We start from the raw sequence: 55,262 nt of genomic DNA, 5'->3' as shown, positions 1-55,262 counted from the left end.
CGGCACCGATGACTACCACGTCGAATTTCTGGGTCATAACGTATTCCTTCTCGAATAAACCGGACGGCCCTGTGAACAGGGCCGCCGTGGAGGAGACTGGCTTTTAGATTTCCAGCAGCAGGCGAGCCGGATCTTCAAGCAAGTTCTTGATGGTCACCAGGAAGGTCACGGCTTCCTTACCATCGATCAGGCGGTGGTCGTAAGACAGCGCCAGATACATCATCGGACGGATCACCACCTGACCATTGATCGCCATCGGGCGCTGGATGATGTTGTGCATACCCAGGATCGCGGCCTGCGGCGGGTTGACGATCGGGGTCGACATCATCGAACCGAAAGTACCGCCGTTGGTAATGGTGAAGGTACCGCCAGTCATTTCTTCGATCGACAGCTTGCCGTCGCGCGCCTTCTTGCCGAAGGTGGCAATGCCGCTCTCGATTTCAGCCAGGCTCATCAGCTCGGCGTTGCGCAGCACCGGAACCACCAGGCCACGGTCGCTGGACACGGCAACACCGATGTCGGCGTAGCCGTGGTAAACGATGTCGTTGCCGTCGATCGAGGCGTTGACTGCCGGGAAGCGCTTCAGCGCCTCGGTAGCGGCCTTGACGAAGAACGACATGAAGCCCAGGCGCACGCCATTGTGGGACTTCTCGAACAGGTCCTTGTACTTCGAGCGCAGGGCCATGACTTCGGTCATGTCCACTTCGTTGAAGGTGGTCAGCATGGCCATGGAGGACTGCGCCTCGACCAGACGCTCGGCGATCTTGGCGCGCAGGCGGGTCATCGGCACGCGCTTCTCGGTACGGTCGCCGGTGGCGATTACCGGAGCTTCGGCGGCAGGAGCAGCGGCCGGCTTGGCCGGTGCGGCAGCCGGAGCGTTCTTCTTGGCTTCGACGGCAGCGACCACGTCTTCCTTGGTCACACGGCCGCCCTTGCCGGTGCCGGCGATGCTGTTCGGGTCGATGCCGTTCTCTTCGGCCAGCTTGCGCGCGGCCGGCGAGAGGATGGCGTCGTCACCAGCGGCGGCGGCCGGAGCAGCAGCCTGAGCCGGGGCGGCGGCAGCGGCCGGAGCGGCAGCCGGAGCAGCGGCGGCAGCGCCACCTTCGGTCAGCTTGCCCAGCAGTTCGTTGGAAAGAACGGTGTCGCCTTCGTTCTTGATGATTTCAGCCAGGACGCCGTCGGCCTCGGCCAGGACTTCGATCACCACCTTGTCGGTTTCGATGTCGACGATCAGCTCATCGCGCTTGACCGCTTCGCCCGGCTTCTTGTGCCAGGTAGCGACGGTGCCGTCGGCAACCGATTCCGGGAAGGTTGGGGCTTTGATCTCGATAGCCATTGTATGCGTTTCCTTAAATTCGGTTTTACCGCCAGGTGGCACCTGCCACCTGGCGGATGAAGGCGTTAAACAGTAAAGGCGTCCTGCAGCAGTTTTTCCTGCTGCTCGGCATGCATCGAGGCATAACCGCAAGCCGGCGCAGCCGAAGCCTCACGGCCCGCGTATTCGAGGAACAGGCCCTTCTTGTGCGCAGTGGCGACGCGACGCATGTGATGCTGACTGCAGTACCAGGCGCCCTGGTTCATCGGCTCTTCCTGACACCAGACGATGTGCTTGAGGTTCTTGTACGGCGCCAGTGCCTCGGCCAGATCCTCTTCCGGGAACGGATAGAGCTGCTCGATACGGATGATGGCGATGTCCTCGCGACCCTCGGCACGACGCTTCTCCAGCAGGTCGTAGTAGACCTTGCCGCTGCACAGGATCATGCGCTCGACCTTTTTCGGGTCCAGCGAATCGATCTCGCCGATGACGGTCTGGAAGGAGCCTTCGGCCAGATCTTCCAGGGTCGAGATGGCCAGCTTGTGACGCAGCAGCGACTTCGGCGTCAGCACCACCAGCGGCTTGCGCAGCGGACGGATCACCTGACGACGCAGCATGTGGTAGACCTGCGCCGGCGTGGTCGGTACGCAGACCTGCATGTTGTGCTCGGCGCACAGCTGCAGATAGCGCTCCAGACGTGCCGAGCTGTGCTCAGGCCCCTGCCCTTCATAGCCGTGCGGCAGCAGAACGGTCAGACCGCAGAGACGGCCCCACTTGTGCTCGCCACTGGAGATGAACTGGTCGAATACCACCTGGGCGCCGTTGGCGAAGTCGCCGAACTGAGCTTCCCAGATCACCAGCGCGTTCGGCGTGGTGGTGGCATAGCCGTATTCGAAGGCCAGAACCGCTTCCTCGGAGAGGTACGAATCGTACAGCTCGAACTTCGGCTGACCTTCGTACAGGTTCTTCAGCGGAACGTAGGTGGAGGCGTCCTTCTGGTTGTGCAGCACCGCATGACGGTGCGAGAAGGTACCGCGGCCGATGTCCTGACCGGTCATGCGGATCGGGTGACCTTCGACCAGCAGCGTGGCGTAAGCCATGGTCTCGGCGAAGCCCCAGTTGATCGGCAAGCCGCCCGCGCCCATCTTCTGACGGTCTTCGAGGATCTTCGCGACCTGACGCTGAACCAGGAAGCCTTCCGGAATTTCCAGCAGCTTGGCGGACAGATCCTGCAGGGTCTTCAGATCGAAACGGGTGTCGTGACGCGCGGTCCAGGCGTGGCCCAGATACGGACGCCAGTCGACGAACAGCTCCTTGTTCGGCTCCTTGACCAGGCTCTTGACCACGTGCTGGCCGTTGTCCAGCGCGGTACGGTAGTCGTCGATCTTGGCCTGCACGTCGTCGCTGCTCTGCACGCCAGCGGCAACCAGGGCGTCGGCGTAGAGCTCACGGGTGGTGCGCTGCTTGGCGATCTGCTGATACATCAGCGGCTGGGTGCCGTTCGGCTCGTCGGCCTCGTTGTGGCCGCGGCGGCGGTAGCAGACCAGGTCGATGACCACGTCGCGCTTGTACTGCATGCGGTAGTCGACGGCCAGCTGGGTGACGAACAGCACGGCTTCCGGATCATCGCCATTCACGTGGAAGATCGGCGCCTGGATCATCTTCGCCACGTCGGTGGCGTATTCGGTCGAGCGCGCATCTTCCGGACGGCTGGTGGTGAAGCCAACCTGGTTGTTGATCACGATGTGGATGGTGCCGCCCGTCTTGTAGCCACGGGTCTGCGACATCTGGAAGGTTTCCATGACCACGCCCTGACCGGCGAATGCCGCGTCACCGTGGATGGAAATCGGCAGCACCTTGTCGCCGGTGGCGTCGTTGCGACGATCCTGACGGGCACGCACGGAACCCTCGACCACCGGGGAAACGATTTCCAGGTGCGAGGGGTTGAACGCCAGCGCCAGGTGCACTTCGCCACCCGGGGTCATGACGTTGGAGGAGAAGCCCTGGTGGTACTTCACGTCGCCGGACGACAGGCCTTCGGTCTTCTTGCCTTCGAACTCGTCGAACAGGTCGCGCGGGTTCTTGCCGAAGGTGTTGACCAGAACGTTCAGACGGCCGCGGTGGGCCATGCCGATGACCACTTCCTTGGTGCCGTAGGAACCCGAGCGCTGGATGATCTCGTCCAGCAGCGGGATCAGACTCTCGCCACCTTCCAGACCGAAACGCTTGGTGCCCGGGTACTTGGTGCCCAGGTACTTCTCCAGGCCTTCGGCAGCGGTGACGCGCTCGAGGATGTGGGCGCGCACCTCGGGAGAGAACTGCGGACGACCGCGCACGCTCTCCAGGCGCTGGGCGAACCAGTTGCGCTGGCCGGAGTCGACGATGTGGGTGAACTCGGCGCCGATGGTGCGACAATATGTCTGCTGCAGCGCGTCGCGGATTTCACGTAGCGTTGCCTCTTCCTTGCCGATGTACAGCTCGCCGGTACGGAACGTGGTGTCCAGGTCTGCGTCGGTCAGGCCGTAGTGATTGATCGACAGATCAGACGGCGCAGTGCGCACCCACAGACCCAGAGGGTCGAGCTGGGCGGCCTGATGGCCACGCATGCGGTAGGCCTGGATCAGGCGCAGCACTTCCACCTGCTTCTTTTCGTGCTCGCTGCTGACGGCCCCGGCGGAAACCGGCTGGGCACGACGCGAATTCTTGGCGAGCAGGACGAAATGATCGCGAATGGTCGAATGCGATACGTCCGTTGCAGCGCTGCCGTCGGTCGGCAACTTCTGGAAGTAAGTGCGCCATTCTTCTGGCACAGCGTTGGGATCGTGCAGGTAGAGCTCGTAGAGCTCTTCCACGTAGGCAGCGTTGCCACCGGATAGGTGGGCACTGTCCCACATGCGCTGCATCACGCTTTCTTGCATGCTTGGTCACCCTCGGTAAGGGGACACCACCGGCGTGAATACCGCATGGCTCCAATCAAAGTCATCTTGCTGCGACTCGGATCAAGCCACTTGGGTTCCCGCAGATAGTCCGGGTACCAGCCCGGATGCCCCTGCTGGTCGTCATATTTTTCGAGTATGAGCCGCGGCTTTGTGGGCTGCGGCTCTGGCTTTTGCTGCATTACCGGCCGGAGCCGGCAATGCAGGTGTTACGGGTACAGCAACTTGCGAATCAGGTACCGCTCTGCAGCAGCATGTTGCGCACGTGGCCGATTGCCTTGGTCGGGTTCAGACCCTTCGGGCACACGTTGACGCAGTTCATGATGCCGCGGCAGCGGAACACGCTGAACGGATCGTCCAGCGAAGCCAGACGCTCGGCGGTCTTGGTGTCGCGGCTGTCGGCCAGGAAACGATAGGCCTGCAGCAGCGCAGCGGGACCGAGGAACTTGTCCGGGTTCCACCAGAACGACGGGCAGCTGGTCGAGCAGCAGGCGCACAGGATGCACTCGTACAGACCGTCGAGCTTCTCGCGCTCTTCCGGCGACTGCAGACGCTCGATGGCCGGAGCCGGCGTGTCGTTCTGCAGGAACGGCTGCACCTTCTCGTACTGCTTGTAGAAGATGCTCATGTCGACGACCAGGTCACGAATGACCGGCAGACCCGGCAGCGGACGAATCACCAGCTTGCCACCTTTCAGCCCCGCTGCAGACAGCGGGGTGATGCAGGCCAGGCCGTTCTTGCCGTTGATGTTCATGCCGTCGGAGCCGCATACGCCCTCGCGGCAGGAGCGACGATAGGAGAAACCTTCGTCCTGCTCCTTGATCAGCGCCAGCACGTCCAGGACCATGATGTCCTTGCCGCCGGTGTCGATCTGGAAGTCCTGCATGAACGGAGCCGCGTCCTTCTCCGGGTTGTAGCGATAAACACTGACTTGCAACATATCAGTCACCCTTAATAAGTCCGAACCTTGGGTTCAAACGCCGGAACGGTCTTCGGCGCGAAGTTGACAGCACGCTTGGCCACGCGCTTCTCGCCTGGGAAGTACAGGGAGTGGCACAGCCAGTTCTGGTCATCGCGCTCTTCGAAGTCTTCACGAGCGTGGGCGCCACGGGACTCTTTACGAGCCTCGGCCGCGACCGCGGTCGCTTCGGCGACTTCGAGCAGGTTTTGCAGTTCCAGCGCTTCGATACGCGCAGTGTTGAACGCCTGGCTCTTGTCGGAGATCTTCACCTTGGCGATACGCTCGCGCAGGTCGGCCAGTTGTTGGATGCCCTTCTGCATGTATTCGCCGGTACGGAATACACCGAAGTAGTTCTGCATGCACTGTTGCAGCTCGCGCTTGAGCGGCGCGACTTCTTCGCCGGTGCTGCGCTCGTTGACGCCAGCCAGGCGGGCCAGCGACTGCTCGATGTCGGTTTCGCTGGCGCCACGCACCTCGACACCTTCCTTGAGCGCTTTTTCCAGGTGCAGACCGGCAGCGCGGCCGAATACCACTAGGTCCAGCAGCGAGTTGCCGCCCAGACGGTTGGCACCGTGCACCGATACGCAGGCGACTTCACCCACGGCGAACAGACCTTCGATGATCTTGTCGTTGCCGTTGGCGTCCTGGGTGATGGCCTGACCATGAATATTGGTGGCAACGCCGCCCATCATGTAGTGGCAGGTCGGGATGACCGGAACCGGCGCGACCACAGGGTCGACGTGGGCAAAGGTCTTGGACAGTTCGCAGATGCCCGGCAGGCGGCTGTGCAGCACTTCTTCGCCGAGGTGATCGAGCTTGAGCAGTACGTGGTCCTTGTTCGGGCCACAGCCGTTGCCGGCGATCACTTCCTTGACCATGGAGCGGGCGACCACGTCGCGGCCGGCCAGGTCTTTGGCGTTAGGGGCGTAACGCTCCATGAAGCGCTCGCCATGGGCGTTGATCAGGTAACCACCCTCGCCACGGCAGCCTTCGGTAACCAGAACACCGGCGCCGGCGATACCGGTCGGGTGGAACTGCCACATTTCGATGTCCTGCACCGGCACGCCGGCACGCAGGGCCATGCCCACGCCGTCGCCGGTGTTGATCAGGGCGTTGGTGGTGGAGGCGTAGATACGACCGGCACCGCCAGTGGCCAGCACCACGGCCTTGGAACGGATGTAGACGGTTTCGCCAGTCTCGATGCAGATGGCGATGATGCCGACGATGGCGCCGTCCTGGTTCTTCACCAGGTCAACGGCATACCACTCGTTGAGGAACGAGGTGCCAGCCTTCAGGTTCGCCTGGTACAGGGTGTGCAGCAGCGCGTGACCGGTACGGTCGGCAGCGGCGCAGGTACGGGCAGCCTGGGTCGGATTGTCCGGACCCTTGGACTGGCCGCCGAACGGGCGCTGATAGATGCGGCCCTGCTCGGTACGGGAGAACGGCAGCCCCATGTGCTCGAGCTCGAACACGGCCTCCGGGCCGACGGAACACATGTATTCGATAGCGTCCTGGTCGCCGATGTAGTCGGAACCCTTGACGGTATCGTACATGTGCCAGCGCCAATCGTCGTTCGGGTCGGCCGAAGCGATGGCGCAGGTGATGCCACCCTGAGCGGAAACGGTGTGCGAACGAGTCGGGAACACCTTGGTGACCACGGCAGTCTTGTGGCCGCCCTGGGCCAGTTGCAGCGCAGCACGCATGCCGGCGCCGCCGCCACCTACGATGATGGCGTCATAGGAAAGAGTACGGATGCTAGCCATGAATCAGAAACCCCACAGAATCTGCACGCCCCAGACGAACATCGCGAACATCGCGATGCCGCACACGGCCTGGAACAGGAAACGCACACCAGTCGCCCACTTGCCCAGCGCCATCGGCGTCAGGTAGTCGGTGGAGATGGTCCACATGCCGACCCAGGCGTGCACGCTCAGTGCTACCAGTGCCAGCAGGCTGAAGATGCGCATCGCGGTATTGGAGAACAGGCCGTGCCATTCGGCATAACCCATACCCGGATTGCAGATCACATAGCCCAGCAGAAACAGCGTGTAAGCCGCGAGAACGACCGCAGAAACGCGTTGCGCCATCCAGTCATAGAGGCCCGAACGCGAGAAATTCGTGACATTAGTTACCATATCCACACCCCCAGCAGCACGATCACGATCGCCGCGACGGCGATGACGATTTTCGAGCCCAGCTTGCCGCCTTCCAGCGTCTCACCGATGCCCATGTCCATGATCAGATGGCGCACACCGGCCACCAGGTGGTACAGCAGAGCGGACAGCAGACCCCAGATCACGAACTTGGCCAGCGGGCTGGTCAGGCATTCCTTCACCTGGGCGAAGCCCTCTTCGGAGGTCAGCGACTTGTCGAGGCCGAACAGCAGGATGGCGATACCGACAAAGAGGATGACACCGGAGATACGGTGAAGAATGGACGTGTAAGCGGTGATCGGGAGCTTGATAGTCCTAAGGTCTAGGTTTACAGGTCGTTGGCTATTCACGGCTTTTATCACACTGAGAGCCCCTAACTATCAGGGCAAAGTTGTTGGGAAGTGCACTGGTCAGGTACCCATCACCCAAGGAGTGACGACCGCCATGATATGGCCGCAAAGCCCCTGGCGGTCGGGCGCAGAGTATAGACAGTTAGCAGACTAATGACAATGCAATGCCCTCCCCCAAAAAGCGCATTGCAGCCTTCAAATAAATGGCGTAAATAGCGGCCTTTTTTCGTTGAAAATCCCGCCCAAACCCTTCTGCTGCCTGGGTTCTCGCAAATTGACTTTCGGATTTATCCCACTATAGTGGTGCGGGCCCTGCGTGGGGGGCTGTCTGATGATTTCAAGCATAACTAGGAGGCCACATATGGCTGACAAAAAAGCGCAGTTGATCATCGAGGGCAATGCCCCCGTCGAACTGCCCGTTCTGACCGGCACTGTTGGTCCCGATGTAATAGATGTGCGGAGCCTGACCGCCACGGGTCGGTTCACCTTTGATCCTGGTTTCATGTCGACCGCCTCTTGCGAGTCGAAGATCACCTATATCGACGGCGACAAGGGCATCCTGCTTCACCGCGGCTACCCCATCGAGCAGCTCGCCGAGCAATCCGACTACCTGGAAACCTGCTACCTGCTGCTCAATGGCGAACTGCCGAGCAAGGAAGAGAAGGCCAAGTTCGTCAGCACCATCAAGAACCACACCATGGTTCACGAGCAGCTGAAGACCTTCTTCAACGGCTTCCGCCGTGACGCCCACCCGATGGCCATCATGTGTGGCGTGGTCGGCGCCCTGTCCGCCTTCTATCACGACTCGCTGGACATCAATAACCCGCAGCACCGCGAAGTCTCGGCCATGCGCCTGGTGGCCAAGATGCCGACCATCGCCGCCATGACCTACAAGTACTCCATGGGCCAGCCCATGATGTACCCGCGTAACGACCTGAACTACGCGGAAAACTTCCTGCACATGATGTTCAACACCCCGTGCGAGATCAAACCGATCAGCCCGGTACTGGCCAAGGCGATGGACAAGATCTTCATCCTCCACGCCGACCACGAGCAGAACGCCTCCACCTCCACCGTACGTCTGGCTGGCTCTTCGGGCGCCAACCCGTTCGCCTGCATCGCAGCCGGCATCGCCGCCCTCTGGGGCCCGGCGCACGGCGGCGCCAACGAAGCGGTGCTGACCATGCTCGACGAGATCGGTAGCGTGGACAACATCGACAAGTACGTGGCCAAGGCCAAGGACAAGAACGATCCGTTCAAGCTGATGGGCTTCGGCCACCGCGTGTACAAGAACTTCGACCCGCGCGCCAAGGTGATGAAGCAGACCTGCGACGAGGTACTGGCCGAGCTGGGCATCAACGACCCGCAGCTGGAACTGGCGATGAAGCTGGAAGAGATCGCGCGCAACGATCCTTACTTCAAGGAGCGCAACCTCTACCCGAACGTGGACTTCTACTCGGGCATCATCCTCAAGGCCATCGGCATTCCGACCTCGATGTTCACCGTGATCTTCGCCCTGGCACGCACCGTGGGCTGGATCTCGCACTGGAAGGAAATGCTCTCCGGCCCGTACAAGATCGGCCGTCCGCGCCAGCTGTACACCGGCTACGAGCAGCGTGACCTGCCGGCCGACCGCGGCTGAGGTCCTCGCGCACTACGCAAAAGGCTGCCAACTGGCAGCCTTTTTTTCGTTTGCGCTCGATGATTCCCGCGTTTTAACCGCCGCTCAGCCACCCTCGACCTGCGCACGCAACCCCTTGAGGGTCTGCAGCGGGGCATCGACGACAAAACTGTTGGCCAGCCATGAAGGCACGCTGCCGCCCGGCTCGGTATGCGCCTCGTAGGTGACTTCCACGCGATCACCCTCCAGCGGCTTAAGACGCCACTGGCCATCGACGCGCTGCACCCGCACGAAGCCGCCCTCCTCCGGCAAGCGCCCTGGCACGGCCTTGAGCTGGCGCGTGACGCTGCCATCGGATTCGGTATGGGTGGTGACTTCGATTATCGAATCCCGCGCCTTGACCGGCCAGGGCATCTCGAAACGGGTGTACAGCTCGCTGACCTCGCCCTCGCTTTTCAAAAGCCGCTGCTGCTGGCAGCTGTAGATCCAGGCGCAGGACCCGGCGACGTCTTCCTGCACGGCCAGCAAACCGGGCAGATCGCTCTTCACCGTGACCACGCCACGGTAGGCCTTGTACTTGGAGCCCGGCACATCGGCCAGATACACCCGTATACCGTCCTCCTCGCGCGCCAGCTGCCATTGCCTGTCGGCCGCCTGGACGCTGACCGCACAGAGCGTCATGAGCAAAGCGGAAAAACGCACTATCTGCATCGAGCTACTCCCGAGAACCACTGAAGCTTCGACCGCGTCCGGGCGAGGCGGGTTCAGCCGGTCAGGCCGTCGCCTGCTCCAGCCAGCCAAGCAAGCGAATCGCGCTTTCCCGGTCATTCCCGCAAACCTGTTCGTCGGCCTTGAAACCGACGCAGACTGCCGGACGCTCGGCGCGCCCGAACAATGCGCAAAGAAACTCAGCGGACAGATGGATACAGCGCACGCCGGCCGGCTTGCCTTCAGGCATGCCGGGAATCGGCGAACTGATGGAAGGCGCGATGCAGCAGGCACCGCACCCGGCACGACACTCCATGGGCGACCTCAACGAAGCGAAACGAACGGCGGCGATCCTAATGACGCGCGCCTCGCCAGTCGAGGCCTTCCGCTCAGCGGTTACGCTGCAAACGCGCCAGCAGGCTGGACGTATCCCAGCGCCCGCCGCCCATGGCCTGCACGTCGGCGTAGAACTGGTCGACCAGCGCCGTCACCGGCAGCTGCGCGCCGTTGCGCCGCGCCTCTTCGAGCAGAATGGAAAGGTCCTTGCGCATCCAGTCGACGGCGAAACCGAAGTCGAATTCGCCGGCCAGCATGGTCTTGTAGCGGTTTTCCATCTGCCAGGACTGGGCCGCGCCCTTGCTGATCACATCGACGACGGCATGAGCGTCCAGGCCGGCGTGCTGGGCGAAGTTGAGCCCCTCGGCCAGGCCCTGGACCAGGCCGGCAATGCAGATCTGGTTGACCATCTTGCTCAGCTGGCCGCTGCCGGCCGGCCCCATCAGGCGGATCATCCGCGCGTAGCTCTGGATCACCGGCTCGGCCGCGGCATAGGCCGCCTGCTCGCCGCCCACCATGACCGTCAGCACGCCATTGACCGCACCAGCCTGGCCGCCGGACACCGGCGCGTCGAGAAACCCCAGACCACGCTCGGCAGCAATGGCCGCCAGCTCGCGCGCGACGTCGGCGGAGGCCGTGGTGTGGTCGACCAGAATGGCGCCCGGCGCCATGCCGGCGAACGCGCCCTGCTCGCCCAGTATCACGCTGCGCAGGTCATCGTCGTTGCCCACGCAGCACATCACCAGCTCGGCACCCTGCACCGCCTCGCGCGGCGTCGGCGCGCTGGCGCCGGCGTACTCGCCCATCCACTGCTCGGCTTTGCCCGGCGAGCGGTTGTATACCGTCACCTGATGGCCATTACGGGCCAGATGCCCGGCCATCGGATAACCCATCACACCCAAACCGATAAACGCGACCTTTGCCATAGCAAGCTCCTCCAGACACAGGCGGCAGAGCCTAACGGGCATGCCGCGAATCATCAAAGCTTTTGCAACAGACTCGCCTCTCATGCAGCGCTCGGCGGCACCAGGACAGCAGAAATCGCCGCCGCACAACCTCGCATCAGGGGTTTGCCCTGGCCGAAAAGGCCTTCCATACTGCGGGCGGACCCGTTCAGGCCAGGTCTCGCAAGCCTGGCCCTCATGCAAAGGAGCGCCCATGGGGCATTGGTTGGTCATCGACCTGGAAGCCACCACCGACGAAGGCGGCTGGCCACTGGAAGAAATGGAAATCATCGAGATCGGCGCCAGCCTGGTGGGGGCCGATGGCCACGAGCGCGACCACTTCCAGCGTTTCGTCAAACCGCAGCGGCGCCCCTGCCTGACCGATTTCTGCCGGGAACTGACCCATATCGCCCAGGCCGACGTCGACGGTGCCGGGTCTCTGCCGCAGGTCTGGGCACAGCTCGAGCGCTGGCTGGAGCAACACGCCCCGCGCCTGGTCGGCTGGAGCAGCTGGGGCGATTACGATCGCCGCCAGCTGGAGCAGGAGTGGCGTCAGCACCAGTTGACCAGCCTGCTGCAAGGGACACCTCATCTCAACCTCAAGCAGGCTTTCGCCAAGGCCCGCCAGCTGCCACGCCCAGTCGGCCTGCACAGTGCATTGCAACTGGCCGGCCTGCAATTTCAGGGCGCGCAACATCGCGCCCTGACCGACGCCCGCAACACCGCTCGCCTGCTGCCGCTGGTGCTGCCGCTCAAAGACTGATGACGAAAAAAAGGCGCTTGGGCATACTGGCGCCCCCTTTTGTAACCCTTCCCGAGGAATCGCAGATGTTCAAGGTCAACGAGTACTTCGACGGCACCGTCAAATCCATCGGCTTCGCCATGGCCGAAGGCCCTGCCACCATCGGCGTGATGGCCCCGGGCGAATACGAGTTCGGCACCAGCCAGCTGGAAGTGATGCACGTGGTGGCCGGCGCCCTGACCGTGAAACTGCCGGGCAGCGACAGCTGGAGCACCTTCGAAGCCGGCAGCAACTTCACCGTACCGGCCAACAGCAAGTTCCAGCTGAAGGTCGCGGTGGATACCGCCTACCTCTGCGAATATCGCTAAGCAGACGCGCGCTCCGAAGAACCGGCCCTCGCGGCCGGTTTTTTCTTTGATCCCCAGGCCAGGACAGCCCCATGCCACGCACCGCCCTACTCGCCCCCATCGGCCTGCTGCTGGTGGCCATGATCTCGATCCAGAGCGGCGCCTCGCTGGCCAAGAGCCTGTTCCCGCTGGTGGGCGCCGAAGGCACCACGGCGCTGCGCCTGGTGCTGGGCGCGAGCATACTGTCGCTGGTGATGCAGCCCTGGCGCACGCGCCTGAACCTGGCCGCCTATCGCTCGCTGCTGGCCTATGGCCTGGCCCTCGGCGGGATGAACCTGCTGTTCTACATGTCGCTGCAGAGCATCCCCCTGGGCATTGCCGTGGCCCTGGAGTTCACCGGCCCGCTGGGCCTGGCGCTGCTGTCGTCGCGGCGCCTGCTGGATTTCGTCTGGGTCGCCCTGGCCGTCTTCGGCCTGTGGCTGCTGCTGCCCAGCGGCCTGGCGCAGACCCAGCTCGACCCGCTGGGCATGGCCTTGGCGCTCGCTGCCGGCCTGTGCTGGGCGCTGTACATCGTCTTCGGACAGAAAGCCGGCGCCGCCCATGGCCGCCAGACCGTGGCCCTGGGCACCTGGGTTGCCGCACTGCTGGTGCTGCCCATCGGCCTGTGGCAGGCCGGAGGCAGCCTGTTCTCGGTCGATCTGCTGCCCATCGCCCTGGGCGTGGCGGTGCTCTCCTCGGCGCTGCCCTACAGCCTGGAAATGGTCGCCCTGACCCGTCTGCCGGCGCGCACCTTCAGCATCCTGATGAGCCTGGAGCCGGCCATCGCCGCGCTCTCCGGCCTATTGTTCCTCAGCGAGAAGCTGAGCTGGAACCAGTGGCTGGCCATTGGCGCGATCATTCTCGCCTCGGCCGGAGCGGCGGCGACGATCCGGCCCAAGAGTTAGCCGGCCTCGCCGAATTGCAGCTGCGCCAGGCGCGCATAGAGCGGGCTGCCGGCGAGCAACTGGGCATGGCTGCCGATGGCCGCCAGACGACCGCGCTCGATCACCGCGATGCGTTCAGCCTGCTTGACGGTGGCCAGCCGGTGCGCGATCACCAGCGTGGTACGCCCGCTCATCAGCGCAGGAAGCGCCTGCTGGATCAGGTGCTCGCTTTCGGCATCCAGGGCGCTGGTGGCCTCGTCGAGCAGCAGGATCGGCGCATCGGCCAGCAGGGCGCGGGCGATGGCCAGACGCTGACGCTGCCCGCCGGAAAGCCCCAGCCCCGCCTCACCGAGATGGGTCTGATAACCCTGCGGCAGACGCTCGATGAACTCATGGGCATGCGCCGCACGCGCGGCAGCCTCCACCTCGGTCTGGCTGGCGTCGAGCCGGCCGTAGCGAATGTTGTCCTCCACCGTGCCGAAGAACAGCGCCGGATTCTGCGACACCAGAGCGAAGCAGGCGCGCAGCTCGCGCGGATCGAGCTGATCGATCGGCACGCCGTCAATGAGGATGCGCCCGGCCTGCGGGTCGAAAAAGCGCAGCAGCAGATCGAACAGCGTCGACTTGCCCGCCCCCGATGGCCCGACCAGCGCCAGGGTCTCGCCCGCTGCCACCTGCAGATCGATACCATCGATGGCATAGCTGTCGGGCCGCGACGGGTAGGCGAAGCGCACACCCTGCAACTCGATACGCCCACGCACCGGCTGCGCCAGATGCTGCGGCTGTGCGGGGGCGACGATCTGACTGCGCGCCCGTAACAGTTCGCCAATGCGCTCGGCCGCCCCGGCTGCGCGCTGCAGCTCACCGATCACCTCGCTCAGGGTACCGAACGACGAGCCGACGATCAGGGCGTAGAAGACGAAGGCCGCCAGCTCGCCGCCGGAAATGCGCCCGGCGATCACGTCCATGCCGCCGACCCAGAGCATCACGCCCACCGCCCCGAGCACCAGCACGATGACCACGGTGATCAGCCAGGCACGCTGGGCGACACGCTTGCGCGCGACGGCAAACGCCGCCTCGGCGGACAGCCCGAAACGGCGCTTGTCCTCGTCCTGATGGTTGTAGGCCTGCACCGTCTTGACCTGCCCCAGCACCTCGCCGACATAGCTGCCCACGTCGGCCACACGGTCCTGGCTCTGCCGCGACAGCGCCCGCACACGGCGGCCGAACAGCAGGATCGGCGCCACCACCAGCGGCAGCGCGGCCAGCACGATACCGCTCAATTTGGGGTTGGTGACCACCAGCAGCACACTACCGCCGACCAGCATGATCAGATTGCGCAGGGCCATGGATAGCGACGAACCGATCACCGACTGCAGCAAGGTGGTATCGGCGGTCAGCCGCGACTGGATCTCCGAGCTGCGATTGCTTTCATAGAAGCCGGGATGCAGCTCGATCAGGTGATCGAACACCCGCCGGCGAATATCGGCCACCACCCGCTCGCCCAGCCAGGAGACCAGGTAGAAGCGCGTGTAGGTGCCGAACGCCAAAGCCAGCACCAGCACGAAAAACAGCAGCAGGGACTGACGCAGCGCAGCCGGCGATTGCGTGGCCAGGCCCTGATCCACCAGCAGCTTGATGCCCTGGCCCATGGACAGGGTAATGGCGGCGGTAAACAGCAGCGCCAGCAAGGCGCCCAGCACCCGCCCGCGATAAGGCGCGATAAAGCGCCAGGCCAGGCGTATTGCACCACGCTGGCGGGAGGAAAGCAGAGAAGTCATGAGGGGCCTCAGGAGTTGGCGGTGGCAGGCGCTTCGGCCAGCCAGGCCACCGCGCAGAGGGCTAGCGCCGCCAGGTTGGTGGACAGCGGATTGAACGCCTGAATCAACAGATGGGGGCTCAGTAGCGCAACATCAAGCAGCAGCACCAGCAAGACCGCAGCGGCCACCAGCAACGGCCAGCGCTGGCGGCGAATGGTCAGCAGCGCAATGCCTAGCAATACCTCGGCAACGCCGCCGATACGAGCGATCAGCTCCGGCGCGAACAACGCGTGATCGGGCAAGCCGTGCGCACCGATCATCGCCACCTCGTCAGGGCTCAGCCAGAGAATCTTCGGCGCCAGACCATGCCAGACGAATACCGCCGCCAATGCCAGCCGGGCGAGCCAGGCGATCTGCGCCAGCCGGCGTTCAGTCATGCAGAAAGCGCTCGGCGTGGTCGGCCGTGGGCAGCAGGCAGACGGCATGCCGGCCGAACAGGCGATAGCGATTCAGCGCAATGCGGTCATAACACCAATCCCGCAGCGGCCGGGGCAGCAGGCGCAGCAATCGCAGCGCACGCCAGGGTTGCGGCAAGCGCGAGAGAATGCGCAGCAGCGCCGTGGAGCGCACATGCAGCCCCGCCTCGTCGATCAGCGCCATGGTGTCGAAACGATCGGTCGGCAGCCCATACCAGGCCAGCAATGCCTGGCCCTGGGCGGACTGCACGGACGCCAGGCGAAACTGCCGCGCAGGGTCATGGCGGATAAGAAACTTCGCCCAGCCGTTGCACAGTTTGCAGACGCCGTCGAACAGCACGACGCGCTCGCCAGCCGCGAGACCGGGCGGCAACCTGGCTTCAGTCATTGACTGGCACTCGCCTGCTGGGTGAGCGGGCGATAGTGCCCAGTGATGCGGTAGGCGAAGAGGATGTCTTCCTCCTGCGTGCCGCGGCCGATGTTATGCAGGATCAGCGGCGCACCATCTGACGCCCGGCGATCGCTGACGATGCCGATATGAGTCAGGCCGCGTCCCAGATCCCAGGTGACGATATCGCCGGCCTGGTAAGCCGCAGGGTCCTGACTGATCGGCAGCGACCAGCCCTGACGCTTGAACCAGGTCATCAGATTGGGCACACGACGGTGGTCGATATTGCTGTCCGGCCGGCTCAGGCCCCAGTTTCTGGGGTAAAGGGCAAAATTGCCGCGCATGTCGCGATGCACCGCCTCCTGCAGGTCCAGCCCCTGCTGGCGCAGCGCGCGGATCACCACGTCGGTGCACACACCGGTGGCCATGGGCACGTCGCCGCCCGGATAGCTCAACTGGCGGTAGGCCGGGTCATAGCTCAGGGTCACGCCGACCTGCTTGCGCGCATCCAGCACCAGCCTGTCAGCCTCGATGGCCTGCGCAGCCAGGGCCAGCGCCCAGGCCAGCAGTACAACCAGCATCCGCATTGCGATCTCCTATCGAGCCAAGGGATACAGCAACTCTTCCTTGTAACCTGCCCAGACCCGCACGGCATCGGGAAAGGCATCGTCCAGCGTCACGTCGCCACTGTCCACCAGCAGCGGCCGCCCTTCCAGCGTCGCCAGCTTGCGCTTGGTCGCCACCACCCGCAGGCGCTCCAGGCCGACGGCGCGCAACACCCGCGGGCTGATCTGCTGATTGCCGCGGCCGATGATATGCCCCTGGCCGCCAATGGCGGTGACCAGCAGGTAAGTCGGATGCCCATCGACGAGAGCGAACAGCTCGGCTTCATTGACGTCGCGAGCGATCACCTGGCCGTCCTCGATCACGTCGACACCGAGCAAGGTGGTCTCCAGCCCCAGATTCTGCGCCAGGCCGTGCAAAGTCGAGCCGGGACCGAACACGTAGCGAACGCCCGGCTCCCAATCGCCCTCCAGCCAGGCGGCCAGATCGGCCAGCACCAGCTCTTCGGACTCCATTCCACCCTGCTTGACCGCCTGCACGTAGCCGCCCTCCTGCGGCACGCACAGCTCGCCGTACCAGCGCGCGGTCACGCGGCCTTCGCGCAGGGCCGCCTCGTCGATGTCGCGCACCTCGCCGCTGGCCAGACGCACCAGGCCGCCCTCGACCAGGCGCGCGGTGAGCTCGCCCGCCGCCCGCGGGCTGATGGCATAGACGCCGGACTGGATCTTCACCCCGGCCGGAATGCCCAGAACCGGCTGCCCTTCCCTGACCACGGCGCACACGTCGCGTGCCGTGCCGTCACCGCCAGCGAACAGAATCAACGCCACACCGGCGTCCTGCAGTTGCCGCACCGCACGGCGGGTATCTTCGGCGGTGGTCGCGCCCTCACCCAACTCACCCAGCAAACGATGCTCGAAGCCCATCTGCGCCAATAGCTCGCCACCCATCGCCCCCGGGTAGCCGACGAATTCGATGCGCTCGCGCAGAGCCAGCAGCTGTTCCAGGGCAGTGCGTGTGCGCTGCGCGGCTTTTGCCTCGACGCCCAGGGCCAACGCCTGCTCGGCCATGCCGTCGCTGCCCTTGAAGGCAGCTGGGCCACCCAGCCCGGCCAGCGGATTGATGATCAGACCGATATGAAAACGCGCCATGTAATCCTCGTTTCACACAGGCTGGCACGCAGCCTGCAATACGACTTTCGCAATGTGTTTTGTGACGGAGTTCCGCCGTCATGGAATCTGTTTAAAGTATCGCGAGCTAGAGCCAGGCAAGGCGAAAGCGGGCGAAGAAGCGCAGTTTACGAATTGTAAATGAGCATTCTGAGCCCGATTTCAACGCAGCATGGCCGACGCGCAGCAGACTTTGAGCAGGTTTCTTGTTGTCACCGCGCCTTCATCTAGCCCCCCTAGACTGGCGCGCATCACTGATGAGGAGACAGGCCATGAGCTTGCAAGACAATGTCGCCCAACGCCCCAACACCCCGGTCAAGCAGCCGCAGATGCCGGTGGGCGGTTTTATCATCGATGGCCAGGGCCGCGAAGTGCCGATTACCGAAGACATGATCCAGCAGGCCTGCAACGCCCTGGAAGAAAGCCGCCAGCGCGCGCATCAGCAGGGCTGAACCTTGGGCGCCAGGCACGCAAGGTGCCTGGCGCGTCCTGATCAATCTCGCGGCACAAGTTTCAGCGACAGCGAATTGATGCAGTAACGCAGCCCGGTTGGCCGCGGGCCATCCGGGAACACGTGCCCCAGATGGGCATCGCACTTGGCGCATTTGACCTCGATGCGATGCATGCCATGGCTGTAATCGTCGAGGCTGGCGATCACCTCGTCGTTGATCGGCTGGAAATAGCTTGGCCAGCCGCTGCCGGAATCGTACTTGGCGTCCGAATCGAACAGGGCTTCGCCACAGCAGGCGCAGTGGTAGATGCCTGGGGTCTTGCTGTCGTGGTAGGCACCGGTGAATGGTCGCTCCGTCCCTCCCAGGCGACAGACATGGAACTGCTCGTCGGTCAGCTCTTCACGCCAGGTGTCCAACGACTTGTCGACTTTGTCCACGAGCGGGTTTCCTCCTCGGTAGTGGGCAGCACGGGGTTTCGCGCATTCGACCGCGGAAGCCTCGACTGAGAAGTTTCCGGGCCGCGGCATGAGTGTGCGGCGCGTGGCAGGCCAGAAAAAAGCAGGGCTGGCACCTTTGCCGCGCCCAGGTCGCCACGTATGATTCGACCCCAGTCTGTCACCCACGTTACGGGCTGCCAAGATTCCCCGTCGGGAGAATTTTGCAGCGTGCTTCAGTGGGTTTTCCTTAGCTCGGGATTCCTTACATGCAGGTCAGCAAATCGAACAAGCTCGCCAACGTCTGCTACGACATTCGCGGGCCGGTGCTCAAGCACGCCAAGCGTCTGGAGGAGGAAGGCCATCGCATCCTCAAGCTGAACATCGGCAATCCGGCGCCGTTCGGTTTCGAGGCACCGGAAGAAATTCTTCAGGACGTAATCCGCAACCTGCCTACCGCCCAGGGTTACAGTGACTCCAAGGGGCTGTTCAGCGCGCGCAAGGCGGTGATGCAGTACTACCAGCAGAAGCAGGTCGAAGGCGTCACCATCGAGGATATCTACCTCGGCAACGGCGTGTCCGAACTGATCGTCATGGCCATGCAGGCGCTGCTCAACAACGGTGACGAGGTGCTCATCCCGGCGCCCGACTATCCGCTGTGGACCGCTGCCGTGGCGTTGTCCGGCGGCAAGCCGGTGCACTACCTGTGCGACGAGCAGGCCGGCTGGTTCCCCGACATCGCCGACATGCGCGCCAAGATCACGCCGAACACCAAGGCGCTGGTACTGATCAACCCGAACAACCCCACTGGGGCGGTGTATTCCAAGGAAGTACTGCAGGACATCGTCGAACTGGCGCGCCAGCACAACCTGGTGATCTTCTCCGACGAGATCTACGACAAGATCCTCTACGACGAAGCCGTGCACATCAGCACCGCCTCGCTGGCGCCGGACGTGCTCTGCCTGACCTTCAACGGCCTGTCCAAGAGCTACCGCGTGGCCGGCTTCCGTTCCGGCTGGGTGGCCATTTCCGGGCCCAAACACAAGGCGCAGAGCTACATCGAAGGCCTGGATATCCTGGCCAACATGCGCCTGTGCGCCAACGTGCCGAGCCAGCACGCGATCCAGACCGCGCTGGGCGGCTACCAGAGCATCAACGACCTGGTACTGCCCAACGGCCGCCTGCTGGAGCAGCGCAACCGCGCCTGGGAGCTGCTCAACGACATCCCCGGAGTGAGCTGCGTCAAGCCCATGGGCGCGCTGTACGCCTTTCCGCGGATCGACCCGAAGGTCTGCCCGATCCACAACGACGAGAAGTTCGTCCTCGACCTGCTGCTGTCGGAGAAACTGCTGATCGTCCAGGGCACCGCCTTCAACTGGCCGTGGCCGGATCACTTCCGCGTGGTCACCCTGCCCCGCGTCGACGACCTGGAGCAGGCCATCGGCCGCATCGGCAACTTCCTCAAGGGCTACAGCCAGTAAGCCTATATGGACCTGCAGATCGACGACTTCTACAAGGATGCGGCCAGCGGCCTTCTGATGCTTTACCAGGCCTTCCCGCGCAAGATGGCCTTGTACGTGGAAGACCTGATCGGCCGCGAGGAGCCCGACGAATTCGGCCTGCCCAGCAAGCGCCACCAGGCCTGCCTCGGCGCCCTGCTGTGGCTGGCCGAGGAAGGCTATCTGCGTTTCGAATCGACCATCGCCTATGACGCGCTGGATCAGGCCGTGCTGACCGAAAAGGGTTTTCTGCGCCTGTCACGGGCCATTCCCCATGCCCTGCGCGAAGGCGAAGTACTGCCGCCGAGCGTGCGCCGCGTCCACGCCACGCTGGCCTTCCAGCTGCGCGAGGCGCTGGCCCAGCAGCACGGCGAACGCACCGCTCGCCTGACCCGCCTGCTGTTCGAAAGCAGCCTGTCTGTTCCAGGGGACATAGTTTGAAATAGTCGCTGGTTGAAACCCCCAGGGGCGCGCCCTTATATAGCCCGCATTACTCGTACGTCTTTCCCTTGAGGAGTCCGTTCACACCATGATGCGCATTATGTTGTTCCTGGCCACCAACCTGGCGGTGCTGATCATCGCCAGCATCACCCTCAAACTGCTGGGGGTCGATCGCTTCACCGGCCAGAACCATGGCAGCCTGCTGATCTTCTGCGCCGTGTTCGGTTTCGCCGGCTCGCTGGTTTCGCTGTTCATCTCCAAGTGGATGGCGAAGATGAGCACCGGCACCCAGATCATCACCCAGCCGCGCACCCGCCATGAGCAGTGGCTGCTGCAGACCGTCGAGGAGCTGTCGCGCGAGGCCGGTATCAAGATGCCGGAAGTGGGCATTTTCCCGGCTTACGAGTCCAATGCCTTCGCCACCGGCTGGAACAAGAACGACGCACTGGTAGCCGTCAGCCAGGGGCTGCTGGAGCGCTTCTCGCCGGATGAGGTGCGCGCGGTACTGGCCCACGAAATCGGCCACGTGGCCAACGGCGACATGGTCACCCTGGCGCTGATCCAGGGCGTGGTGAACACCTTCGTGATGTTCTTCGCCCGCATCTTCGGCAGTTTCGTCGACAAGGCCATCTTCAAGAACGAGGACGGCCACGGCATCGGCTACTTCATCGCCACCATCTTCGCCGAGCTGGTGCTGGGCATCCTGGCCAGCATTATCGTCATGTGGTTCTCGCGCAAACGCGAGTTCAAGGCCGACGAAGCCGGCGCCCGCCTGGCCGGCACCGGCGCGATGATCGCCGCGCTGCAGCGCCTGCGCGCCGAACAGGGCGTGCCGGTGCAGATGCCCGACAGCCTGACTGCCTTCGGCATCAACGGTGGCCTGAAGAACGGCCTGGCCGGCCTGCTGATGACCCACCCGCCCCTGGAAGACCGCATCGAGGCGCTGCGCCGCCTGGGCTGATCGTCCACACAAAGAAAAGGCGACCTTCGGGTCGCCTTTTCTTTATGCACCCGCAGAGGAGCTGGTTTCACACCCCGCCCCACGCTCCATCAGGTGGCTCATCGCCGTCTTCAGCTTCATCGGCCGCACCGGCTTGTGCAGCAGGCTGTGGCCCAGCTCGCGCATCTGCAGCTTGAGTTCGTTGCTGTAGTTGGCGGTGATCATCAGCGCCGGCAGCGGCGCGCTGCGTCGGGCGTTGATCTGCGCCACGGCATCGACGCCATTGCGCTCGTCGTCGAGGTGATAGTCGGCGATCAGCAGGTCGGCCTCGGCGTGGTAGTTGTCCACCTGTCGCGCCAGGTCTTCTTCGCTCAATGCCGTGACCACGCGGCAGCCCCAGCCTTCGAGCAGGGTGCGCATGCCGGCGCAGATCGCCGCGTCGTTGTCCAGCACCCATACCCGCGCACCGGCAAGGCGTTCGAGCAACTGATCCGGGCTGTCCTGCAGCGCCCGCGCTCTGGGCGCGCGACGGGTCAGCGGCACCTCCACGGCGAACATCGAGCCCCTGCCCGGCTGCGACGCCACACGAATGCGGTGGCCGAGCATGCGCGCGATCTTGTCGACGATGGCCAGACCCAGGCCGAGGCCGCGATCCTGCTTGCGCTGCACGTTATCGCCGCGTTTGAACTCCTGGAAAATCTCCACCAGCTTGTCCTGGGCGATGCCGATGCCGGTGTCCCAGACCTCGATGGACAGGCTGTGGCCGCGCCGCCGACAGCCCAGCAGAATGCGCCCGCTGGCGGTGTAGCGAATGGCGTTGCTCAAGAAGTTGCGCAGGATCCGCGCCAGCAGCTGCACGTCGCTGCGTACCAGCGCCGAGCTGGGCAGGTAGTCCAGGCGCAGGCCTTCGCTACCAGCGATCTGGTGGTACTCGGCGGCAAGGTTCTCCAGCAGCTCGCTGACGGCGAACGGCGCGATATCCGGCTTGATCACCCCGGCGTCGAGCTTGGAGATGTCCACCAGGGTGCCGAGCAGGCTCTCGACGTCCTCCAGCGAGTTGCTGACGTTGCGCACCAGCGGCGCGCAGCCGGACAGGTCCTTCTTCTCCAGCAGCGCGCTGGTGAACAGCCGCGCGGCGTTGAGCGGCTGCAGCAGATCGTGGCTGACGGCGGCGAGGAACTTGGTCTTGGACAGGTTGGCCTGCTCCGCCTCGCCCTTGGCCTCGCGCAGGCGCGCCTCCATCTGCGTGCGCTCGTCGATCTCGCGGCGCAGCTGCTCGTTGACCGTGGTCAGCTCGGCGGTGCGCTCGCGCACGCGCTGCTCCAGATGCTGGTAGGCCTGGTGCAGCGCCTCGGCGGTGCGCCGGCGCTCGGTGATATCGCGGATCAGCACGAAGATGCCGACCACCTCGCCGCTGGCCTGGCGGTTGGGCACGTAGGAACGCAGCATGTAGCGCTCCTGGCCGCTGTGGTTGGTCTCGGCGAACTCGAAGGTCACGCTTTCGCCGGACAGCGCCCGCTCGACGTAGGGCTCCAGACGCCGGCAGTGCTCCTCGCTGTGCACCTCGCGCAGGCTCTGGCCGAGCATGGCGCCACGCGGCCAGCAGTACCACTCCTCGTAGACCTTGTTGGTGAACTCGTAGACCAGATCGGCCGACAGGTAGGCGATCAGCGCCGGCACATGGTCGGTGATCAGGCGGATCCAGCGCTCGCTGTCGCTCAGCGCCTGGGCCTGGCGATGGCGCTCGGTGATGTCGGTGAAGGTGTTGACGAAGCCGCCGGTGGGCAGCGGATGCGTACGCACTTCGAGCATGCGCCCGTCGAACAGGCGCACCTCCACCTGGCGTAGCGGCTTGCCGGCGATGTCGCGGCTGGCCGGGGTCAGCGGCTCCAGCTCGCTTTCGGCCATCACCTCGGCGAAGGGCCGATGCGCGCTGATCGGCGCCAGGCCGCAGAGTTCGAGGAAGCGGTGGTTCCACAGCTCCAGTGCGCCCTCGGCGTTGACCATGGCCATGCCCTGGGACAGGTTGTCCACCGCACGCTGCAGCAGCCGCGATTTCTGCGCCAGCGCCTGCTCACGGCGCAGTGCTTCGCTCTGCTTGACCTCGGTGATGTCGGTGTAAAGGATCACCAGCCCACCCTCACTGGTCGGCCGCTCGCTGACCTGCACCCAGCGCCCATCCTGCAGGCGGAACAGGCTCGGCTCGCCCTCCTTGCCCAGCTGCGCCTCCACCACCAGGCCGGTGCTGCGACTCAGGCGCCTGATCTCCTCCAGGCGCGTACCGGTGCCGATGCGCGCCCTGCTGCGCGCCCACAGCGCCTTGAAGCGGCTGTTGAACAGGACGATGCGCTGGCGATCGTCGAACAGCACGAAGGCGTCGGAGAAGCTCTCGATGGCGTCGATCAGGTGCTGGTGGGCGGTCTCGGCACGCAGCCGCGCATCACTGAGCAGCTGGTTGCTGGATTTCAGTTCGGCCATCGCCTGGTTCAGCGCGTCGGTGCGCTCGCGCACCTGCTCGGCCAGTACCACCGAGTGCTGGAAGGCGGCGTAGGCATCGTCACCACGCGAGTGGATCGACTCCACCCGCTCGATCAGCGCGGCGTTGATCCGCTTGAGCTTGGCGTTCTCGCCTTCCAGCGCGGCCAGGCGCGCCTGCAGCTCGGCGCCATCAGCCGCGACCAGGGCGGCCAATGGCGACTCCGGTGAAGGTCTGGTTGATGTGCATGCCATTGAACTGCTCCCCGTAGGAATTGAAGCCGATCACCCGCTGCTGACGCAGGAAGGCCGACACCGGCAGGCTGCCGCCGTCGTTCTCGATCTCCAGGCGGCGCAGGAAACAGTCGCAGCCGATGGTCAGCAGCAACGGACCGAGGCGCTGCTCGAGGCCGGCGAACAGCTGCGCGAGATTCGGCAGCAGCGGCCCGGGACGCATCGCGGTGAGAACGATGCCGTTCTCCACCGCGCAGTAGAAGCTCAGGCTGAGGTCGTCGTGCACCTGCTGGATCGAGCGCACGTAGTAGTGATCGCTGATGCGCACCGCCAGCGGATAGGCGGCGAACACCCGGTGGTCCAGGGCATCGAGCGGCACGCCGATCAGCTCGGCGTATTCCTGCGCGGCCGGCGCGGCGTTGAGCTCGTAGACGCGGCGGCTGGAGCTGTCGGCGCGGGTCACCACCAGTTTCTCGCCGCTGGGCTGGATGTGGTGAGTGCTGAAGACCTCGAAGTCGAGCCAGGTATTGAACAGCACCACCACCGCCGCGCCGCTGTGAAAGCGCCCGCCGTGGTAGACGTGGGTGTGGGTCAGGTGGTTGTCGTCGCCGGCCGAACCGCCGAAATGCGGGATGCTGCCCAGCGCCGCGCTGAGCGCGCCGAGCACCAGCTCCTCGCGGCTGGACAGGCCGTCGAGCAGGGTCAGGGCGAAGCTGTGACCCTTGATCGAGGCCAGCTCGTTGCTGCGACAGTCGCGCACCAGGCCATCCACCAGCTGCTGCGCATCGAGCAGGTTAAAGCGCTCCATCTCGTCGATCAGCGCGCTGGCGATGGAGAAGCAGCGCAGGTCGAAGCCCAGCGCCACCACGCAGCCGCGGCCGTAGCCCTGCGGGGTGATCTCGCCGGCGCTGGTACAGCCAACCAGGCTGACGCCGCCGAAATGCTGCTCCAGGGCCCGGCCGAGGGCTTCGAGGTCGTACTCGGCCGAGCAGAAGAACAGCACGAAGCCGAGATAAGGATGGATCAGCTGGCGCGCCAGCTCCTGGGCGGCCTGTTCCACGTCCTTCGTGCTGGAAACGGCGCTGAGCACGCCCTCCGACTGTTCCAAGGCCATAAGACGCCCCAATACACCTGCTGGATATGGGGAAATTCTACGAAGCGAGCGGCCCGCGCCCCATGCTACTTGAGTATTGGGTTAGGCCTTCCTAGGTAGGAGCAATGACAGCCGCGGTAGGGTCAGTCCAGCAGTTTGGCGCCCAACGCCCGGACCAGCGCTGCCAACTGTGGCGCATCGCCCTGGATTCGTACGCGCAAGCCATCGATCTCGCGGCGCATCGGGTAGTGCTTGCGCAAGCGGTCGAACGCCGCACGACGGGCGTCGGCGTCGCCGACCAGGCTACGGCGGAAATCCGCATCGTCGCGGCGTGGGTCGTATACCGCGCGGCACAGACTGGCCAGGACCCAGGCCGGGTCCGCGCGGCCGTCGATGTTCATCTCGCTGAGCCAAGGGGCCGGCAGCAGATCGTCCAGACTCACCTGTTCGGCAACGCCCAGCACGCGGCAGCAGGCCTGGTAGATCTGCGCGGTGCCGCGCAGCTTGCCGTCCAGGCTGTAACCGGCGATATGCGGTGTGGCCAACTGGCACAGGGCGGCCAGTTCGACATCGGCCTGCGGCTCGCCTTCCCAGACGTCCAGCACCGCTTTCAGGTCGGGGCGCTGCGGCAGTAACGTGCGCAGCGCGGCGTTGTCCACCACGGCGCCACGACTGGCATTGATCAGCCAGGCGCCCGGCTGCAATGCCGCCAGGCGAGTCGCATCGAACAGATGGCGCGTCGAGGCGTCCAGCGGCGTGTGCAGGCTGATCACGTCGCATTCTTCGATGATCCGCTCCAGGCTGACGAAATCGCCGCCCTCGGCGGCCTGCCGTGGCGGGTCGCACACCCGCACCTGCCAGCCAAGGCCGCGCAGCAGATGGACCAGACGCCCGCCGACCTGCCCTGCGCCGACCACGCCATAGACGCGCGCAGCCGGGTCGACGCCCTCGCGCTCGGCCAGGGTCAGCACGCTGCCCAGCACGTAATCCACCACGCCCCGGGCGTTGCAGCCCGGCGCGCTGCTCCAGGCGATGCCGGCCTCGGCGAAGTAATCGAGATCCAGGTGATCGGTGCCAATGGTGCAGGTGCCGACGAAACGCACGCGGCTGCTTTCGAGCAATGCCCGGTTCACCTGAGTCACCGAACGCACCAGCAAGAGATCGGCGTCGCGCACGTCAGCTGCGCTGATGCCCCGCCCCGGCAGACGGCGGATGCTGCCGAACGCGGCGAAGAACTCATCGAGCAGGGGAATGTTTTCGTCGGCGACTATGTGCATGGCGGGCTCCATCGAACAGGCGGCCATTCTAAGCCAGCACGAGCGCCAGCGTCGCCCCGTGAGCCGCCAGGCAGAGCGGCAGATCGTGCTTTCCTGACCGATACGTCAAGGCGTAGACTACGCGGTTTTCTGCCTTCCCGAAGAATCGAAATGTCCACCGACACTCGCCTTGGCCGCGTGCGCACGGAACTGCGCAGCCTGCTCATCCTGGCCACGCCCATCATCATCGCCCAGCTGGCGCATACCGCCATGGGCTTCGTCGATACGCTGATGGCCGGGCGCGTCAGCCCGCAGGACCTGGCCGCCGTGGCGTTGGGCAACTCGATCTGGGTACCGGTGTTCCTGCTGATGACCGGCATCCTGCTGGCCACCACCCCCAAGGTGGCGCAGCGCTTCGGTGCCGGCGAAGAGGCAGACATCGGCCCGCTGGTGCGTCAGGCCCTGTGGCTGGCTCTGACCGTGGGCGGCGGCGCGGCGACGCTGCTGTGGAACGCCGAGTTCATCCTGCGCATCATGAACGTCGACCCGGCGCTGATCACCCCGGCCATGGGCTACCTGCGCGCCGTGGCCTGCGGCTTCCCGGCGGTGGCGCTGTATCACGTGCTGCGCTGCTTCAGCGATGGCCTCGGCCATACCCGTCCGGCCATGGTGCTGGGCATCCTCGGCCTGTTGCTCAACATTCCGGCCAACTACATCTTCATCTACGGCAAGTTCGGCCTGCCGGCCATGGGCGGTGTCGGCTGCGGCTGGGCAACGGCGTTGGTGATGGGCTTCATGCTGATCGGCATGCTGGTCTGGGTGAAGTGGGCGCCCTACTACCGTGCCAGCGCGTTGTTCACCCATTTCGAGTGGCCACAGTGGCCGGTGATCAAGCGCCTGCTGAGCATTGGCGTACCGATCGGCATCGCGGTATTCGCCGAATCGAGCATCTTCTCGGTGATCGCCCTGCTGATCGGCGGCCTCGGCGCCACCGTGGTCGCCGGGCATCAGATCGCCCTGAACTTCAGTTCCATGGTGTTCATGATTCCCTACTCGCTGGCCATGGCCGCGACGGTGCGCGTCGGCCAGGCACTGGGCCGCGGCCAGCCGCGCGAGGCGCGCTTCGCCGCCGGGGTGAGCATGGGCGTGGCACTGGGTTATGCCTGCATATCGGCCAGCCTGATGCTCCTGCTGCGCGAGCAGATCGCGCAGATCTATACCCCGGACCAGGCGGTAATCACGGTGGCAGCGACGTTGATCGTGTACTCGGCCCTGTTCCAGTTCTCCGACGCCATCCAGGTCACCGCCGCCGGCGCCCTGCGCGGCTACCAGGACACCCGCATCACCATGCTGCTGACCCTGTTCGCCTACTGGGGCATCGGTCTGCCGGTGGGCTATGCGCTCGGGCTGTCCGACTGGCTGGGCGAGCCGAGCGGCCCCAGCGGCCTGTGGCAAGGTTTGGTGGTGGGCCTGACCTGCGCCGCAGCGATGCTCACCGTGCGCCTGGCACGCAGCGCGCGCAAGCGCATTCGCCGGGCCGGTTGAGATTGGATAGGTCGGGCATCCTCTCTAGACTGAGCAGATGATCCGACCTGCCCTGCTCCTCTGCTTCCTTCTGATCGCTGGCTGCGGCCCGGCCAATGACGGCCTGGCCCTGCAGAACGATTACCTCGCACGTCTGCAGCGCTCGCTCGATGCGGCCGACGTACCCACTTTCGACAGCCGCAGCGCCAGCCAATTTCGTTTACCGCCACGCCGCGAGCGCCTGCTGGCATTGCCGGAACTGCGCATCGGCCTGCTCGATCTGGTCATCGATGCGCGGCGCTGTCCGCATCTGCAGCAGTTGATCAGCCAGCGCAACAGCAGCCTGGGCAAGCAGCTGATGCCCAGCCAGCGCCTGGGCTACGAAGGCGACCTGCTGCGCGCCATCGATGACTGCCTGCCGCATCTGCAGGACGACTCCAGCCTCAAGGCCACTCTGCAGCGCCTGGCCAGCGACAAGCGCCAGCAACTGCCAGCGGTGTTCTGGAATGCCCTGAACGGCAGCCCGGAGTTCGAGAACTACCTGCGCTTTGCCGACCAGGCATTGCCGGTCGACAGCCAGGAAGACAGCGCGGCACTGGACGCATTGCAGCGGCTGGCCAGCATCGGCGCCGGCATACCGGCACAGCTACCACCGAGCGCCGGGGAGTTGGAACCACTGTTCTTCGCCCTCTATGCCAGCGAACAGGGCAGCCAGTTGATCACCAGCCTGGCCAGCCTGCGCCACACGCTCGACGCCGGCAGCGAAATGCTCGAGCAACGCCAACAAAATCGCCCGCTTTGCCCACTGGGCCAGGCGACCCCGCGCGGGCGCATCCTGCAGAACATCTTCATCAAGTTCTACGCCGGCGGCCTGCAGCCTTATCTGGCACAGGTCGACCAGCGCGGCCAGCAATGGCAGGCGGTGCTGCTGCAACTGCAGCGTCTAGAAGGCATTCCGCCAGCTACCGGCGAACATCTGCAGCGGCTGGCTGGCGAGCAGGATTCGTTATGGCAGGATTTCCGCGCGGCCACGGCGCGTCACGTCAGGGCCTGGCAGAAGCTCCTGAACAGTTGCGGTCTGGCGCCGGGACAGGCGGGATGGAATAGCGCGGAACGCGACGTGGAGCCTTAAGGGGCCGCACGTTCAACCCCAGCCTAATCGGCCTTCTTGCGAATCCAGTACAGATAGGTACCGTCTTCCTCGGCCTGACCGAGCAGCTCGTGGCCGAGAAACACGCAGAACTTGGGAATGTCACGGCGGGTCGAGGGGTCGGTGGCGATCACCTTGAGCAAGCCGCCCGGCGACAGGTCGCGCACCTTGTTGTGCAGCATCATCACCGGCTCGGGGCAATTCAGGCCGCTGGCGTCGAGCAGGTCATCGTGGTTGAGGGTCAGGGCTTCGGACATAGGAGGCTCCACAGGCAGGCGCGCATTGTCGCGCAAAGCTGACCTCCAGGTCACCCTGCGCGCACAACCTTGGATGGGCAGCGCATGCCTGCCGACTGCGGCAAAGTGCCTGCGCTCTGGCGGGTCATGGATGGCACGCACGCCAGCTTCGGGTGGAGCCCGGGGCGACGCGGGAGTCCGGGCCGGGCCTGACCGGCCCGCGTCCGGTTCACATCATCATTTGCCGTGACGGCGCAGATGGCAGGTCACCTCCTCACGGTCGTGATACAGCTGCTTGCAGCCAATGCTGACCTTCAGCCCCCGCTCCGCCAGCCCCGACTCGATGCGATCGAGCAGGCGCCGCACTTCGGCGTAACGCTGCTTCATCGGCAGCTTCAGGTTGACCACCGCCTCGCGGCACAGCCCTTCACCCAGCCAGGTCTCGATCATCGCCGCCGTGCGCGCCGGCTTCTCGACGATGTCGCAGACCATCCAGTGCACCGGATGGCGCGGGCGGAAGGTAAAGCCATCGGCGCGCTGGTGCACGACGAAGCCGGAATACATCAGGCTTTCGGCCATCGGCCCGTTGTCCACGGCGGTGACGCGAATCTCCCGATTGACCAGCTGCCAGGTCCAGCCACCGGGGGCCGCGCCCAGGTCGACGGCGGTCATGCCCGGCGCCAGGCGCTGATCCCACTGCTCGCGCGGAATGAAATGGTGCCAGGCCTCCTCCAGCTTAAGCGTGGAACGGCTTGGCGCCTCGCGGGGAAACTTCAGACGTGGAATGCCCATGGGCCACATCGCCTGGTTGTCCGCCTCGGCGATGCCGGCGAACACCTCGCGGCCGCTCTTGAAGGTCAGCAGCAGGCGCGGCTTCCTGGCGTCGTCCACCAGCTTGCCGGCCTTGAGCAGCGCCTTGCGCAGCGGCGCCTCGAACTTCTTGCAGAAGGTCGAGAGCTCCTTGCCGTCGTTGGTATCCACCACTTCCAGCCACAGGCTGCCGCACACCGGATAGTCGGCCAGAGCCTCGAGCAGCACACTGATGCGATCGCTCTCCGGCAACATTACGAAACCACCGCGTGCCCATTGCCTGGGGAAAATCAGGCTGTTGAAGCGCACACTGCGCATCATGCGTTCGCCATCGGCCGCTTCGCTGCAGACGAACTCGGCGCACGCGCTACCGGGCTTGGCCCTGGAGTAGCCCGGCACATCCAGACGCGCCGCAAGGTCGGTGATCTCGGCGCAAACCTCCCCCTCGAAACCGGGGCGGCAATGCAGAAACAGGATATTCATCAACGGGTCTCCTTGAGGCGCGCATGATACCCGAGACCGGAACCCCGAGCCGGTAAACCTGTCCAGCTACTTATGCGCTGTCTGCAGCTACGGACCGGCAAGCTGGCCGCCCCGCCTCGTCGCAACAGACAGGCAGCGCATAGCAACCGAAAGGATATGCGCTAGCCAGACCGCCCAAGCCGAACTAGCTTGAAGGTCTGCCGCCATCAGACACAGCCCGAACCGTGCGGGCCCAAGGAGATGTGCAATGCCCTCCCTCGATAGCCTGAACTGCCGCCGCGAACTGAAAGTCGGCGACGCCACCTACCACTACTTCAGCCTGCCCGAAGCCGCCCAGCGCCTCGGCAACATCGACCGCCTGCCCAAGTCGCTCAAGGTGCTGTTGGAAAACCTGCTGCGCAACGAAGACGGCAAGACCGTACAGCCGCAGGACCTGCAGGCCATGGTCGACTGGCTCGACCAGCGCGCCTCCGACCGCGAGATCCAGTACCGCCCCGCGCGCGTGCTGATGCAGGACTTCACCGGCGTGCCGGCGGTGGTCGACCTGGCCGCCATGCGCGACGCCATGGCCAAGGCCGGCGGCGACCCGCAGCGCATCAACCCGCTGTCGCCGGTGGATCTGGTCATCGACCACTCGGTGATGGTCGACCGCTACGCCTCCTCCAGCGCCTTCCACGACAACGTCGAACTGGAAATGCAGCGCAACGGCGAGCGCTACGCCTTCCTGCGCTGGGGCCAGCACGCCTTCGACAACTTCAGCGTGGTGCCGCCGGGCACCGGCATCTGTCACCAAGTCAATCTCGAATACCTGGCGCGCACCGTGTGGACGAAGGAAGAAGACGGCGTCACCCTCGCCTTCCCCGACACCCTGGTCGGCACCGACTCACACACCACCATGATCAACGGTCTCGGCGTGCTCGGCTGGGGCGTCGGCGGCATCGAGGCGGAAGCGGCCATGCTCGGCCAGCCGGTGTCGATGCTGATTCCGGAAGTCATCGGCTTCAAGCTCAGCGGCAAGCTCAAGGAAGGCATCACCGCCACCGACCTGGTGCTCACCGTCACCCAGATGCTGCGCAAGAAGGGCGTGGTGGGCAAATTCGTCGAGTTCTACGGCGACGGCCTGGCCGACCTGCCGCTGGCCGACCGCGCCACCATCGCCAACATGGCCCCGGAATACGGCGCCACCTGCGGTTTCTTCCCGGTGGACGAGATCACCCTCGGCTACCTGCGTCTGTCCGGCCGCCCGGATGCCACCGTGCAACTGGTCGAGGCCTACAGCAAGGCCCAGGGCCTGTGGCGCGAGCCAGGCGCCGAGCCGCTGTTCACCGACAGCCTGAGCCTGGACCTGGGCAGCGTCGAAGCCAGCCTGGCCGGACCCAAGCGCCCGCAGGATCGCGTCTCGCTGGGCCAGGTCAGCCAGGCCTTCGACGACTTCGTCGGCCTGCAGCTCAAGCCGAGCGCCAAGGAAGAGGGCCGCCTGCTCAGCGAAGGCGGCGGCGGTACCGCCGTCGGCGGCGACAAGCAGAGCGGCGAAATCGACTATGAGGACGAGGGCCATACCCATCGCCTGAAAGACGGCGCGGTGGTGATCGCAGCCATCACCTCCTGCACCAACACCTCCAACCCCAGCGTGATGATGGCCGCCGGCCTGCTGGCCAAGAAGGCGGTGGAAAAAGGCCTGCAGCGTCAGCCCTGGGTGAAGAGCTCGCTGGCCCCCGGCTCCAAGGTGGTCACCGAGTACTTCAATGCCGCCGGCCTGACGCCCTATCTGGAGAAGCTCGGTTTCGACCTGGTGGGCTACGGCTGCACCACCTGCATCGGCAACTCCGGCCCGCTGCGCGAGCCCATCGAGAAGGCCATCACCCAGGCCGACCTGACCGTCGCCTCGGTGCTCTCCGGCAACCGCAACTTCGAGGGCCGCGTGCACCCGCTGGTGAAAACCAACTGGCTGGCCTCGCCACCCCTGGTGGTGGCCTATGCCCTGGCCGGCAGCGTGCGCCTCGACCTGACCCGCGACGCCCTCGGCACCGGCAAGGACGGCCAGCCGGTCTACCTCAAGGACATCTGGCCGACCCAGGCCGAGATCACCCAGGCCATCGCCCAGGTCGACACCGCCATGTTCCGCAAGGAATACGCAGAGGTCTTCGCCGGCGACGAGAAATGGCAGGCCATCGACGTGCCCAAGGCCGACACTTACGCCTGGCAGGGCGACTCCACCTACATCCAGCATCCGCCGTTCTTCGAGGACATCGCTGGCGATCCGCCACGTATCACCGATATCCGCCAGGCGCGCATCCTCGCCCTGCTCGGCGATTCGGTGACCACCGACCACATCTCGCCGGCCGGCAACATCAAGGCCGACAGCCCGGCCGGGCGCTATCTGCGCGAGCATGGCGTGGACAAGGCCGACTTCAACTCCTATGGCTCGCGCCGCGGCAACCACGAAGTGATGATGCGCGGCACCTTCGCCAATATCCGCATCCGCAACGAAATGCTCGGCGGCGAGGAAGGCGGCAACACCCTGCACGTGCCCAGCGGCGAGAAGCTGGCGATCTATGACGCGGCCATGCGCTACCAGGCCGAGGGCACGCCGCTGCTGATCATCGCCGGCAAGGAATACGGCACCGGCTCCAGCCGCGACTGGGCGGCCAAGGGCACCAACCTGCTGGGGGTCAAGGCGGTGATCGCGGAAAGCTTCGAGCGCATCCACCGCTCCAACCTGGTGGGCATGGGCGTGCTGCCACTGCAGTTCAAGCCCGGCACCGACCGCAACAGCCTCAAACTGACCGGCAAGGAAGTACTGGCTATCGAAGGGCTGGAAGGCGTGGAACTGCGCCCGCAGATGCCACTGACGCTGATCATCACCCGTGAAGACGGCGCGCATGAGGAAGTCGAAGTGCTGTGCCGCATCGACACCCTCAACGAGGTCGAGTACTTCAAGGCTGGCGGCATTCTGCACTACGTGCTGCGCCAGATGATCGCCAGCTGATGCAGCAGCCCTGCCGCCCCAGGCGGCAGGGCTTTCCCGTCGGGTCACGGATGGCCAATGTCACGACAGAAATGTGACGTCAGTCATAAAGCGATTACACTCGCCAAAACGGATTCAGCCCTCAACTTTGCCGCTTCGCGGCCGATGACAGGGCATTACAACGACGGATACCTGCCATGCGTAACAACCAGCCGGTCACTCAGCGCGAACGCACCTTCCCCGCTCAGCAGCGCCTGATTTCCACCACCGACCTCAAGGGCCAGATCACCTACTGCAACGATGCCTTCGTCGAGATCAGCGGTTTCTCCCGCGAGGAACTGCTGCGCGCGCCGCACAACATCGTGCGTCACCCGGACGTGCCGCCAGCGGTGTTCGACCACATGTGGACGACCCTGAAGAAGGGCCGGCCGTGGATGGGCATCGTCAAGAACCGCAGCAAGAATGGCGACCATTACTGGGTCAACGCCTACGTCACCCCGATGACCGAGAACAACCAGGTCGTCGGTTACGAATCGGTACGGGTCAAACCCACTGCCGAACAGGTACGCCGCGCCGAAGCGCTGTATGCGCGGGTCAACGCCGGCAAATCGGCCGTCCCCGCCAGTAACCAGTGGCTGCCCATCGTACAGGCCTGGATGCCCTTCATTCTGGTCAGCCAGATCGGTTTTCTGATCGGCCACTGGATCGGCAGCAACTGGGGGTTCATCCTCGCCGCCCTGCTCTCCGTTCCTCTGGGCCTGGCCGGCATCGCCTGGCAGACCCGTGGCATCAAGCGCCTACTGCGCATCGCCGATCAGACCACCTCCGACCCGCTGATCGCGCAGATGTACACCGACAGCCGCGGCGCCGAAGCGCGCCTGGAAATGGCCATGCTCAGCCAGGATGCGCGCCTGAAAACCTGCCTGACCCGCCTGCAGGACACCGCCGAACAGCTCACCCAGCAGGCGCGTGAAGCCGACAAGCTGGCGCACAACAGCTCGGCCGGTCTCGAGCGCCAGCGCAGCGAGACCGAACAGGTCGCCACCGCCGTCAACGAGATGGCCGCCACCACTCTGGAAGTCGCCAGCAACGTCGCCCGTACCGCCATCGCCACTCAGGAAGCCAACCGTCTGACCAGCGAAGGGCGCAGCATTGCCGCGGAAACCCGCGAAGCCATCCAGCGCCTGTCGCAATCGGTGGGCGACACCGGCGAGACCGTCACCCGCCTGGCCCAGGACAGCAATGAGATCGGCGGCGTGGTCGACGTGATCAAGGGCATCGCCGACCAGACCAACCTGCTGGCCCTCAACGCCGCCATCGAAGCCGCGCGTGCCGGCGAAATGGGCCGCGGCTTCGCCGTGGTGGCCGACGAGGTTCGCTCCCTGGCCCAGCGCACCGCGGAATCCACCGAACAGATCCACACCCTGATCGCCAAACTGCAGCGCACCGCCGAAGAGGCCGTGATGACCATGGAAATCGGCCGCAAGCAGGCCGACGAAGGCGTGGAGCGAGTGCTCAAGGCCGACCAGGCCCTGGCCGGCATCAGCGACTCGGTGGCCAACATCGCCGACATGGCCAACCAGATCGCGGCCGCGGCCGAAGAGCAGAGCGCCGTGGCCGACGAGATCAACCAGAACATCACCACCATCGCCCAACTGGCCGACCAGACCGCAGGCGAAGCCAAAAGCACCGCCAAGCTCAGCGAGGCGCTCACCACCACCGCACAGGGCCAATACGCCCTGGTCGAGCGCTTCAACCGCTGAAGCAAAGGGCGCAGCGGTTCAGCCGCTGCGCCCTGCCCCATCTCCCCTCGCGCTCTTCACAAGCGAACCGCTTCGCGCCTCGCCACCGGCTCCCTTGACCGCCCCTCCTCACCCGCTACTGTGTCACGGGTGAATGATCTGGCGCTCCTCGCCGCCTGATCCTCGACTCATCCACTGATGCAGGACGAACCTGAGCATGACCGCATATGCCGTTGCCATCGTTCGAGAGACGCAATTCGGCCCGGAGATAAGGGAATATCTGCAACGTATCGATGCGACGCTTGCCCCTTTTTCCGGCGTGTACCGCATCCACGGCGGCCCCTACGTCCCGCTGGAGGGTGCCTGGTCCGCGGACCTGATCATGATCGAGTTTCCTTCCATGCAGTTGGCCAGGGATTGGTACGAGTCGGCCGCCTACCGCGCCATTCGACCGCTACGCACCGAGCACAGCGTCGGCGAGGTCTTTCTGGTCGAAGGTGTTGCACAGGACCATAAAGGCGTCGACATCCTTGGCTCGCCATGAAAACGAGCGCCAGGCCAAGCACTGCCAGTGCGCCAAGGCATGCAAACAGATTTCATCTGTAGTCATCCGCTGCTCGCCCTCCCCTCTGACATATCGCCTTACCACCCGGGCGGTTGACGCGGTCCCTCTGCGACCCTAGCGTCCAGCCTGTCTGTGCGAACCAGGCAATGTCACCTAATCACGGAGATCCGCCGGCAGGCGGTCAGGGAGAGAAGCGAATGCGCATCATGGTCATAGGCGCCAGCAAGGGGCTGGGACGCGCGCTGGTCGATGGTCTGTCCGAGGGCAATGAACTGATCGGCGTGTCGCGTAGCCGCCCCAGCGATCTCGATCAGCACGTTCACTGGATCGAGGCGGATATGAGCGAGCCGCTACGAGCCGTTGAGGTCATCGAACGTCAGGCCCCGCAACACCTGGATGCGGTTCTCTACAATCTGGGCATCTGGGAAACGCGCGCCTTCGAGGACGGCTACAGCTTTCTCGAAGACAGCGACGCGCAGATTCTCCAGATGATCAACGTCAACGTCGCAGCCACCCTGCTGCTGCTCAAGCGCCTGCTGCCGCGCATGCTGGGCGCCGCCAAGCCGCAGGTGCTTCTCACCGGCTCGACCTCGGGCTTACCGCAGAGCGGGCGCCCGGAGGTGACGTTTGGCGCCAGCAAGTTTGCCCTCAAGGGCATCGCCGACAGCCTGCGGGAAGGCTTTCGCGATCAGCGCCTGGCCGTCACCTGCCTGCAACTGGGCTACCTCAATACCCAGGATGGCCTGCAAACACCGGTTGAGCAGGCGGCGCGAAATGGCGAAGGTCAGCTGATCCCGTTGCACGATGTCGTCGCCCTGGTACGAACGCTGCTGAGCCTGTCCGATGCCAGTTACGTGCGTGAGCTGGTGCTACCGGCCATCGCCGACGAGCGCTTTTGAACACCTGAGCACGCGAGGAAATACGATGCCCGATCTTTCCGTCACTCTGACGACGCCACGTCTTGTACTGCGCCCTCTACAAGCAGCGGATGCGGCGGCGCTGTTCGCGATTTTTTCCGATCCGCAGGTCATGCAGTACTGGAACACGCCACCCTGGAACTCAGAAGTCGTAGCGCAGGATTTCATCCGCGCCGAGCAACAGGCCATGCACGATGGCCAACGCCTGACCCTGGCCATCGTCGACAGGGAAAGCGCCGAGCTGATCGGCAAATGCCTGCTGTTCAACTATGAGCCGGAGTCGCGTCGTGCGGAGATCGGTTTTGGCATTGCGTCGTCTGCCTGGGGCAAGGGTTACGTTCAGGAAGCGGCTGGCGAGCTACTGCGCCATGGTTTCGAAGCTCTGGGGCTGAATCGTGTCGAGGCTGAAATCGACCCAACCAACAGCGCCTCCGGTCGTGCTCTGGAGCGCCTGGGCTTCAGCCAGGAAGGATTGCTACGTCAGCGTTGGATCATCGACGGACAGGTGTCGGACTCGGCACTCTTCGGGCTGCTGAGCGAAGAGTGGCGCAGCAGACATGATCACTGATGAGTCGTGAACGAAAGGTGTAACCATGCAGAGAATCGACCATATCCGCCTGATGGCGCGCTACAACAGCTGGATGAACGAACGGCTCTACACAGCCGCGTCCAGCTTGTCCGACGAGGCGTTGAGCGCCGAGCGTGGCGCGTTCTTCGGTTCGATCCTCGGCACGCTCAACCATCTGCTGGTGGCTGACCGTATCTGGCTGGGGCGCTACACCGCGCATCCGGCAAACTTTCAGGCATTGCAAGCGCTCGCAGGGCTGGAAGTGCCGACGCGCCTGGATCAGCCGATGGCGGCAGATATCCGCGAACTGGCTGCGCTACGCAAACTGCTGGACAGTTGCATCGAGGCCCTGGCCGCCGAGATGGGCGAAGAGCAGCTGGATCAGCCACTGATCTACCGCAACATGAAGGGTGTGGCCGCGCAAAAGCACTTCTTCGCCCTGCTGATGCACCTGTTCAACCACCAGACGCATCACCGCGGTCAGGCTACGACGCTACTAACCCAGGCGGGTGTGGATGTGGGTGTGACCGATCTGCTGGCGCTGATCCCTGACGAGCTTTGATCAGCGACCAGGCGCCGATGGCGCCTCGCCCTTCTCCAGGTTCAAAGGCCCGCCAGTTTCAGCCAGTGCGCGTAGAAACCCTCGGCCACCTGATTCAGTAACCTGACCTTCTCGCCCAACCTCTCGCGCATTTCGGCGAGGCTCTGCTGGCTGGGTTGGCTGGCATCGAGCAGATGCGCCCAGTCGTCTAGCCAGAGCGCGATCAGCTCTTCGGTCATCTCCGGATGGCCCTGCAGCGCCAGCACCTTGTCGCCCCAGGCGAAGGCCTGGTTGTCGCACCAGCGGCTGCTCAGCAGGGGCTGGGCGCCTTCGGGCAGCGCGAAGGTGTCGCCGTGCCACTGGAAGATGCTGAACGCTTCCGGCAAATGCGCCAGCCATGGACTGGCGGCCGCGCCACTGCAACGCTGCATGGGCTGCCAGCCGGCCTCGGTATAAGGCATGCGGCGCACATCGGCCCCCAGAGCCCTGGCGAGCAACTGACCACCCAGGCAATGGCCGATGATGGGAAGGTCGCGGGCGATGAAACGCTGCAGCGCCGCCACTTCCTCGGCGATCCAGGGCAAGGGGTCGTTCACGCTCATTGGCCCGCCCATCAGCGCGACCGCCCGGGGACGCTCCAGGTCGTAGCCACTCAGCTCGCCGAGATCGGCCCGCAGCACATCGAAGCGGCAGCCATGTGCCTGCAGCACCTGCGCCAGGTGCGCGGGCGGACAGTAATCGATATGGGTCAGAATCAGGACATCGCTCATGCCGCGCAGTCTGCGCGAGGCAGTCGGGCAAGTCGAGATGCGCCGACGCTTGGCGCCATCGGCCGGCCAGCAGGCCGGTCGATGGGCGATGCAGAAAGGCTCTACCGAGCGACCGACGCCTTTACCTCCTGGGTGACCCCCCAGCCATCCAGAATGCCGCCCAGCGGGACGACGATGGACTCGAGGTCATGTTCGAAGGCGCCGATACCGGCATGGGTGGCGTACATCACTTTGCTGATTTGCAGGTGCCAGGCCCCGTCCTCGCGGGCGGATACCTGAGCGTTGAGCGACTCGCCGCGAAAATTTCTGGCCGCCATTCGGGCCCGCTCCTCATCGGGGAAGATGGCGTAGAACTCGATCGGGTGGAACTGGGCGAAGTCGAAGCCCCCTTCTTTCATCCGGCGCAGCACCGAGGTGCTGGAATCTTCGTGGAAGGCTGTGCTCATAAACGACCTCCTCTCAGGCGATGGATGGATTGACCGCTTTCCCATTGCGGCCGCCAGAAACTGGCGGCGTCGCGGCCCCCGAAGGCGCCGCCCCGAGAATCAAGCAGATGCTTGATGTGTCTACTTCAAGCGCATCGACGACTATCCGGCAGAACGCCGAACTGAAAACCGTCCCTTGCAGGTTAGCCGCTGGCGGGAGAATTCGCCCGGCCTGGAAAGCCTTTGTGACAAAGGCGACGACCAGCGGCCATTGCCAGCAAGGCCGCTACGGCCGGCTCAGCCAGTTCATCAGCAGCCTGTTGATCCAGCCGGGCGTGACCTGTCCCAAGGCATACAGCAGGCCGAACTGCAGACCTACCGGGCGATGTAGCGCAGCGCCCTGCGCCTGCTGCCAGGCGGCTGCGGCGATCTGTTCGGCCTGCAGATGCACGCCGAGGCGGCGCATCACCGGCGGTGGCTCGGCCTGGCTGGCGACCATCGGCGTGTTGACGAACGGCGGCATCAGGTCGCCGACACGAATGCCTTGACGGCGCCACTCCAGCTCCAACGCCTCGGTCAGGCCGCGCACGGCAAATTTGCTGGCCGAGTAGCTGGCCAGCTGCGGCACACCGTAGACGGCCGACGCCGACCCCATGTTGATCACCTGCGCGCCAGCGGTTACCCGCAGATAGGGAAAGGCGGCGTGGCAGAGATTGAGCACGCCCAGCACGTTGATCTGCACCAGCCGCGCGTGCTGCTCCAGCTCGATCGACTCGAAGTCACCGGTACGCAGGATGCCGGCTCCGTTGAACAGCAGGCGCAGCTGGCCGTCGTGCAGGCCGCAGAACTCGGCCAGGGCCGCCTGCACCGCCTGCGCGTCGGTCACGTCCAGCCGCGCATGCCAGACGCCGCCGAGCTCGTCGGCCAGCGCGCGCAGGGCCGAAGCATCGATGTCGAGCAGGCCGACGCGCCAACCGCGGGCATGAAACAGGCGCGCGGTGGCCGCGCCGATCCCCGAGGCCGCGCCGCTGATGAGGATGTTGTCCATCACAACCCCCGTTCACGGAGAAAGGCCGCTACCCGCGCGATGGCATAGTCTGCCGCGCGCAGCATGCCGACATGGGCCTGGAACACGTGCCACAGCCCGGGATAGCGCTCCAGGCGCACGCTGGCGCCGGCGGCCTGGGCGCGCTCGGCCAGACGCAGGCTGTCGTTCAGCAGCAGCTCGTCCTCACCGACCTGGATCAGCGTTGGCGGTAGCTGGCTGAGGTCGGCGAATACGGGAGAGAGACCCGGGTCATCACGCGGCAGGTCGGCCGGGCAATACAGCTCGGCGGCCTGCTCGATCCAGCAGGGGTGGATCAGCGGATCGCCAGCCGGCGGCTGGTGCATCTGCTCGCCGGTAAAATCGGTGGCCGGGGAAAAGCACACCAGTGCCGCTGGTGTCGGCAGGCCCAGTTCACGAATGCGCAGGCTGCCGACCAGGCTCAGATTGCCGCCGGCCGAGTCGCCGCCAATGGCGATCTGCTCGGCCCGGTAGCCCGCGTCCAGCAGCGCCCGATAGGCCGCCACCACGTCATCGCGTGCGGCCGGATAGGGGTGCTCCGGCGCCAGTCGATAATCCAGCGCACAGACATCGATGCCGGCACGCTTGGCCAGGCTGGCACAGATGCCACGATGGGTCTCCGGCCCGCCGATCATGAAGGCCCCGCCATGCAGGTAGAGCAGCACGTTGCCGCTGCCAGCCGGCGGCCGATGCCACTCGCACGGTCGGCCCGCCAGAGCCGCGGCACTGCGCGTCACGCCGCGCGGGGTCAGGGTGCTGGCGGTGAGCAGGCGCAGCACCAGGCGCTGCCCGGCAATCGGCATCGGCGGACGTACCAGACCGCGGAACAGCAGGCGCAGCGCGCCGCGCAACACGCCGCGCAACAACATCTGCTCGGCGGCTGGGGCGGTGAAATCAGCGGACGCAGTCATAGTCGGCAAGCTCCGGTGTACGGGTCAGATGGCGATAGGTGAAGGTGTAGCCCGGCCAGTTGTTGGTGTGCTTGCCGGAGGCGTTCTGATACCAGCTGTTGCAGCCCTGCGCCCATATCGTTCGGCGGGTGGCGTGCTGCAGACGCTGGTTGTAGCGGCGCTGCACATCCATTCGCAGGTCGAGGTAGCGTAGCTGTTGCTCGCGCAGCGCACGCAGGCAACCAAGCACGTAGCGATACTGGCTCTCCAGCATGTAGAGGATGGAGCTGTGCCCGAGGTTGGTATTCGGCCCGTAGAGCAGGAACAGATTGGGAAAACCGCTGACGCTGATGCCCTTGTAGGCTTCGGCACCCTCCTTCCAGGCCTGATTCAGCTCCAGGCCGCCGAGGCCGCGAATGCGCATGGGCGCAAGAAAGTCGCTGGCGGTGAAGCCCGTGCCGTAGATCAGCACGTCGCAGGGGTGCTCGCGTCCGTCGGCGGTGACCAGGGAATGCTCGCGCACCTCGCTGATGGCCGAGTCGACGATATCGACATTGGCCTGGGCCAAGGCCGGAAGGTAATCGTTGCTGATCAGTATGCGCTTGCAGCCCATGGGGTAGTCCGGCTGCAACCGGGCACGCTTGGCGGCATCGGGCATCTGCCGCGCCAGATGGCGGGTGAAGCTGCCACGCATCAGGCGCATCACCCAGGGCATGCTGATGAAGGCCAGCGCCCGCACCTCATGGTGCAGGTACTTGAGTAGGCGATCGGCGCGCTGCAGTAGCGGCACACGGCGCATCAACGCGATTTCCCAGGCGCGGTAGGCGCGATCGGGCTTGGCCAGCACATAGGCCGCCGAACGCTGGAACAGGCTCAGTTGCGCCACCTTCGGCTGGATCTGCGGAACGAACTGGATCGCCGAGGCGCCGGTGCCGATCACCGCCACACGCTTGCCGCTGAGGTCCAGGTCATGGCGCCAGCGCGCCGAGTGAAAGGCCTCGCCACGGAAGTTCTCCAGGCCGGGCAGTGCCGGGTAGGCGGGGCGATTGAGCTGACCGCAGGCACTGACCAGCGCCTGCGCTTCCAGATGCTCGCCGCCGACCAGTTCGACCCGCCACAGCCCGCGTTCGGCGTCGAATTCGGCGCCCTGTACCTCGGCATTCAGGCGGATGTGCGGACGCAACCGGTGGTTGTCCACGCATTGGCGGATATAGGCATGAATTTCCGCCTGCGGCGCGAACTTGCGCGACCAGTCGTGCTTGGGCTCGAAGGAGAACGAGTACAGGTGCGATGGCACATCGCAGGCCGCCCCGGGGTAATGGTTGTCGCGCCAGGTACCACCGACATCGGCGGCCTTCTCCAGTATCAGAAAGTCATCCTCACCGGCCCTGCGCAGCTGCATGGCCAGCCCCAGGCCAGCGAAACCGCTGCCGATGATCAGCACGCGCCAAGGCGCGCCTGTGCGGGGGTTGTTGTGCATTGTGGTCTCCCCGACCGATTGGCGATGACAGGATGCTACTTGCGCAAGCGGGCTTCGGTTATGGCATAGTCGGTCAGAATATTGTGATTTTCGGTCAAGCCATGTCGCCGCCCTGGCCCCCACGCCGCAGCATCGTCAGCATCCAGTTGCTCACCCAGTTGGGCCTCGATCTCGGCCTGAATCTGGACGCCTGCCTGAAGGACACCGGTCTGGACCCGATGCAACTGGCCAGCCTGCACGGCGAAGTGGATGCCGAACGCGAGCTGCGGCTGATCGCCAACCTGCTCGAAGCGTTGCCGGAGCTGGTTGATCTGGGCCTGCAGGCTGGCCGACGCTACCACCTGACCACCTATGGCGCCTGGGGCTATGCCATTCTCAGCAGCGCCACGGTGCGCCAGGCTGCCGAACTGGGGCTGCGCTATCACGGCCTGACCTACGCCTTCACCCGCATCAGCCTGAACCTGGAGGATGGCGTGGCCAGCCTGCACTTCGACGACAGCGCCTTACCGCCGGCGCTGCACGACTTCATCGTGCAGCGCGACATGCTCGGTGCGCTGGTGGTGGTGCGTGAACTGCTGGGCAGTCCGCTGCCGATCCGCTCGGTGGAGCTGCGCCAGGCCACGCCAAGCGATATGACCCCCTTTGTCGAAGCCTTCGGCCAGGTGCCGTGCTTTGGCGCGCAGCACAATCGCCTCGGCTTTTCCGCCGATCTGCTGGACGACCCGCTGCCAAGGGCCAATTCGCAGCTGGTCAGCGCCTGCGAGCGGCAATGTCAGACGCTGCTGGCTCGCCATCAATGGCACCAGGGCATGGCCGGACGGGTGCGCCAGCTCCTCCTGCAAACGCCGGGACAGATGGCCGATATGGAGCAGGTCGCCAGCCGCCTGCACCTGAGCAGCCGTACCCTGCGCCGGCGTCTGATTGAGGAAGGCAGCAGCTTTCGCGCGCTGCAGGACGAAGTGCGCGAGGCCCTGGCCGATGAGCTGCTGGCCGCCGGCGGCCTGAGCCTGGAGGAGATCGCCGAGCGCCTGGGTTATGGCGAGCTGTCGAACTTCATCCATGCCTTCAAGCGCTGGAAAGGCACCACGCCGGGACGCTATCAGCGCGGCGCATAGGGGTTAGCGGGCCGCCTGAGTCATGCGCACCAGTCAACCAGCCGGGCCCCGGTTGCCATGCTTCTTTGGGTTCCTGGTGCGCGCGGCGCGCCCTCGGAAGGCCCGTTCGTACGCTTCGCTCACCCGCGACCCACGTAGGGTGCGCCGTGCGCACCGCCCATCCGCACATAGACCCGGTCGTCGCAGTTTGAAAGTCATCTTCGCGCTGACAACTCGCCAACGGCGAGCTAGGGTGCGAGCCATGAACATCATCACCCTGCTTCTGCCCTATCAGCCGCCCTGGGACTGGCAACAGTTCCACAGCCACTTCGCCCTGCGCGCGATCCCCGGGCTGGAGGCGCTGAGCGCGGACAGCTACAGCCGCGGCTTCTGCATCGACGGCGCCCCCGGCTGGCTGCGCGTGGCCCCACTGCCGGGACAGAACGCCCTGGAGCTGCGCTGCCGCATCGCCTCGCCCGCACATCTGGATCCGCTCGAGCAGCGCGTGCGGCGCATGTTCGATCTCGACAGCGAGCCCGAGACCATCGCCCGTCACCTGAGCGCTGACGAACTGCTCGCCCCGTTGCTGCTGCGCAATCCCGGCCTGCGCCTGCCGGTGGCCTTCGATCCCTTCGAACAGGCGGTACGCGCCATCGTCGGCCAGCAGGTCACGGTCAAGGCCGCAGTCACCATAGTCGGGCGCCTGGTACAGCGTATCGGCACGCGTCTGCAAACCCCGGCCGCACCGGGCATCAGCCACCTGTTCCCGACGCCCCAGGCGCTGGCCGAGGCGGATCTGAGCGGAATCGGCATGCCCGGCAAGCGGGTGCAGTGCCTGCAGCACTTCGCCACGCGCATCGCCGACGGCAGCCTGATACTGAGCATCGAGCACGGCAGCGCGGCGCTGATCGAGCAATTGTGCGCCCTGCCCGGCATCGGCCCATGGACGGCGCACTACATTGCCCTGCGCGCGTTCGGCGAAGCCGACGCCTTTCCTGCCAGCGACCTGGGCCTGCTCAAGGCTCCGGTGTGGGGCGCGGCGGGCATCGACGCACGGCGCCTGACCCTGCGCGCCGAAGCCTGGCGCCCATGGCGGGCTTATGCCGCCGCACATCTCTGGCATTGCTATTCGGGAGGTTGAAGCCATGCACTATCGCTATCACGACAGCCCGGTCGGCCCCCTGCTGCTTGCCGCCGACGAAAACGGTCTGCAGCTACTACTGATGGAACTGGACAGTCGTCCCTGGCGCATCGAGGAAAGCTGGCAACCCGCCAGCCGCGAGCTGGATGCCGTGTGCCGCCAGCTCGACGAGTACTTTGCCGGCAAACGCCGACGTTTCGAGGTTCGCCTGGCCCCGCGCGGCACGGCCTTTCAGCAGGCGGTCTGGCAGGCCCTGCAGGCCATCCCCTACGGCCGCACCTGCAGCTATTCCGAGCTGGCCGGCGTCATTGGCCGGCCCCATGCCGTGCGCGCAGTAGGCACGGCCAACGGTGCCAACCCCATCTCCATCATCGTGCCCTGCCATCGAGTGATCGGCCGCAACGGCAGCCTGACAGGCTACGCCGGCGGCCTGCCGCGCAAGCAGCAGTTGCTGGAACTGGAGGGCGCGCTGCTATCGCAGCAGACACAGCTGGCGCTTTGACGGGCAAGCCTGGCAGCTCCCCCCGGAAAGACGCGTCACCTTTCTCCTGCCAAGCCGGGGGTATCACCGATACCTCGTCAGCGCACTTATTCCATTAAGCAATTTTCTTATAGCCAAGTAATCTTAATATTTACATTGCGCACAAAACATTTGCGCAATAGAGTTCACTCCATGGAAACGGTTAGCGCACAAAACATTAGCGAGCCAATCCATTTCAACTACCTAATCGAGGATTACCGCCATGACTATCGAAAACGTTCTCTACCGCGCTACCGCTGAAGCCTTTGGCGGCCGTGAAGGCCGTGCCGTCTCCTCCGACGGCATCCTGGACATCGCTCTGACCACCCCGAAAGAACTCGGCGGCGCAGGCGGTAACGGCACCAACCCGGAACAACTGTTCGCTGCCGGCTACTCCGCCTGCTTCCTCGGCGCTCTGAAGTTCGTCGCCGCCCGCGACAAGCTGAGCATCCCGGCTGACACCTTCATCGAAGGCACCGTCGGCATCGGCCCGATTCCCACCGGTTTCGGCATCGAAGTGGAACTGCGCATCAGCCTGCCGGGCCTGGACGCTGAAGCGGCACAAACCCTGGTGGATCGCGCGCACATCGTCTGCCCGTACTCCAACGCCACCCGCGGCAACATCGACGTCACTTTGACCATCATCTGACAGCTAAGGCAAAGCGCTCACGGTCCTCCCTGAGCGCAGCCCAAGAGGAGAATCGCCATGAAAACCCGCACCCTGTTCGCCACCGCCCTGACCGCCCTTTCGCTCAGCGTATCGCTCGGCGCCTTCGCCCAGAGCGCTGACGCCACGCAGTACCGCTACGGCCTGGATCTGGATATCGCCAAGGTGATTTCCATCGAGGTACCCAACAGCCCGCAGTGCGAAGTCGTGACGGCGAAGATGACCTACCGCAACAGTGCGGGTGAAGTGGAAACGCTCAGCTACGAGCAGCTCTCCAACGTTTGCGCCAACCAGAACTGATCCCGGCAGCCCTCTACCTACAGGAGTTTGATCATGAACATCTCGCGCACTCTGACCGCCGGGCTGCTTGCCCTGGCTGTAAGCAGCAGCTTCGCCGCCGGCAGCGCCGGCGTCGAGCGCACCACCCAGGGCTTTCTCAATGCGCTGGCAAGCGGTGGTGGCCAGCCGCTGGAAACCCTCTCGCCCAAGGATGCCCGCGCTGTGCTGGTGGGCGCTCAGGCCAGCGTCGAGGTGGACCTGTCCGGCATCAAGGTGGACACCCAGGTGATCCAGGTGAACGGTCAATCGATCACCCTGAAAGTGGTACGCCCTGAAGATGCCCAGGGTGTGTTGCCCGGCTTCATGTTCTTCCATGGCGGCGGCTGGGTGCTGGGTGACTACCCAACTCACGAACGTCTGATCCGTGATCTGGTGGTGGGCTCCGGCGCCGCGGCGATCTACGTCGACTACACGCGATCGCCGGAGGCCAAGTATCCGACCGCGATCAACCAGGCCTACGCCGCCACCAAGTGGGTGGCTGAGAACGGCAGCAAGATCGGTGTCGACGGTTCGCGTCTGGCCGTGGCCGGCAACAGCGTCGGCGGCAACATGGCGGCCGTGGTGGCCATCAAGGCCAAGGAAGCCGGCACACCCAAACTGCGCGCTCAGGTGCTGCTGTGGCCGGTGACCGATGCCAATTTCAACAACGCCTCCTACAACCAGTTCGCCGACGGCCACTTCCTGACCCGCGGCATGATGGAATGGTTCTGGGACAACTACACCACCGACCCCAAGCAGCGTAACGAGATCCATGCATCGCCGCTGCGCGCCAGCCTGGAACAGCTCAAGGGCCTGCCGCCAGCGCTGGTGCAGACCGCCGAGATGGACGTGCTGCGCGACGAAGGCGAAGCCTACGCCCGCCGCCTGGACGCCGCCGGTGTGCCGGTGACCACCGTACGCTACAACGGCATGATCCACGACTACGGCCTGCTCAACGTGCTGGCTGAAGTCCCGGCGGTACGCTCCGCCATGGATCAGGCCGCGCAAACGCTGAAGAACAGCCTCAAGTAAGCGGCTGAAAAACGAAACCCCGCCACCGTCACCGGTCGCGGGGTTTTTATTTGGCTGGCCGGTGCGCGCCGCGCGCACCTTCTTGAATTACGCCAGACCGCGAACCTGCTCCCAGGTCAGATCCAGACACTTGCGCGCTTTCGCCACCAGCTCATCGATCTCGGCAGAGCTGATCACCAGGGGTGGCGCGATGATCATGGTGTCGCCCACGGCGCGCATGATCAGACCGTTGTTGAAGCAGTGGCCACGGCAGATCATGCCCACCCCTAGATCACCCGAGAAACGCTTGCGCGTGGCCTTGTCCTGCACCAGCTCGATGGCGCCGAGCATGCCGACGCCACGCACTTCGCCCACCAGCGGATGATCCGCCAGTTCACGCAGGCGCTTTTGCAGGTAAGGCGCGGTGTCTGCCTTCACCCGCTGTACGATGCCTTCTTCCCGGAGCAGGCGCAGGTTCTCCAGCCCCACCGCCGCCGCCACCGGGTGGCCGGAGTAAGTGAAGCCGTGGTTGAAGTCGCCATGCGCCTCGATCACCTCGAACACCTTGTCACTGACGATCAGCCCACCCATCGGCACGTAGCCGCTGGTGAGGCCCTTGGCGATGGTCATCAGGTCCGGCTTGAGGTCGTAGTACTGGCTGCCGAACCACTCACCGGTACGGCCGAAGCCGCAGATCACTTCATCGGCGACGAACAGAATGTCGTGCTTGGCCAGGATCTCCTTGATCCGCGGCCAGTAGGTCTCGGGCGGGATGATCACGCCACCGGCGCCCTGGATCGGCTCGGCGATAAAGGCGGCAACGTTCTCTTCGCCCAGCTCGAGAATTTTCTTCTCCAGCTGATCGGCGGCCCAGATGCCGAACTCCTCCGGCGACTGGTCGCCGCCCTCGCCGAACCAGTAGGGCTGCGGGATATGGGCGATGCCGGGGATCGGCAGGTCGCCCTGCTCGTGCATGAACTTCATGCCGCCGAGGCTGGCGCCGGCCACGGTGGAGCCGTGGTAGCCGTTCTCGCGACCGATGATGATCTTCTTCGCAGGCTGCCCCTTGCACGCCCAGTAGTGGCGCACCAGACGCAGCATGGTGTCGTTGCCTTCGGAGCCCGAACCGGTGAAGAACACGTGGTTCATGCCGGCCGGTGCCAGCTGGGAGATGGCGTGGGCCAGCTCCAGCACCGGCGGGTGGGCGGTCTGGAAAAAGGTGTTGTAGAACGGCAGCTGCAACATCTGCTTGGAAGCAGCTTCGACCAGCTCCTCGCGGCCATAGCCCACCGCCACGCACCACAGGCCGGCCATGCCATCGAGGATCTTGTTGCCCTCGCTGTCCCACAGGTGCACGCCCTTCGCTTCAGTGATGATGCGCGGGCCCTTCTCGGCCAGCTGCTTGTAGTCACTGAACGGCGCCAGGTGGTGGGCCTGGCTCAGGGCCTGCCAGTGTGCGGTTTTCGAGTGGTTCATGTCGCCTCCTTCGATCCGTGACATCACAGGTACCAGCGGTATTCGCGCGGGCTGATGTCGTGCATGAAGGCCAGGTGATCCTGGCGTTTGTTCTCGCAATAGACCATGACGAACTCGCTGCCGAGGCCGGCCGCGACGCGCTCGCTGGCCTGCATGCGGCGCACGGCGTCGAGCATGTCCTTGGGAAAGTCGACGCCGCTTTGGCGGTCGTCATTGAGCGGTGCGATGGGCTCGACCTGGGCGTCGAGCCCCTGCTCGATGCTGGTCAGCAAAGCCGCCAGCACGAGATAGGGATTGGCGTCGGCCCCCGGCAGGCGGAACTCCAGGCGCAGGTTGCGCGTGTCCGACTCGGGGATGCGCACGCAGGCGTCGCGATCCTCGAAGCCCCAGCTGGCCTTGCTCGCCGAGTTCACCTGGGCGCCGAAGCGACGGTAGCTGTTGTGATTCGGTGCGTAGATCGGCATCAGCTCCGGCAGCAGTTCCAGGCAACCGGCCACGGCATGCCGCAACGGACGCTGCTCGTCGCGGGCCAGCAGGTTGTTGCCGGCCTCGTCGTACAGGCTGACGTGGATATGCATGCCGCTGCCTGGATACTGCAGGTAGGGCTTGGCCATGAAGCTGGCGCGATGGCCGTACTTGAGCGCCACGCCACGGGTCAGCCGGCAGAACAGCGCCGACCAGTCGGCCGCCTGCATCGGGTCGGCATTATGGCTGAAGTTGATCTCGAACTGCCCCGGGCCGATCTCGGCGGTGATCACCGTGGTATCGATGCCCTGCAGACGCGCGGTTTCGGTGATGTCGTCGAGCACCTCGGCGAAGCGCGAGAGACGCTCGATGTGCATGTTCGGCTGGTCGTCGGCATCGCCGCTCAGATCATCGCGCGGGTACTGCGGCAGACCGTCCTTCAGCGCCTTGTCGAACAGGTAGAACTCCAGCTCGAAGGCCACCACCGGACGAATGCCGCGCGCTGCCAGGCGCTGCACCACGCGCGCCAGCACCTCGCGCGGCTCGAACTCGATGGGCGCTTCGGTGCCGTCGGAGCTGATCAGCATCTGCCCCAGCGGCTGGCGCTCCCAGTTCACCAGCTTGAGCGTGCCGGGAATCAAGCGGCGAGGCGCGTCCGGGTCTCCGTCATGGAAGCAATAGTCGCCGATCTCGTAGAGCCCGCCCTGGGCACCCAACAGCACGCAGTTCTGCGGCAGCTTGAGGGCGCTGCCGGCGGCGACCTTTTCCAGCATCTCGATGGGATAGCGCTTGCCGTAGAAATGTCCGGGGATGTCCAGGCAGATCAGGTCGACGAAGCGCACCTCGGGGTGGGCCTGGCGGAATTGGCGGACTTCATCGAGCAGCTCGACTCGGGTGGCGTTCATTATGATTGTTTCCGGTTCACGAGTAGGTTCAGGTGTAGATCCACAGCACGCGCGCAGGCGTTTCACCCTGGTTGGCATAGCGCAGGCGCGCGTAGCTCGGCACCTGGAAGGCGTCGCCGGGATACAGGGTGGCGCTCTGTTCGTCCTCGCCCAGCCACAGGGTCAGCTGGCCTTCGAGCACGTAGCCGGCCTGCTCCGAACGGTCGCTCATCTGTCGCTCGCCACTGCTGGCGCCAGGTTCGAGCAGGCTGTCGACCACCATGAAGGCGCCCTGCAGGGTGGGCGAGGCCATGATGTCGGTGATGCCACCGGCCAGGTACAGGGTGCGGCGCTCGTCCGGGCGGGTGACCCAATCCAGCGCCTTGGGTTTGGGCAGGTTGTAGAAATAGGTGGTGGGCACGTCGAGCGCCTCGCTGATCGCCGTCAGGTCCGCCACTGTGGGGCGCGACAGGCCACGCTCGACCTGTGACAGAAAGCCCACGGAACGGCCGATGCGTTCGGCCAGCTCGTTGAGGGTGACCTTCTTGTGCTTGCGCAGGTCGTGAATCAGGACGGCCAGCGCCGCCATTTCTTCATGCTTGTCCATCATCGGAAGCTGCCCATTTCAGAAGTAGTCCCGCAGGCGATACCAGGCCTTGCCGATGGCCTCCAGGGGAGCCGCCAGGCGCTCGCCGAAGGGAAAGGCGGGATTGCGCAGTTGCCGGTACAGCGCCAGTTCATCGTCATTGCCGAGAATCGCGTCACTGACCGCCCGCGCAGCCGCGAGCGTGGGCAACACGCCATGCCCGGAGAAGCCCTGCAGCCAGTAGCGACCATTCTCGCCGCCGACATCCGGCGTACGCGCACGGGTGACGTCGATATGCCCGCCCCAGGCGAAGTCGATGGCCACGCCCGACAGTTGCGGGAAGACGCGTTCGAGGAACGGCCGCGTCGCCGCCGCCATGTCCTTCGGCAAGCCGCCCAGATAGGTGCAACCGCCACCGAACAGCAGGCGGTGATCCGGCGTACGGCGGAAATAGTCGAGCACGAACTGGTTGTCGGTGACGCAGGCATTGCGCGGCAGCAATGCCTCGGCCCGCTCGGCGCCCAACGGTTCGGTGGCGATCTGGTAGGTGCCGACTGGCAGGATGCGCCGCGCCAGGCGTGGCTCCAGATCGTCGATATAGGTATTGCAGGCCAGCACCAGATTGTCGGCCTGCACGCTGCCCTGCTCGGTACGCACGCGGTAGCCTGAACCCTGCTTGTCCTGACTCAGCGCGCGACTCTGTTCGAAGATCTGCCCACCGGCGCGAATGAAAGCCTCGGCCAGGCCAAGCGCCAGCTTGAGCGGGTTGAGATGCCCGGCCTCAGGGTCGTAAAGGCCGGCGTGATAGCGCTCGCTGGCGACCCACTCCGGCATCTGCTGACGGGAGACGAACTGCAGCGCGCGGTGCCCCCACTTGTAGGCGGCCTCCTCCTGCCATTCATGCAGCAACGCCACCCGCCTTGGCAGCACCGCCGTCCACAGATGGCCACGGCGGTAATCGCAATCGAAGCCATGGCGCTGCGGCAATTCGCGCAGCTCCCGCGCAGCCCAGGCCATGCCGTCCCACAGGCGGCGAGCACGCTCGATGCCGAGCGTTTTCTCCAGCGGCGGCATATCGCAGGACCAGCCGAGAATCGCCTGCCCGCCATTGCGTCCGGAGGCGGCCCAGGCCACGCGACTGGCTTCCAGAACGATCACCCGCTTCCCAGCCTCGGCCAGGCGCAAGGCGGTATGCAGGCCACTGAAGCCGGCGCCGATGACCAGCACATCGCACTGCAGTTGCCCCTGCAAAGCGGGATACGGCGTCAGTCGCTCCTTGCAGCTATGGGCGTAGTAGCTGTCGACGTGCTCACTGGCGTGGCGAAACATAGACGACTCATGAAATTTAAAATAATTAATTTCATGAAAATCTATAGAGATAAATTCACAAAGGCAAGCTCGAGCGGCTCGAGGGCACCCTGCGAAAGACTACCCGCAGCCGAGTCAGGCCACCTGCTGCTGCAGCTCCACAGCACATTCGAGGTGGGTGAACAGCGCTTCGTCTATCGCCTGCGCCAATACCCGGCGCAGACCTTCGCTGCCGAGAAAGGCTTCTCGCGCCGCCGCCGAGCGCCATTGCCCTTCTACCTGCCAGGTCAGCGGATCACTGCGCAGCGAGAAAATCCGCAGGCGCAGGCAACCGGGAATGTCCCGACCTACGTCGTCCAGCCGCGCCAGGCACTGCCCCAACCGGGTCGAGCGACCCTGACGGGCGCGAACGGTCATACGGTGAATGATGCTCATGGCAACCTCCTGGAATGAGTCAGTACATACCGGCAGCGTGTCGCTGCAACACATGGGGCGCTGCCTGCGGCTCGGAGAAAGCCGCATTGCCACCTACTCGGGAATCGAGCCAGGCCGTGGCAAGCAGCAGTAGCGTCAGTGGCGCGATCAACCATTTGCTGGACATGGTTCGCTCCTTGATTGACAGGTGGGGCACCGCTCAGCGGGTACATCGCTAATGCATGGCTTCGGGCCGACACAGAGGAACGGCGCGATGGCTACAGAGATTAAGAGGAAGGTCACCAGGGCGTTAGTCGATTACTGGCAGATTCTTGCCTAAAACTGCAGCCTCGGAATTTGCACCAGGCAGGTGCACAAAGTTGCAAGACAGCTTGAAATACTCTGTATCACCCGCCATTTGCCCATTACTGGCAAATATTTGCCTAATCCTGCTACCCCTCATGACTTGCCTGAAAAACCTGGCTAGGCTTCGCTGACTTCCAGGAGGCTCATCATGCAGTCACCCCTTGCTACCGCTGCAACCCTCGATACCCCACTCGCTGAACTCAGCCACGAAATGGCCCGCCTGGTTGAGCGCTTCGTGCCTGACGACGGGTTGCACCTCACGGCCATTCCAGGCCTAAAACTGGCGCGCGCCACCTCGCCAAGCCTGCCGATGCAGACGGTTTACGATCCCTGCCTGTGCATCATCGCGCAGGGTCGCAAGGAGATACGTCTGGGCGACGAGCTCTATGTCTACGATCCGCTCAATTACCTCGTAGCGTCGGTGATGCTGCCGGTCACCGGCCGGGTGATCGAAGCCAGTCCGGAGGCGCCGTACCTGAGTCTCGCGCTGGAGATCGACCCGGCCCTGATCAGCAGCCTGCTGACCGAGATGCCGCCCATCCCGGCGCCTGATGCAGCCTCGCAACGCGCACTGTTTCTCGACCGCCTCGATCCGCGCCTGCTGGATGCAGTGATCCGCCTGCTGCGTCTGCTGGAAACCCCGCGCGACATCGCCATGCTGGCGCCACTGGCCCTGCGCGAGATCTTCTATCGGATGCTGCTCAGCCCGCAGGGCCACCGCCTGCATGAAGTGGTGGTCGCCGACAGCCAGAGCCAGCGCATCTCCAGGGCCATCGAGTGGCTGCGCAAGAACTTCGACCAGCCGCTGCGCATCGAAGAGCTGGCCCGCGAAGTCAACCTGAGCCCATCGACCCTGCATCATCGCTTCAAGGCCGTCACCGCCTTCAGCCCGTTGCAATATCAGAAGCAACTGCGCCTGCAGGAGGCTCGCCGGCTGATGCTGTGCGATAACCTCGAGGCGGCCGCGGCCAGCTACCGCGTGGGCTACGAGAGCCCTTCGCAGTTCAGCCGCGAATACAGCCGCCTGTTCGGCGCCCCGCCGCAGCGCGATATCGCCCGCCTGCGGCAGGCGGCGCAGAATCAGCAAGCTTCCTGAGATCCAGCCTTGCGCGAGCCCTTCCGCGACCAGTACCAGGCTGATCACGGCTGAGGCCGCGGCTACAACCCCATCTGCTTGGCGATGATCTCGTTCATGATCTCGCACGTGCCACCGCCGATGGAAAGGATGCGATTGTCGCGATACAGCCGCTCGACGAGAGATTCGCGCCATTGAGGCCCAAATGCCGCCTCTACAACCCCATCTGCTTAGCGATGATCTCGTTCATGATCTCGCGCGTGCCGCCACCGATGGAAAGGATGCGGTTGTCGCGGTACAGCCGCTCGACGAGAGATTCGCGCATGTAACCCATGCCACCCATGATCTGCACGGCATCGTAGGTAAGGCGGTCGGCGATATCGGTGGCGAAGTTCTTGGCCATGGAGATTTCCTTGATCACGCTCCTGCCGGCCGCCATCTGCGCGGCCTGGCGGTAGGTGAATTCGCGGGACACCTCGAGCTGCGTGGCCATCTCGGCCAGGCGGTGCTTGAGCACCTGAAACTTGCCCACCGGCTTGCCGAACGCCTGGCGCTCGCGCGCCCATTTCAGCGACTCCTCCAGCGCCAGCTGCGCAGTCATGTTGGCCATGATCGCCAGGCTCAGACGCTCGCTCTGGAAGTTGGCCATGATGCAGGCGAAGCCGGCGTTCTCCACGCCGATCAGATTCTCCACCGGCACCTTGCAGTCGTCGAAGAACAGCTCGGCGGTGTCGGACGCCCACCAGCCCATTTTTTTCAGCTTGCGGCCGACGCTGAAACCCGGGGTGCCCTTCTCCACCAGCAACAGGCTGACGCCGCCAAAACCTTCGCCCCCCGTGCGCACCGCCACCGTGTAGTAGTCGGCGCGTACGCCGCTGGTGATGAAGGTCTTGCTGCCACTGATGCGGTAGTGATCACCATCGCGCACGGCGCGGGTCTTGAGGTTGGCCACGTCGGAGCCACCGGAGGGCTCGGTCACCGCCAGTGCCATGATCTTCTCGCCGGCCAGCACCTGCGGCGCCACGCGCTCGCGCACGGCGGGCTTGGCCCACTTGACGATGGGCGGCAAGCCGATATCCAGCGAACCGAGCCCGGCCACCAGGCCGCCGGAACCGCAGCGCATCAACTCCTCGCTGGCCGCGACCTTGGCGAACACATCGCCCTCATGGCTGCCGCCGTACTGTTCGGGATAGCCGATACCGAGGATGCCCGCCGCGCCCGCCTTCCGATAAAGCTCGCGAGGGAACTCCTCGGTCTCCTCCCACTCATCGATATGCGGGAGGATCTC

Annotated in this window: 57 protein-coding genes (2 of these 57 cut by a window edge); 23 read left to right on the top strand and 34 right to left on the bottom strand. The window is 64.8% G+C overall.

Translation table 11 applies throughout. The features are described from left to right. From lpdA to sdhC, 7 genes are all read right to left on the bottom strand, one after another. Positions 1–37, bottom strand: partial view of a dihydrolipoyl dehydrogenase gene (gene lpdA / locus L1F06_RS10245; RefSeq protein WP_129483440.1) — the beginning only. The gene continues 1,400 nt to the left of window position 1, outside the view; only the first 37 of its 1,437 coding nucleotides appear in the window; the start codon lies at positions 35–37; its stop codon lies beyond the left edge, outside the window. Between the two features lie 66 nt (positions 38–103). Beyond that, complete coding sequence (gene odhB, locus L1F06_RS10240) at positions 104–1,336, bottom strand: 2-oxoglutarate dehydrogenase complex dihydrolipoyllysine-residue succinyltransferase (protein ID WP_003240846.1); 1,233 nt, start codon at positions 1,334–1,336, stop codon at positions 104–106. Positions 1,337–1,401: 65 nt separating this feature from the next. Beyond that, entirely contained in the window at positions 1,402–4,233 is a 2,832-nt protein-coding gene (locus L1F06_RS10235; protein ID WP_003240847.1) for a 2-oxoglutarate dehydrogenase E1 component, read from the bottom strand. A gap of 250 nt (positions 4,234–4,483) precedes the next feature. Next, positions 4,484–5,191, bottom strand: coding sequence for a succinate dehydrogenase iron-sulfur subunit (locus tag L1F06_RS10230; RefSeq protein WP_003240848.1), 708 nt, complete (start codon positions 5,189–5,191; stop codon positions 4,484–4,486). An 11-nt stretch (positions 5,192–5,202) separates the two neighbouring features. Further along, positions 5,203–6,975 (bottom strand): succinate dehydrogenase flavoprotein subunit, encoded by a 1,773-nt coding sequence (gene sdhA / locus L1F06_RS10225; RefSeq protein WP_003240849.1) that lies wholly within the window; start codon positions 6,973–6,975, stop codon positions 5,203–5,205. Between the two features lie 3 nt (positions 6,976–6,978). Beyond that, on the bottom strand, positions 6,979–7,347 hold the full coding sequence (gene sdhD / locus L1F06_RS10220; RefSeq protein WP_003240851.1) for a succinate dehydrogenase, hydrophobic membrane anchor protein: 369 nt from the start codon (positions 7,345–7,347) through the stop codon (positions 6,979–6,981). Further along, complete coding sequence (sdhC, locus tag L1F06_RS10215) at positions 7,341–7,727, bottom strand: succinate dehydrogenase, cytochrome b556 subunit (RefSeq protein ID WP_012018796.1); 387 nt, start codon at positions 7,725–7,727, stop codon at positions 7,341–7,343. Before sdhC ends, sdhD begins: the two co-directional genes overlap by 7 nt. Before the next feature lie 349 nt (positions 7,728–8,076). On the opposite strand from sdhC, the gene gltA reads away from it, so the two are divergent. After that, on the top strand, positions 8,077–9,357 hold the full coding sequence (gene gltA, locus L1F06_RS10210; protein WP_129483439.1) for a citrate synthase: 1,281 nt from the start codon (positions 8,077–8,079) through the stop codon (positions 9,355–9,357). Between the two features lie 84 nt (positions 9,358–9,441). On the opposite strand, the gene L1F06_RS10205 is transcribed toward gltA, so the two are convergent. The 3 genes from L1F06_RS10205 to L1F06_RS10195 all read right to left on the bottom strand — a co-directional run bounded on the left by L1F06_RS10205 (position 9,442) and on the right by L1F06_RS10195 (position 11,306). Then, positions 9,442–10,047 (bottom strand): START domain-containing protein, encoded by a 606-nt coding sequence (locus tag L1F06_RS10205; RefSeq protein WP_129483438.1) that lies wholly within the window; start codon positions 10,045–10,047, stop codon positions 9,442–9,444. A 61-nt stretch (positions 10,048–10,108) separates the two neighbouring features. Further along, a complete protein-coding gene (locus L1F06_RS10200; protein ID WP_003240861.1) occupies positions 10,109–10,360 on the bottom strand; it encodes a YkgJ family cysteine cluster protein in 252 nt (83 codons plus the stop codon). A gap of 73 nt (positions 10,361–10,433) precedes the next feature. Continuing rightward, entirely contained in the window at positions 10,434–11,306 is an 873-nt protein-coding gene (locus L1F06_RS10195; protein ID WP_148118015.1) for an NAD(P)-dependent oxidoreductase, read from the bottom strand. A 232-nt stretch (positions 11,307–11,538) separates the two neighbouring features. Between L1F06_RS10195 and L1F06_RS10190 the strand changes: the two genes are divergently transcribed. The 3 genes from L1F06_RS10190 to rhtA all read left to right on the top strand — a co-directional run bounded on the left by L1F06_RS10190 (position 11,539) and on the right by rhtA (position 13,357). Further along, complete coding sequence (locus tag L1F06_RS10190; protein ID WP_129483436.1) at positions 11,539–12,087, top strand: 3'-5' exonuclease; 549 nt, start codon at positions 11,539–11,541, stop codon at positions 12,085–12,087. 65 nt (positions 12,088–12,152) lie between these two features. Further along, positions 12,153–12,434 carry a pyrimidine/purine nucleoside phosphorylase gene (gene ppnP / locus L1F06_RS10185; RefSeq protein WP_003240864.1) on the top strand — a complete coding sequence of 94 codons (282 nt, stop codon included), beginning with the start codon at positions 12,153–12,155 and terminating at the stop codon, positions 12,432–12,434. A 71-nt stretch (positions 12,435–12,505) separates the two neighbouring features. Then, entirely contained in the window at positions 12,506–13,357 is an 852-nt protein-coding gene (gene rhtA / locus L1F06_RS10180; RefSeq protein ID WP_129483435.1) for a threonine/homoserine exporter RhtA, read from the top strand. On the opposite strand, the gene L1F06_RS10175 is transcribed toward rhtA, so the two are convergent. Genes L1F06_RS10175 through L1F06_RS10155 form a run of 5 tightly spaced genes read right to left on the bottom strand, consistent with a single transcriptional unit; the run spans position 13,354 to position 17,672 of the window. After that, a complete protein-coding gene (locus tag L1F06_RS10175) occupies positions 13,354–15,117 on the bottom strand; it encodes an ABC transporter transmembrane domain-containing protein (protein WP_129483434.1) in 1,764 nt (587 codons plus the stop codon). The genes rhtA and L1F06_RS10175 overlap by 4 nt on opposite strands. Before the next feature lie 8 nt (positions 15,118–15,125). Further along, positions 15,126–15,533, bottom strand: coding sequence for a DoxX-like family protein (locus tag L1F06_RS10170; protein WP_012018803.1), 408 nt, complete (start codon positions 15,531–15,533; stop codon positions 15,126–15,128). Continuing rightward, on the bottom strand, positions 15,526–15,960 hold the full coding sequence (locus L1F06_RS10165) for a thiol-disulfide oxidoreductase DCC family protein (protein WP_129483433.1): 435 nt from the start codon (positions 15,958–15,960) through the stop codon (positions 15,526–15,528). The genes L1F06_RS10170 and L1F06_RS10165 overlap by 8 nt, the downstream gene beginning before the upstream one ends. Then, a complete protein-coding gene (locus L1F06_RS10160; protein WP_129483432.1) occupies positions 15,957–16,547 on the bottom strand; it encodes a DUF1287 domain-containing protein in 591 nt (196 codons plus the stop codon). The genes L1F06_RS10165 and L1F06_RS10160 overlap by 4 nt, the downstream gene beginning before the upstream one ends. Before the next feature lie 9 nt (positions 16,548–16,556). Next, positions 16,557–17,672, bottom strand: coding sequence for an ATP-NAD kinase family protein (locus L1F06_RS10155; protein ID WP_129483431.1), 1,116 nt, complete (start codon positions 17,670–17,672; stop codon positions 16,557–16,559). Positions 17,673–17,962: 290 nt separating this feature from the next. On the opposite strand from L1F06_RS10155, the gene L1F06_RS10150 reads away from it, so the two are divergent. Continuing rightward, entirely contained in the window at positions 17,963–18,142 is a 180-nt protein-coding gene (locus L1F06_RS10150) for a PA1571 family protein (RefSeq protein ID WP_012018807.1), read from the top strand. A gap of 41 nt (positions 18,143–18,183) precedes the next feature. Here the strand turns inward: L1F06_RS10150 and msrB are convergent, their stop codons facing one another. Continuing rightward, a complete protein-coding gene (gene msrB / locus L1F06_RS10145) occupies positions 18,184–18,579 on the bottom strand; it encodes a peptide-methionine (R)-S-oxide reductase MsrB (RefSeq protein ID WP_003240879.1) in 396 nt (131 codons plus the stop codon). 266 nt (positions 18,580–18,845) lie between these two features. Between msrB and L1F06_RS10140 the strand changes: the two genes are divergently transcribed. The 3 genes from L1F06_RS10140 (at position 18,846) to htpX (ending at position 21,477) form a co-directional block, all read left to right on the top strand. Continuing rightward, positions 18,846–20,057: a pyridoxal phosphate-dependent aminotransferase gene (locus L1F06_RS10140; RefSeq protein WP_003240881.1), complete on the top strand. Its 1,212-nt coding sequence runs from the start codon at positions 18,846–18,848 to the stop codon at positions 20,055–20,057. A gap of 6 nt (positions 20,058–20,063) precedes the next feature. Next, entirely contained in the window at positions 20,064–20,516 is a 453-nt protein-coding gene (locus L1F06_RS10135) for a hypothetical protein (protein ID WP_003240883.1), read from the top strand. 88 nt (positions 20,517–20,604) lie between these two features. After that, positions 20,605–21,477: a protease HtpX gene (htpX, locus tag L1F06_RS10130; RefSeq protein WP_003240885.1), complete on the top strand. Its 873-nt coding sequence runs from the start codon at positions 20,605–20,607 to the stop codon at positions 21,475–21,477. A gap of 42 nt (positions 21,478–21,519) precedes the next feature. Here the strand turns inward: htpX and nahK are convergent, their stop codons facing one another. The 3 genes from nahK to pdxB all read right to left on the bottom strand — a co-directional run bounded on the left by nahK (position 21,520) and on the right by pdxB (position 26,535). Beyond that, positions 21,520–24,186, bottom strand: a complete 2,667-nt coding sequence (nahK, locus tag L1F06_RS10125; protein WP_177491215.1) for a hybrid sensor histidine kinase/response regulator NahK/ErcS' — start codon at positions 24,184–24,186, stop codon at positions 21,520–21,522. After that, on the bottom strand, positions 24,125–25,279 hold the full coding sequence (nosP, locus tag L1F06_RS10120) for a nitric oxide-sensing protein NosP (RefSeq protein ID WP_129483429.1): 1,155 nt from the start codon (positions 25,277–25,279) through the stop codon (positions 24,125–24,127). The genes nahK and nosP overlap by 62 nt, the downstream gene beginning before the upstream one ends. Before the next feature lie 122 nt (positions 25,280–25,401). Continuing rightward, entirely contained in the window at positions 25,402–26,535 is a 1,134-nt protein-coding gene (pdxB, locus tag L1F06_RS10115; RefSeq protein WP_129483428.1) for a 4-phosphoerythronate dehydrogenase PdxB, read from the bottom strand. A 150-nt stretch (positions 26,536–26,685) separates the two neighbouring features. On the opposite strand from pdxB, the gene L1F06_RS10110 reads away from it, so the two are divergent. After that, positions 26,686–28,059 carry an MATE family efflux transporter gene (locus tag L1F06_RS10110; protein ID WP_129483427.1) on the top strand — a complete coding sequence of 458 codons (1,374 nt, stop codon included), beginning with the start codon at positions 26,686–26,688 and terminating at the stop codon, positions 28,057–28,059. 37 nt (positions 28,060–28,096) lie between these two features. Continuing rightward, entirely contained in the window at positions 28,097–29,170 is a 1,074-nt protein-coding gene (locus tag L1F06_RS10105; RefSeq protein WP_129483426.1) for a DUF3080 domain-containing protein, read from the top strand. A 23-nt stretch (positions 29,171–29,193) separates the two neighbouring features. Here the strand turns inward: L1F06_RS10105 and tusA are convergent, their stop codons facing one another. Together tusA and rlmM are read right to left on the bottom strand one after the other, a co-directional pair. Next, positions 29,194–29,445 (bottom strand): sulfurtransferase TusA, encoded by a 252-nt coding sequence (tusA, locus tag L1F06_RS10100; RefSeq protein ID WP_003460892.1) that lies wholly within the window; start codon positions 29,443–29,445, stop codon positions 29,194–29,196. A 216-nt stretch (positions 29,446–29,661) separates the two neighbouring features. Continuing rightward, positions 29,662–30,717 (bottom strand): 23S rRNA (cytidine(2498)-2'-O)-methyltransferase RlmM, encoded by a 1,056-nt coding sequence (rlmM, locus tag L1F06_RS10095; RefSeq protein WP_129483425.1) that lies wholly within the window; start codon positions 30,715–30,717, stop codon positions 29,662–29,664. A 247-nt stretch (positions 30,718–30,964) separates the two neighbouring features. Between rlmM and acnA the strand changes: the two genes are divergently transcribed. The 6 genes from acnA to L1F06_RS10065 all read left to right on the top strand — a co-directional run bounded on the left by acnA (position 30,965) and on the right by L1F06_RS10065 (position 38,039). Then, a complete protein-coding gene (gene acnA, locus L1F06_RS10090) occupies positions 30,965–33,706 on the top strand; it encodes an aconitate hydratase AcnA (protein ID WP_129483424.1) in 2,742 nt (913 codons plus the stop codon). A 176-nt stretch (positions 33,707–33,882) separates the two neighbouring features. Then, complete coding sequence (locus L1F06_RS10085; protein ID WP_003240907.1) at positions 33,883–35,448, top strand: methyl-accepting chemotaxis protein; 1,566 nt, start codon at positions 33,883–33,885, stop codon at positions 35,446–35,448. A gap of 196 nt (positions 35,449–35,644) precedes the next feature. Next, a complete protein-coding gene (locus L1F06_RS10080) occupies positions 35,645–35,971 on the top strand; it encodes a DUF1330 domain-containing protein (RefSeq protein ID WP_129483423.1) in 327 nt (108 codons plus the stop codon). A gap of 218 nt (positions 35,972–36,189) precedes the next feature. Next, complete coding sequence (locus L1F06_RS10075; protein ID WP_003240910.1) at positions 36,190–36,891, top strand: SDR family NAD(P)-dependent oxidoreductase; 702 nt, start codon at positions 36,190–36,192, stop codon at positions 36,889–36,891. A 25-nt stretch (positions 36,892–36,916) separates the two neighbouring features. Then, positions 36,917–37,477, top strand: coding sequence for a GNAT family N-acetyltransferase (locus tag L1F06_RS10070; protein ID WP_129483422.1), 561 nt, complete (start codon positions 36,917–36,919; stop codon positions 37,475–37,477). A 25-nt stretch (positions 37,478–37,502) separates the two neighbouring features. Continuing rightward, positions 37,503–38,039: a DinB family protein gene (locus L1F06_RS10065; protein ID WP_129483421.1), complete on the top strand. Its 537-nt coding sequence runs from the start codon at positions 37,503–37,505 to the stop codon at positions 38,037–38,039. 41 nt (positions 38,040–38,080) lie between these two features. On the opposite strand, the gene L1F06_RS10060 is transcribed toward L1F06_RS10065, so the two are convergent. From L1F06_RS10060 to L1F06_RS10040, 5 genes are all read right to left on the bottom strand, one after another. Beyond that, a complete protein-coding gene (locus L1F06_RS10060; protein ID WP_129483420.1) occupies positions 38,081–38,788 on the bottom strand; it encodes a type 1 glutamine amidotransferase in 708 nt (235 codons plus the stop codon). Positions 38,789–38,889: 101 nt separating this feature from the next. Next, positions 38,890–39,234 (bottom strand): ribonuclease E inhibitor RraB, encoded by a 345-nt coding sequence (locus tag L1F06_RS10055; RefSeq protein ID WP_003240918.1) that lies wholly within the window; start codon positions 39,232–39,234, stop codon positions 38,890–38,892. A gap of 265 nt (positions 39,235–39,499) precedes the next feature. Beyond that, positions 39,500–40,261, bottom strand: coding sequence for an SDR family oxidoreductase (locus L1F06_RS10050; RefSeq protein WP_129483419.1), 762 nt, complete (start codon positions 40,259–40,261; stop codon positions 39,500–39,502). Further along, positions 40,261–41,190, bottom strand: coding sequence for an alpha/beta hydrolase (locus L1F06_RS10045; protein WP_129483418.1), 930 nt, complete (start codon positions 41,188–41,190; stop codon positions 40,261–40,263). The genes L1F06_RS10050 and L1F06_RS10045 overlap by 1 nt, the downstream gene beginning before the upstream one ends. After that, positions 41,174–42,649 carry a flavin-containing monooxygenase gene (locus L1F06_RS10040; protein ID WP_177491213.1) on the bottom strand — a complete coding sequence of 492 codons (1,476 nt, stop codon included), beginning with the start codon at positions 42,647–42,649 and terminating at the stop codon, positions 41,174–41,176. Before L1F06_RS10040 ends, L1F06_RS10045 begins: the two co-directional genes overlap by 17 nt. Before the next feature lie 101 nt (positions 42,650–42,750). On the opposite strand from L1F06_RS10040, the gene L1F06_RS10035 reads away from it, so the two are divergent. The 6 genes from L1F06_RS10035 (at position 42,751) to L1F06_RS10010 (ending at position 47,421) form a co-directional block, all read left to right on the top strand. Further along, positions 42,751–43,764 carry an AraC family transcriptional regulator gene (locus L1F06_RS10035; protein ID WP_252576758.1) on the top strand — a complete coding sequence of 338 codons (1,014 nt, stop codon included), beginning with the start codon at positions 42,751–42,753 and terminating at the stop codon, positions 43,762–43,764. Between the two features lie 241 nt (positions 43,765–44,005). Beyond that, positions 44,006–44,884 (top strand): DNA-3-methyladenine glycosylase family protein, encoded by an 879-nt coding sequence (locus tag L1F06_RS10030; protein WP_129483416.1) that lies wholly within the window; start codon positions 44,006–44,008, stop codon positions 44,882–44,884. 4 nt (positions 44,885–44,888) lie between these two features. Continuing rightward, positions 44,889–45,386, top strand: coding sequence for a methylated-DNA--[protein]-cysteine S-methyltransferase (locus L1F06_RS10025; protein WP_003240932.1), 498 nt, complete (start codon positions 44,889–44,891; stop codon positions 45,384–45,386). 241 nt (positions 45,387–45,627) lie between these two features. After that, a complete protein-coding gene (locus L1F06_RS10020) occupies positions 45,628–46,053 on the top strand; it encodes an organic hydroperoxide resistance protein (RefSeq protein ID WP_003240934.1) in 426 nt (141 codons plus the stop codon). 57 nt (positions 46,054–46,110) lie between these two features. Continuing rightward, positions 46,111–46,371 (top strand): DUF2790 domain-containing protein, encoded by a 261-nt coding sequence (locus tag L1F06_RS10015; protein ID WP_003240936.1) that lies wholly within the window; start codon positions 46,111–46,113, stop codon positions 46,369–46,371. Between the two features lie 33 nt (positions 46,372–46,404). Beyond that, positions 46,405–47,421: an alpha/beta hydrolase gene (locus tag L1F06_RS10010; protein ID WP_129483415.1), complete on the top strand. Its 1,017-nt coding sequence runs from the start codon at positions 46,405–46,407 to the stop codon at positions 47,419–47,421. Positions 47,422–47,508: 87 nt separating this feature from the next. Here the strand turns inward: L1F06_RS10010 and L1F06_RS10005 are convergent, their stop codons facing one another. From L1F06_RS10005 to L1F06_RS09980, 6 genes are all read right to left on the bottom strand, one after another. Beyond that, positions 47,509–48,876, bottom strand: coding sequence for an aspartate aminotransferase family protein (locus L1F06_RS10005; RefSeq protein ID WP_129483414.1), 1,368 nt, complete (start codon positions 48,874–48,876; stop codon positions 47,509–47,511). A 23-nt stretch (positions 48,877–48,899) separates the two neighbouring features. Beyond that, on the bottom strand, positions 48,900–50,246 hold the full coding sequence (locus L1F06_RS10000) for a glutamine synthetase family protein (protein WP_129483413.1): 1,347 nt from the start codon (positions 50,244–50,246) through the stop codon (positions 48,900–48,902). A gap of 28 nt (positions 50,247–50,274) precedes the next feature. Then, positions 50,275–50,832: a helix-turn-helix domain-containing protein gene (locus L1F06_RS09995; RefSeq protein ID WP_012018880.1), complete on the bottom strand. Its 558-nt coding sequence runs from the start codon at positions 50,830–50,832 to the stop codon at positions 50,275–50,277. Positions 50,833–50,850: 18 nt separating this feature from the next. Continuing rightward, complete coding sequence (locus tag L1F06_RS09990) at positions 50,851–52,140, bottom strand: NAD(P)/FAD-dependent oxidoreductase (RefSeq protein ID WP_129483412.1); 1,290 nt, start codon at positions 52,138–52,140, stop codon at positions 50,851–50,853. A gap of 114 nt (positions 52,141–52,254) precedes the next feature. Continuing rightward, entirely contained in the window at positions 52,255–52,554 is a 300-nt protein-coding gene (locus L1F06_RS09985) for an antibiotic biosynthesis monooxygenase (protein ID WP_129483411.1), read from the bottom strand. Positions 52,555–52,573: 19 nt separating this feature from the next. After that, on the bottom strand, positions 52,574–52,720 hold the full coding sequence (locus L1F06_RS09980) for a hypothetical protein (RefSeq protein ID WP_177491211.1): 147 nt from the start codon (positions 52,718–52,720) through the stop codon (positions 52,574–52,576). 327 nt (positions 52,721–53,047) lie between these two features. Between L1F06_RS09980 and L1F06_RS09975 the strand changes: the two genes are divergently transcribed. Then, complete coding sequence (locus L1F06_RS09975) at positions 53,048–53,995, top strand: AraC family transcriptional regulator (protein ID WP_012018883.1); 948 nt, start codon at positions 53,048–53,050, stop codon at positions 53,993–53,995. A 62-nt stretch (positions 53,996–54,057) separates the two neighbouring features. Here L1F06_RS09975 and L1F06_RS24995 read toward each other — a convergent pair whose 3' ends face one another. Together L1F06_RS24995 and L1F06_RS09970 are read right to left on the bottom strand one after the other, a co-directional pair. Beyond that, on the bottom strand, positions 54,058–54,126 hold the full coding sequence (locus L1F06_RS24995) for a hypothetical protein (protein WP_353851034.1): 69 nt from the start codon (positions 54,124–54,126) through the stop codon (positions 54,058–54,060). A gap of 62 nt (positions 54,127–54,188) precedes the next feature. Next, positions 54,189–55,262, bottom strand: partial view of an acyl-CoA dehydrogenase family protein gene (locus tag L1F06_RS09970; protein WP_129483410.1) — the 3' portion only. It continues 75 nt past the right edge of the window; 1,074 of the gene's 1,149 nt are visible here — the last part of the coding sequence; its start codon lies beyond the right edge, outside the window; the stop codon is at positions 54,189–54,191.

It is taken from the genome of Pseudomonas hydrolytica (genome assembly GCF_021495345.1).
Lineage (GTDB): Bacteria > Pseudomonadota > Gammaproteobacteria > Pseudomonadales > Pseudomonadaceae > Aquipseudomonas > Aquipseudomonas hydrolytica.
This window is presented reverse-complemented; position numbering and strand designations above follow the sequence as displayed.

Coding starts and splice junctions, on each gene's coding strand:
- odhB (WP_003240846.1), bottom strand. CDS start 1,336: ATGGCTATCGAGATCAAAGCCCCAACCTTCCCGGAATCGGTTGCCGAC.
- L1F06_RS10235 (WP_003240847.1), bottom strand. CDS start 4,233: ATGCAAGAAAGCGTGATGCAGCGCATGTGGGACAGTGCCCACCTATCC.
- L1F06_RS10230 (WP_003240848.1), bottom strand. CDS start 5,191: ATGTTGCAAGTCAGTGTTTATCGCTACAACCCGGAGAAGGACGCGGCT.
- sdhA (WP_003240849.1), bottom strand. CDS start 6,975: ATGGCTAGCATCCGTACTCTTTCCTATGACGCCATCATCGTAGGTGGC.
- sdhD (WP_003240851.1), bottom strand. CDS start 7,347: ATGGTAACTAATGTCACGAATTTCTCGCGTTCGGGCCTCTATGACTGG.
- gltA (WP_129483439.1), top strand. CDS start 8,077: ATGGCTGACAAAAAAGCGCAGTTGATCATCGAGGGCAATGCCCCCGTC.
- L1F06_RS10205 (WP_129483438.1), bottom strand. CDS start 10,047: ATGCAGATAGTGCGTTTTTCCGCTTTGCTCATGACGCTCTGTGCGGTC.
- L1F06_RS10200 (WP_003240861.1), bottom strand. CDS start 10,360: ATGGAGTGTCGTGCCGGGTGCGGTGCCTGCTGCATCGCGCCTTCCATC.
- L1F06_RS10195 (WP_148118015.1), bottom strand. CDS start 11,306: ATGGCAAAGGTCGCGTTTATCGGTTTGGGTGTGATGGGTTATCCGATG.
- L1F06_RS10190 (WP_129483436.1), top strand. CDS start 11,539: ATGGGGCATTGGTTGGTCATCGACCTGGAAGCCACCACCGACGAAGGC.
- ppnP (WP_003240864.1), top strand. CDS start 12,153: ATGTTCAAGGTCAACGAGTACTTCGACGGCACCGTCAAATCCATCGGC.
- rhtA (WP_129483435.1), top strand. CDS start 12,506: ATGCCACGCACCGCCCTACTCGCCCCCATCGGCCTGCTGCTGGTGGCC.
- L1F06_RS10175 (WP_129483434.1), bottom strand. CDS start 15,117: ATGACTTCTCTGCTTTCCTCCCGCCAGCGTGGTGCAATACGCCTGGCC.
- L1F06_RS10170 (WP_012018803.1), bottom strand. CDS start 15,533: ATGACTGAACGCCGGCTGGCGCAGATCGCCTGGCTCGCCCGGCTGGCA.
- L1F06_RS10165 (WP_129483433.1), bottom strand. CDS start 15,960: ATGACTGAAGCCAGGTTGCCGCCCGGTCTCGCGGCTGGCGAGCGCGTC.
- L1F06_RS10160 (WP_129483432.1), bottom strand. CDS start 16,547: ATGCGGATGCTGGTTGTACTGCTGGCCTGGGCGCTGGCCCTGGCTGCG.
- L1F06_RS10155 (WP_129483431.1), bottom strand. CDS start 17,672: ATGGCGCGTTTTCATATCGGTCTGATCATCAATCCGCTGGCCGGGCTG.
- L1F06_RS10150 (WP_012018807.1), top strand. CDS start 17,963: ATGAGCTTGCAAGACAATGTCGCCCAACGCCCCAACACCCCGGTCAAG.
- L1F06_RS10140 (WP_003240881.1), top strand. CDS start 18,846: ATGCAGGTCAGCAAATCGAACAAGCTCGCCAACGTCTGCTACGACATT.
- L1F06_RS10135 (WP_003240883.1), top strand. CDS start 20,064: ATGGACCTGCAGATCGACGACTTCTACAAGGATGCGGCCAGCGGCCTT.
- htpX (WP_003240885.1), top strand. CDS start 20,605: ATGATGCGCATTATGTTGTTCCTGGCCACCAACCTGGCGGTGCTGATC.
- nahK (WP_177491215.1), bottom strand. CDS start 24,186: ATGGCATGCACATCAACCAGACCTTCACCGGAGTCGCCATTGGCCGCC.
- nosP (WP_129483429.1), bottom strand. CDS start 25,279: ATGGCCTTGGAACAGTCGGAGGGCGTGCTCAGCGCCGTTTCCAGCACG.
- pdxB (WP_129483428.1), bottom strand. CDS start 26,535: ATGCACATAGTCGCCGACGAAAACATTCCCCTGCTCGATGAGTTCTTC.
- L1F06_RS10110 (WP_129483427.1), top strand. CDS start 26,686: ATGTCCACCGACACTCGCCTTGGCCGCGTGCGCACGGAACTGCGCAGC.
- L1F06_RS10105 (WP_129483426.1), top strand. CDS start 28,097: ATGATCCGACCTGCCCTGCTCCTCTGCTTCCTTCTGATCGCTGGCTGC.
- tusA (WP_003460892.1), bottom strand. CDS start 29,445: ATGTCCGAAGCCCTGACCCTCAACCACGATGACCTGCTCGACGCCAGC.
- rlmM (WP_129483425.1), bottom strand. CDS start 30,717: ATGAATATCCTGTTTCTGCATTGCCGCCCCGGTTTCGAGGGGGAGGTT.
- acnA (WP_129483424.1), top strand. CDS start 30,965: ATGCCCTCCCTCGATAGCCTGAACTGCCGCCGCGAACTGAAAGTCGGC.
- L1F06_RS10085 (WP_003240907.1), top strand. CDS start 33,883: ATGCGTAACAACCAGCCGGTCACTCAGCGCGAACGCACCTTCCCCGCT.
- L1F06_RS10080 (WP_129483423.1), top strand. CDS start 35,645: ATGACCGCATATGCCGTTGCCATCGTTCGAGAGACGCAATTCGGCCCG.
- L1F06_RS10075 (WP_003240910.1), top strand. CDS start 36,190: ATGCGCATCATGGTCATAGGCGCCAGCAAGGGGCTGGGACGCGCGCTG.
- L1F06_RS10070 (WP_129483422.1), top strand. CDS start 36,917: ATGCCCGATCTTTCCGTCACTCTGACGACGCCACGTCTTGTACTGCGC.
- L1F06_RS10065 (WP_129483421.1), top strand. CDS start 37,503: ATGCAGAGAATCGACCATATCCGCCTGATGGCGCGCTACAACAGCTGG.
- L1F06_RS10060 (WP_129483420.1), bottom strand. CDS start 38,788: ATGAGCGATGTCCTGATTCTGACCCATATCGATTACTGTCCGCCCGCG.
- L1F06_RS10055 (WP_003240918.1), bottom strand. CDS start 39,234: ATGAGCACAGCCTTCCACGAAGATTCCAGCACCTCGGTGCTGCGCCGG.
- L1F06_RS10050 (WP_129483419.1), bottom strand. CDS start 40,261: ATGGACAACATCCTCATCAGCGGCGCGGCCTCGGGGATCGGCGCGGCC.
- L1F06_RS10045 (WP_129483418.1), bottom strand. CDS start 41,190: ATGACTGCGTCCGCTGATTTCACCGCCCCAGCCGCCGAGCAGATGTTG.
- L1F06_RS10040 (WP_177491213.1), bottom strand. CDS start 42,649: ATGCACAACAACCCCCGCACAGGCGCGCCTTGGCGCGTGCTGATCATC.
- L1F06_RS10035 (WP_252576758.1), top strand. CDS start 42,751: ATGTCGCCGCCCTGGCCCCCACGCCGCAGCATCGTCAGCATCCAGTTG.
- L1F06_RS10030 (WP_129483416.1), top strand. CDS start 44,006: ATGAACATCATCACCCTGCTTCTGCCCTATCAGCCGCCCTGGGACTGG.
- L1F06_RS10025 (WP_003240932.1), top strand. CDS start 44,889: ATGCACTATCGCTATCACGACAGCCCGGTCGGCCCCCTGCTGCTTGCC.
- L1F06_RS10020 (WP_003240934.1), top strand. CDS start 45,628: ATGACTATCGAAAACGTTCTCTACCGCGCTACCGCTGAAGCCTTTGGC.
- L1F06_RS10015 (WP_003240936.1), top strand. CDS start 46,111: ATGAAAACCCGCACCCTGTTCGCCACCGCCCTGACCGCCCTTTCGCTC.
- L1F06_RS10010 (WP_129483415.1), top strand. CDS start 46,405: ATGAACATCTCGCGCACTCTGACCGCCGGGCTGCTTGCCCTGGCTGTA.
- L1F06_RS10005 (WP_129483414.1), bottom strand. CDS start 48,876: ATGAACCACTCGAAAACCGCACACTGGCAGGCCCTGAGCCAGGCCCAC.
- L1F06_RS10000 (WP_129483413.1), bottom strand. CDS start 50,246: ATGAACGCCACCCGAGTCGAGCTGCTCGATGAAGTCCGCCAATTCCGC.
- L1F06_RS09995 (WP_012018880.1), bottom strand. CDS start 50,832: ATGGACAAGCATGAAGAAATGGCGGCGCTGGCCGTCCTGATTCACGAC.
- L1F06_RS09990 (WP_129483412.1), bottom strand. CDS start 52,140: ATGTTTCGCCACGCCAGTGAGCACGTCGACAGCTACTACGCCCATAGC.
- L1F06_RS09985 (WP_129483411.1), bottom strand. CDS start 52,554: ATGAGCATCATTCACCGTATGACCGTTCGCGCCCGTCAGGGTCGCTCG.
- L1F06_RS09980 (WP_177491211.1), bottom strand. CDS start 52,720: ATGTCCAGCAAATGGTTGATCGCGCCACTGACGCTACTGCTGCTTGCC.
- L1F06_RS09975 (WP_012018883.1), top strand. CDS start 53,048: ATGCAGTCACCCCTTGCTACCGCTGCAACCCTCGATACCCCACTCGCT.